We start from the raw sequence: 54,521 nt of genomic DNA on the forward strand, positions 1-54,521 counted from the left end.
GGGGGACTCGAAGACGTCCTCGGTGACTTCGATGCCGTTCTTCAGGTTCGGGTACTGCTCGGCGATCTGCTTGCCGACCTTGGTCTCGCTGTTGTGGAAGGCCGGCAGGCAGTGCATGAACTTGGCCCGGGGGTTACCGGTGGCCTTCATGATGTCCATGTTCACCTGGTAGGGCAGCAGCTCCTTGATGCGCTCGCCCCAGGCTTCCACCGGCTCGCCCATGGAGACCCAGACGTCGGTGTGGACGAAGTCCACGCCCTTCACCGCTTCCTTCGGGTCTTCGGTGAGGGTGATGCGGGCGCCGCTTTCCTCGGCGAACTTCTTGCACGCGGCGACGTGTTCATCGCTGGGCCAGAGGCCCTTCGGTGCGGCGATGCGCACGTCCATGCCGAGCTTGGCGCCGATCAGCAGCAGGGAGTTGCCCATGTTGTTGCGGGCGTCGCCCAGGTAGGCGTAGCTGATGTCGTGCAGGGGCTTGTCGCTGTGCTCGCGCATGGTCAGCACGTCGGCGAGCATCTGGGTCGGGTGGTACTCGTCGGTGAGGCCGTTGAACACCGGTACGCCGGCGTAGGTGGCCAGTTCCTCGACGATGTCCTGGTGGAAGCCGCGGTACTCGATGGCGTCGTACATGCGGCCGAGCACCCGGGCGGTGTCCTTCATGCTCTCCTTGTGGCCGATCTGCGAGGAGTTGGGGTCGATGTAGGTGACGTTGGCGCCCTGGTCATAGGCGGCGACCTCGAAGGCGCAGCGGGTGCGAGTGGAGGTCTTCTCGAAGATCAGCGCGATGTTCTTGCGCTTGAGGTGCTGCTGCTCGGTGCCGGTGTACTTGGCGCGCTTGAGGTCGCGGGAGAGGTCCAGCAAGTAGCGCAGCTCGCGGGTGCTGTGGTGCATCAGGCTCAGCAGGTTGCGGTTGTGCATGTTGAAGGCCATGGTCGTTCTCCTTTTGGGCAGGTCGGAAGAAGGGCCCCGCCTGTACTGCTCGTGGCGTCGGCGGGGCGGAGGCGGCCGTGGGTGACGGCCGCCGCCTGGTCTCAGTAGTCGATCGGGTCGCGCAGGATCGGGCAGGTCATGCAGTGGCCACCGCCGCGGCCGCGGCCGAGTTCGCTGGCACTGATGGTGACCACCTCGACACCCGCCTTGCGCAGTTGGGTGTTGGTGTAGGTGTTGCGGTCGTAGCCGATGACCACGCCGGGCTCCAGGCAGACCACGTTGTTGCCGTCGTCCCATTGCTCGCGTTCGGCCTCGAAGCTGTCACCGCCGGTCTGCACAACGCGCAGTTGCTTGAGGCCGAGGGACTCGGCGACCACGTCGACGAAGTGCTTCTCTTCGCGGCGGATGTCGATGCCGTAGGGGCGGCTCTCGTCCGGACGCAGGATGAAGGGCACGATCTCGCGCACCACTTCCGGGAAGATGGTCACCAGGTCGCGGTCGCAGAAGGTGAACACGGTGTCCAGGTGCATGGCGGCGCGGGACTTGGGCAGGCCGGCGACGATGATCTTCTGCGCCGCGCCCTTGCTGAACAGCGACTGTGCCAGTTGGCCGATGGCCTGGCGCGAGGTGCGCTCGCCCATGCCGATGAGCACCACGCCGTTGCCGATGGGCATCACGTCGCCGCCTTCGAGGGTGGCCATGCCGTGGTCCTTGTCCGGGTCGCCGTACCAGACTTCGAAGTCGGCGCCGGTGAACTGCGGGTGGAACTTGTAGATGGCGGTGGTCAGCAGGGTTTCCTGGCGTCGCGCCGGCCAGTACATGGGGTTGAGCGTGACGCCGCCGTAGATCCAGCAGGTGGTGTCGCGGGTGAACTGGGTGTTGGGCAGCGGCGGCAGGATGAAGCTGGAGTGGCCCAAGTAATCGCGGTACATCTTGATCGCGCTGACCCCTTCGCTGTCCGGCAGGTCGGAGCCGGCGACGCCGCCGATCAGGTATTCGGCGAGCTTGCGCGGCTCCTGCTCTTCGAGCCAGGCGCGCACTTCGTTGACCAGGCCGACGCCGACCTGGTCGGGGGTGATCTTGCGGTCGAGGATCCACTTCAGGGCCTCGGGGTTCTGCACGATGTCGGTGAGCAGGTTGTGCATCTCCAGCACCTCGATGCCGCGCTCGCGCATCTTGGTGACGAAGTCGAAGTGGTCGCGCTTGGCCTGGTTGACCCAGATGACATCGTCGAACAGCAGTTCGTCGCAGTTGTTCGGGGTCAGCCGCATGTGGGCGAGGCCCGGGGAGCAAACCATCACTTTGTGCAGTTTGCCGGCTTCGGAGTGGACGCCGAGTTTGACGTTGGACATGGCAGGTCTCCTTGCGGATCAGAGGGTCAGGAAGCCGTCGTAGAGGCCATAGGCCGCTACCAGCGCGCCGATGACGACGGCGGCGAAGATCAGCTTCTCGACAGGGGTGAATACCGGTTGGCCGAGTTCATGCTTGGCCTTGGCGAAGAGGATGGCGCCGGGGGCGTAGAGCAGCGCCGAGAGCAGCAGGTACTTCACGCCGCCGGCGTACAGCAGCCAGGTGGCGTAGACCAGGGCGAGGCCGGCGATGGCCAGGTCCTTGCCGCGCTCGCTGGCGTCCTGCTCGTAGGTCTCGCCCCGCAGCGGCAGCAGCACGGCGTAGGCGGCGGACCAGAAGTACGGCACCAGGATCATCGAGGTGGCCAGGTAGATCAGTGACAGGTAGGTGCTGTTGTTGAACAGCGTGACGATGAGGAACAGCTGCACCATGGCGTTGGTCAGCCAGAGCGCGTTGGCGGGAACGTGGTTGGCGTTCTCGCGACGCAGGAACTCCGGCATGGTGTGGTCCTTCGCGGCGGCGAAGAGGATCTCCGCACACAGCAGCACCCAGGACAGCAGCGCCCCGACCAGCGAGACCACCAGGCCGACGCTGATCAGCACCGCGCCCCAGTGCCCCACCACGTGCTCCAGCACGGCCGCCATGGAGGGGTTCTTCAGCTGGGCCAGTTCCGGCTGGGTCATGATGCCGAGGGACAGCACGTTCACCAGCACCAGCAACAGCAGCACGATGACGAAGCCGAGGATGGTGGCCTTGCCGACGTCGCTGCGCTTCTCGGCGCGGGCGGAGAAGATGCTCGCGCCCTCGATGCCGATGAACACCCAGACGGTGACCAGCATCATGTTGCGCACCTGGTTCATCACGTTGCCCAGCTCGGGGTTCTTGGTACCCCAGATGTCAGCGGTGAAGATGTCCAGCTTGAAGGCGAACAGGCAGATGAGGATGAACAGGAACAGCGGCACCACCTTGGCGATGGTGGTCACGAGGTTGATGAAGGCCGCTTCCCGGATGCCGCGCAGCACCAGGAAATGCACCGCCCAGAGCACCACCGAGGCGCCGACGATGGCAGCGGGCGTGTTGCCCTCGCCGAAGATCGGGAAGAAGTAGCCGAGGGTGCCGAACAGCAGGACGAAGTAGCCGACGTTGCCCAGCCAGGCGCTGATCCAGTAGCCCCAGGCCGAGGAGAAGCCCATGTAGTCGCCGAAGCCGGCCTTGGCATAGGCGTAGACGCCGCCGTCGAGGTCGGGCTTGCGGTTGGCCAGGGTCTGGAAGACGAACGCCAGGGTCAGCATGCCGACGGCGGTGATCGCCCAGCCGATGAGGATCGCGCCGGCATCTGCACTGGCTGCCATGTTCTGGGGCAGGGAGAAGATCCCGCCGCCGATCATGGAACCGACCACCAGGGCGACGAGCGCGCCAAGTCGGAGTTTGTGCGTGGAGTCTGACATCTTGCACCTCCATTCGAGTAGGAACTGTGCTTAGTTGGCTCTTCCTTTCATGGAAGAGTGATGACGTGGGTCAATAGCCAGCTAACGATGTGCGAGGAACAATTTCCGACAGAAAACCTGAACAGCTCGACAGCTTTCCATGAAGGACTGCGAGCCGCGATTGGCGGGGCTTTTGGCCTTCCCTGGAGCAGCGTCCGATTCAAGCTAGACGGTTTTCATTTCAATTCAAGTTGCGGGGATTGGTGACGGCGCGGGTGAGCGATTTCGCCTTGCTGCCGAAGGGAATGACGCTACGAGGCGGTAATTGCGTTCCGCTATAAGCAGGCCCAGGGACAGGGCATCCTCCGACTTCTCGACATCGGTGGAGGTGAATGATGTTCCGCCCCGGACACCTGGATATCCGCAGCGAGGCGCTGGGCGCGTTCCCGGCCTATCGCTTCGACCTGGACTACGCACTGCGTGAGGACGACGACGGCCCCTATGTGCACTTCGACCTGGTCGGTGAGGTCAGTGGCCAGCCCTTCCAGGATCGCTTCCGCCTGCACCGCGACGTTGCCTACAACTTCCTCCACCGCACCTGCCGCTGCCTGCGACGGCACGGCCTGGCACCGGGCGCGCTCGAACCCCTGGCCCATCACCGGGACTACGTGCGGGTGTTCGATGACCTGCGCGCGCAGCTGCACGCGGCACCGGGGACGCCGGTGGACCTGGAGCGATTCCTGCGGGAGCGGGAGGAGTGACGAAGAGCCCGGCGGATGGCCGGGCTCTTCACCGGTGACGGCAGGCGTGTGGCCCGGCGCCTGGCTGCAGGGCAGCCGATCGAGGGAGTGACCCGCTGGCGGCTTGTGGCCGTTGCGGGCGGGCGCCGGCCGGTGGCGGGTGCCCAGGCCCGGCGCGTGCCGGGCACGTGCGACTGAGCAAGGGCTGTGCCAGGCCCATTCCATGGCTGAAACCCTTGCCCGGCGTGCCCTGTGGCTGCAGAGCGCGTGTGGCGCTGGGCGGTTTTCCGCCTAGCCCTCGCCGTCGTCGTTCGGATTTCCGCCGATGAAGGCCAGGTTGTGCTTGCGCAGCTTGTCCGAGAGGGTCTTGCGCGGCAGGCCGAGGGCTTCCGCCAGGCTGCGCATGGAGCTGTGGGGGTTGGCCAGCTCGGCCTGGATCAGGGCCTTCTCGAAGGCTTCCACCTGTTCGCTGAGGCCGCCTCCGCTGAGGGGCACCTCCGGCGCGCTGTTGTCCAGCGCCAGGTCCAGGCCCAGGGCGAAGCGTTCCGCGGCGTTCTGCAGTTCGCGCACGTTGCCCGGCCAGTTGTGGGCCAGCAGGGTGGCGCGCTGGCCGGCGTCCAGCGGGCGCGGCTGGCCGCCGTGGCGGGCCGAGGCGGCTTCGGCGAAGTGGCGGAACAGCAGGAGGATGTCCTCGCCCCGCTCGCGCAGCGGCGGGATGCGCAGGCTGGCGACGTTGAGGCGGTAGTAGAGGTCGGCGCGGAAGCGGCCTTGGTCGGCGGCCTGGCGCAGGTCTTCCTTGGTGGCGGCGATGATGCGGATGTCCAGCGGGATCAGCTGGTTAGCCCCGAGGCGCTCCACCACCCGCTCCTGCAGCAGGCGCAGCAGCTTGACCTGGACATCGGGGCTCATGCTCTCGATCTCGTCGAGGAACAGCGTGCCACCGTTGGCGTACTCGAACTTGCCGATGCGGCGCTTGGTGGCGCCGGTGAAGGCGCCCTGCTCGTGGCCGAACAGCTCGCTTTCCACCACCGATTCGGCCAGGGCGCCGGCGTTGATGGCGACGAAGGGGCCGTCGCGCCGGCTCGACAGGTCGTGCAGGGCGCGGGCGACCACCTCCTTGCCGGCCCCGGTCTCGCCGAGGATCAGCACGTCGGCCTGGGTGGCGGCGAGGGCGCCGACCTGGTCGCGCAGGCGCTGGCTGGCGGCGGACTGGCCGATGATGCGGGCGCTGAGCTGCTGCCGGTCGGAGAGGGCCAGGCGCAGGCTGCGGTTCTCCAGCACCAGGCGGCGCAGGTCGAGGGCGCGGCGCACGCTGTCCAGCAGGTCGTCGCTGGCGAAGGGCTTCTCCAGGAAGTCGTAGGCGCCGGCGCGCATGGCCTGCACGGCCAGGGGCACGTCGCCGTGGCCGGTGATCAGCAGCACCGGCAACTGCGGGTCGCGGGCGTGGAGCTGGCGCAGCAACTCGAGGCCGTCGATGCCGGGCATGCGGATGTCGCTGACCACCACGCCGGGCCAGTCGGGGTCGAGGGCGTCGGCGACGCCCTTGGCATCCCCCAGGCTGGCGACCTTGAGGCCGGCCAGGTCGAGGGTCTGGCTGAGGGCCTGGCGCAGGTGCGGGTCGTCGTCGATCAGCAGGACCTGGACGGTGGGGTCGAGGGGTACGGTCATGAGGCGATGTCCTCGGGCGACAGGGGGTTGGCGCCGGGTACGGCGGTGCGCAGGCGCAGGGTCAGCAGGGCGCCCCCTTCGGGGTGGTTGTCGAACAGCAGCTCGCCACCCAGGGCGCGCATGAGGCTGTCGCAGATGGCCAGGCCGAGCCCCAGGCCCTGGGCGCTGGTCTTGGTGGTGAAGAAGGGTTCACGGGCCCGTTGCAGGGCCTCGGCGCTGAAGCCGGGGCCGTTGTCCCGCAGGTGCAGTTCGACGATGCCGGGTTCGGGGGCGGCGGTGCTGATCCAGATGCGCCGCGGCTGGGGCTTCTCGCCCAGGGCGTCGAGGGCGTTGGCCAGGAGGTTGCCCAGCACCTGGCGCAGGCGGGTTTCGCCGGCCTGGACCCAGAGCTGGGCCTCGGGCAGGTCGCGGACCAGTTCCACGTCCATGGCGCGGCGGCGCTTGGCCAGCAGGGCGAGGGCGTCGTCCACCGCCGGCTGCAGGGCGACGCTCTCGGGGGCGTGGCGGTCGCGCCGGGCGAAGGCGCGCAGGTGGGCGATGATCGAGGCCATGCGCCCGGTCAGCTCGCTGATCAGGTTGAGGTTGGCGCGGGCGTCGTCATGGCGCTGGTGGTCGAGCAGCACCACGGCGTTGTCGGCGTAGCTGCGGATGGCCGCCAGGGGCTGGTTGAGCTCGTGGCTGATGCTGGCGGACATGGTGCCGAGGGCGGAGAGCTTGCCGGACTGCACCAGTTCGTCCTGGGCGCGCACCAGTTCCTGCTGGGCCTGCTCGCGTTCGAGCACTTCGTCCTTGAGGCGGTTGTTCAGGGCCTCCAGGTCGCGGGTGCGCTCCTGCACGCGGGCTTCCAGCTCCTGGCGGGCGCGGGCGTCGAGGGCGATGCGGTCGAGGTAGTGCCGGCGGCGCTGCATCATCAGGCCGATGAGCAGCAGCAGGGCGAGCAGGGTGGCGGCGACGATGGCGTCGGTGGTGCGCACCTGGCGGTCGATCAGCAGGCGCGGGGCGAGGATGCTGACGGTCCAGCCGGTTTCCTGCAGTTCGCGGCTCTGGGTGATCCAGTCCTGGCTGCGCAGGCGCAGGGGTTCGGGCACCTGGGTCGGGTAGGGCTGGTTGGCGGCGATGGCGGCGCGCTCGGCGGCATCCAGCTCGCGGGTGGCGTGGAAGCGCCACTGGGGGCGGGAGGTGATGATGGCGACGCCGTTGCCGTCGGTGACCATCAGTTGCTCGGGGGTGTTGCCCCAGAGGGTTTCGGCGTCGTCCAGGTCGACCTTGACCACCAGGATGCCGATCACCCGGCCCTGCTCCAGCACCGGGCTGGCGTAGAAGTAGCCGCGCTTGCCGGAGGTGGTGCCCAGGCCGAAGAAGCGCCCCTGGCGGCCCTGCAGGGCTTCGCGGAAGTAGGGGCGGAAGGAGAAGTCGCGGCCGACGAAGCTGTCGGCCTTGTCCCAGTTGGAGGAGCTGAGGGTGCGGCCTTCTGGATTCATCAGGTAGATGACGTCGGCCCCGGTTTCCTCGCGCACCTCACTCAGCAGGCGATTGGCGGCGTCCAGGCGGGTCTTGTCCTGGGGGGCGGCCAGTTGTTCGCGCAGGGCCGGGAGGTCGGCGAGGATCGGCGGCAGCACCTCGAAGCGGCGCAGGGTGCCCAGCAGGTTGGCGACATAGAGGTCGAGGGTCTGCCGGTTCTGCTCGGCCAGGGTGCGGTTGTAGTAGCGGTCGGCCAGATGGTGCGCGGGCCAGAGCAGGGGCGCGAGCACCAGCGCCAGCAGCACGAGGCTGCGCCAGCGGGGTCGGTAGGGGAGGGTGTTCGCGGTCATGGTGTCAGGATGCGCCCGGGGTGGGGCGCATTATGACACCGGCGGGCTCAGCGAGGGTGGCGCAGGCACGCCTCCAGCCCCTGGCGCCAGTCGGGCAGGGCGACGTCCCAGTCGCGCCGCAGCTTGCTGCCGTCCAGCCGCGAGTTGAGCGGCCGTTGGGCGGGCGTCGGGTAGGCGCTGCTGGGGATGGGCTCCAGGCGGGCGCAGGGCTTGCCTTGGGCCTTGAGCGTCTCGGCGATGGCGCTGGCGAAACCGAACCAGGAGGTCTCGCCGCCGGCCGTGAAGTGGTAGGTGCCCCAGGCCTGGCGGCCTTGTTGCCAGCGCTGGATCAGGGTGGCGGTGGCGATGGCGATGTTGCCGGCCCAGGTGGGCGCACCGACCTGGTCGTCCACCACGTTCAGCTGTTCGCGCTCCTGCAGCAGGCGCTGCATGGTGAGCAGGAAGTTGCGCCCGTGCAGGGAATAGACCCAGCTGGTGCGCAGGATCAGGTGTGCACCGCCCACCGCGCGGATCGCCTCTTCCCCGGCCAGCTTGCTACGGCCGTAGACGCCCAGCGGGTTGGGTTGGTCGTCCTCGGTGTAGGGCGCGGTCTTGCGGCCATCGAAGACGTAGTCGGTGGAGTAGTGGATCAGCGGCGCGCCCAGGGCAGCGGCCTCTTCGGCCAGCACGCCGGGGGCAGTGGCATTGAGGGCGAAGGCGGCCTCGGGCTCGCTCTCGGCCTGATCCACGGCGGTGTGGGCGGCGGCGTTGATGATCAGCTCGGGACGCTCGGCACGGACCCGCTGGCGGATGGCCTCGCTGTCGGCAAGATCGAGACGGTCGCGGCCCAAAACCAGCAGTTCGCCCCGGGCGGCGAGGGCCAGCGCCAGTTCACGGGCGACCTGGCCGCTATGCCCGGTGACGAGGATCTTCATGGGAACACCTCGGCGTCTTCCAGGCGCATGCCGGCCTGATCCTTGGCGGAGAGCTGGGGGGCTTCGCCCAGTTGCCAGTCGATGGCGAGCGTCGGGTCGTCCCAGCGGATGCAGCGTTCATGGGCCGGGGCGTAGTAGTCGGTGGTCTTGTAGAGGAACTCGGCGAACTCGCTGAGCACCACGAAGCCGTGGGCGAAACCTTCCGGAACCCAGAGCTGGCGCTTGTTCTCGGCGGACAGGTGAACGCCGACCCAGCGACCGAAGGTGGGCGAGCTGCGGCGGATGTCGACGGCGACGTCGAGCACCTCACCAGCGGTGACGCGCACCAACTTGCCCTGGGGCTGCTGCAGCTGATAGTGCAGGCCGCGCAGCACGCCCTTCTGCGAGCGGGAGTGGTTGTCCTGGACGAAGTCCCGCTTGAGGCCTGTTGCCTCCTCGAAGGTGCGGGCGTTGAAACTCTCCATGAAGAAGCCGCGCTCGTCGCCGAAGACGCGGGGTTCGAGGATCAGTACGTCCGGCAGGTCGGTCTTGATGACGTTCATGCCTGTTCTCCCGCCAGTTTGAAGAGGTACTGGCCGTAGCCGGTCTTGCCGAAGGCCTTGGCCCGCTCCAGCAGCAGCGTCTTGTCGATCCAGCCGTTCTGGTAGGCGATCTCTTCCAGGCAGGCCACCTTGAGCCCCTGGCGGTGCTCGATGGTCTGCACGTACTGGGCGGCTTCCAGCAGGCTGTCGTGGGTGCCGGTGTCCAGCCAGGCGAAGCCGCGGCCGAGTTTTTCCACCCGCAGATCACCGCGTGCGAGGTAGGCATTGTTGACGTCGGTGATCTCCAGCTCACCACGCAGCGAGGGCTTCACGGCCTTGGCGATCCGGATCACGTCGTTGTCGTAGAAGTACAGCCCGGTAACGGCATAGCTGGACTTGGGCTTGGCGGGCTTCTCCTCGATGGAAAGGGCCTGGCCTTGCGCATCGAACTCGATGACGCCGAAGCGCTCCGGGTCATTGACCCAATAGCCGAACACGGTCGCGCCCTTGTCACCACTGGCCGCGCGCTTGAGCTTCTCGGTGAAGTGCTGGCCGTGGAAGATGTTGTCGCCGAGGATCAGGCACACCGAGTCGTCGCCGATGAAGTCTTCGCCGATCAGGAAGGCCTGGGCCAGGCCATCCGGCGAGGGCTGTTCGGCGTAGTTGAGGCTGACGCCGAAGGCACTGCCATCGCCAAGCAGGTTGCGGTACTGCGGCAGGTCCTGGGGGGTGGAAATGATCAGGATTTCGCGGATGCCGGCGAGCATCAGCACCGAAAGGGGGTAGTAGATCATCGGCTTGTCGTAGATCGGCAGCAGCTGCTTGGACACGCCGAGGGTGATGGGGTGCAGGCGGGTGCCGGAGCCCCCCGCGAGGATGATGCCTTTCATGCGTGGGCTCCCAGCCGTTCGCGTTGATAGCTGCCGTCCTGTACGTGGCGGCACCATTCCAGATTGTCGAGGTACCACTGCACGGTCTTGCGCAGGCCGCTGTGGAAGGTCTCCTGGGGTTTCCAGCCCAGTTCCCGCTCGATCTTGCCGGCGTCGATGGCGTAGCGCAGGTCGTGGCCCGGGCGGTCCTTGACGTGGGTGATCAGGTCCTCGAAACGGGCGATGCCGGCGGGCTTGGCCGGGGCCAGCTCTTCCAGCAGGGCGCAGATGCCGCGTACCACCTCGATGTTCTTCTGCTCGTTGTGGCCGCCGATGTTGTAGGTCTCGCCCACCTGGCCACGGGTCACCACCTCGACCAGGGCGCGGGCGTGATCCTCGACGAACAGCCAGTCGCGCACTTGCAGGCCATCGCCGTAGACCGGCAGCGGCTTGCCTTCGAGGGCGTTGAGGATCATCAGCGGGATCAGCTTCTCGGGGAAGTGGTAGGGACCGTAGTTATTCGAGCAGTTGGTCAGCAGCACCGGCAGGCCATAGGTGCGGTGCCAGGCACGGACCAGGTGGTCGGACGCGGCCTTGCTCGCGGAGTAGGGCGAGCTGGGGGCGTAGGGCGTGGTCTCGGTGAACAGGTCGTCCACGCCATGCAGGTCGCCATACACCTCGTCGGTGGAAATGTGGTGGAAGCGGAAGGCTGCCTTGCGCTCGGCGTCCAGGGACGACCAGTAGGCGCGGGTGCTTTCCAGCAGGGTATAGGTGCCGACGATGTTGGTCTGGATGAAGGCCGCCGGGCCATCGATGGAGCGGTCCACATGGGACTCGGCGGCCAGGTGCATGATGGCGTCCGGCTGGAACTGGGCCAGTGCACGGCTTACTGCTTCGCTGTCGGCGATATCGGCCTTGAGGAAGCGGTAGCGGGGATGGCCTTCGATGCTGGCCAGCGATTCCAGGTTGCCCGCGTAGGTCAGCTTATCGAGGTTGAGGACCTCATGGTCCGTCTCGTTCAGCAGGTGTCGGACGAGAGCCGAACCGATGAAACCGGCTCCGCCGGTGATAAGGATGCGCATGTCGTGGACCTGTTGAGACGTGGGGTATGAGTCGCGAGCGGCCTATGGTCGTGGATTGTGCAGGGCCTTCCAAGTCCTTTGGTGGGCGAAGCCGGATGTCCGGGGAAGTGCGCTGGCCGGATAGCAAAAAGCCCCGCAATAGCGGGGCTTTCAAAGATGGTGCCGGCACCAGGAATCGAACCCGGGACCTACTGATTACAAGTCAGTTGCTCTACCTGCTGAGCTATACCGGCGAGGGGCGCCATTATAGCGATTGGCTGGGCCGAGTAAACCTCCCTCGGAGGGAGGGCGTGATGTCGGCCGATGCTTATGCACAAAAGGCATGAAGCTGGGACGATCGTGCAGCAAGCCTGTGACGCTGTTCATGGAAATGCCGCAAGTGGCTGTTTCACAGGCGCTTTGCCGACCTGGCCAGAAAATGACCGACTCGACCGGCGTGGCGGCTTGAAGGCGTTCCGGGGTGTTGCTCAGAAAGCATCAACAGAGTTATCCACAGGTTCTGTGGGCAACTTTTCGCGCTCGGCCAGGAGCATCAGATTGCGTGGGGTCAGGTGGTGGGCGCAGAAGGGGCCGGCCTTGACCCGGTAGCCCTGCTCCTCCAGGTACAGCGCCCGGTCCAGCAGCAGCCAGCATTCCAGGGGACGCCGGTAGAGGGCCCGCAGCAGCTCCAGGTTGCGTACCTGGGCCAGGCGTTGCCAGCCGAGGGCTTCCAGCGCTGCCCAATCCGGTTCGGTGGTGATGGTGAGCGCGCGAAGGGCTGCCAGGTCATGGCAGTACCGGTCGAACGGCTTGTCCAGCCAGGCGACCGGCAAGGAGGGCGTGGTCAGGTAGGTGTCGCTGCCGCGCAGTTGCCGCTGCAGGTGGTCGAAGGCCAGGCGGCGGGCCATGGAGCGGTCGCGCTGTCGGCGGACGCGCGCGCCTGCGGTGACGGTCTCGCTCTGCACCAGGCGCAGGTCCCGGCGGTCCAGGTGGAGTGTGCTGTCCTGCGCGGCGGCGGAGAGCGGGGTGTAGGCCTCGTTGGCGATGCGGTTGTAGCAGCAGGGTGCAATGGCGAGCTGTTGGCATCCGGCCTGGCTGGCCAGCTGCATGAGGCGCACGTGCAGGTCGCCGCAGGCATGCAGGGCGACGGTGGTGTGTTCTGGAGCCAAGCAACGGCCCGTGTCGGGTGCCAGTACGTCCTGCTGGCGGTGCTGGGCCTTGATCTGTACGCGATCACTCAGGCGTTGCCCGTCCTCCACCAGCTGTGGGTCCAGCTCCAGGGCTGTGAGCTCGCCGTGGCGCCAGGCAAGGGCGCGGCCGAGGTGGCCCTTGCCGGCGCACCAGTCCAGCCAGTGCCGGGGTTGGCGCTGGAAGGCGAGGTGATCGGCAAAGGCGCGGATCTGCTGCCACTTGCGCCCGGGCACATCCAGCTCCAGTTTGGCCGGCCATTCGCCGTTGCCCAGGCTGTCCAGCGGCGGCAGTGCGGTCAGGGCACGGGCTGTGGCGGCCAGTTCGGCGAAGGGCGCCGGTGCGTCGGGCAGGTCCAGTTCACCATGGGCGGCTTCGGCCTGCTCCAGTGTCCGGCTGCGCAGCCAGGCCGCGAGTTCGGGAAGCTCGGATTCCCAGGCCAGGACGGGCTCGGTGAAGGGCTCGGGTTGCCAGAAGCGCTGCCCGTCGACGAGGAAACGGTCGAGCGCCTGGAAGCGTTCCAGCAGTTCGGCGCCCTGGAGCGGGGCGGGATGAGGCATCTGGGATGACGTGGGTGATGACGGGGAGCAGGAGTATACGCCGCTCCCGGGCGGGAGCGGCGCTCAGGGTCAGCGGCCCTGGCAGGCGTCGACCCGCAGCCATTTCTCCAACAGGCGGAAGGCGCGGACCAGTACGAAGGCGATCACCAGGTAGAAGACCCCGGCGGCGAAGAAGATCTCCACCGGCAGGTAGGTGCGGGCGATGATGGTGCGCGCCATGCCGGTCAGCTCCAGCAGGGTCACCGTGCTGGCCAGGGCGCTGGCCTTGAGCATCAGGATCACCTCGTTGCTGTAGGCCGGCAGGCCGATGCGCGCCGCGCGCGGCAGGATGATGTGCACCAGCGTCTTGGCCTGGGACATGCCCAGGGCCCGCGCCGCCTCGATCTCGCCCGGCGGGATGGCCTGGATGGCCCCGCGGATGATCTCGGCGATGTAGGCGGCGGTGTGCAGGGTCATGGTGATCACCGCACACCAGAACGGGCTGCGCAGGTACTGCCACAGGTCGCTGTGGCGCACCGCCTCGAACTGGGCCAGGCCGTAGTAGATCAGGAACAGCTGGACCAGCAGCGGCGTGCCGCGGAAGAAGAAGATGTAGCCGTAGGGCAGGGCGCGCACGTACCAGTGGCGGGAGGCGCGGGCGATGCCCATGGGCAGCGCCAGGATCAGCCCGGCGACCACGGCGATGGCCACCAGCTCCAGGGTCAGCAGCGCCCCGTCGAACAGGCGCGGCAGGTACTTGATGATCACGTCCCAGTTCATGCCGCGCTCCTCTTGAAGCCGCGTCCGGCGCGTTTTTCCAGCCAGTGCATGCCGATCATGGCGAGGACGGTCAGGCCCAGGTAGATGAAGGCTGCCACCAGGTAGAAGGTGAAGGGCTCCTTGCTGGCGGTCACGGCGATCTGCGAACGGCGCATGATTTCCTCGAGGCCGATCACCGAGACCAGCGCGGTGTCCTTCATCAGGATCATGAACAGGTTGCCCAGGCCCGGCAGGGCGATGCGCCACATCTGCGGCAGGATCAGGCGCCAGAGGATGCGCCCGTTGGACAGGCCCAGCGCCAGGCCGGCCTCACGGTGCCCCTTGGGGATCGCCAGGATGGCGCCGCGGAACACCTCGGTGGCGTAGGCGCCGAAGCACAGGCCGAGGGCGATGGTACCGGCGGCGAAGGCCGACAGCTCCAGGCCGGGCACGCCGATCTTGTCGCCGATGGCGCGCATGAGGTTCACGGTGCCGAAGTAGATCAGCAGCACCCAGAGCAGCTCGGGCACCCCGCGCACCAGGGTGGAGTAGGTCCCGCCAAGCCACTGCAGCGGCTTCTTGGGGGAAGTCTTGGCCAGCGCACCGAGCAGACCCAGCACCAGACCGAGCGACAGCGCGCAGAGCGCCAGCTTGATGGTCATGAGGGTGCCGGCCGCCAGGGCGGGGCCGAATCCGTAGAGGTCGAGGTTCATCTGCAAGGCTACTGCTGGGGACCGGCGCCGCGTGGGCGGCGCCGGTCAGGCGGGCATCAATAGATGCTGAAAGGGAAGTACTTGTCGTTGATCTTCTTGTAGGTGCCGTCCGCGACGATTTCCTTCAGGGCCGCGTTCAGCTTCTCGCGCAGGGGGTCGCCCTTGCGCACGGCGATGGCGATCTTGTCGTTGTCGAACACCGGCTCGCCCTTGAATTCGAAGCCCTTGCCGGCATCGCTCTTGAGCCATTCCCAGTTCACGAACTTGTCGGCCAGCACGCCGTCGACGCGCCCGGAGGCCAGGTCGAGGTAGGCGTTCTCCTGGGTGTCGTAGAGCTTGATGTCGACGATGTCCGCCATGTTGTCTTCCAGCCAGGTGCCGGCGATGGTGGCGCGCTGGGCACCGATGACCTTGCCTTTCAGGCTGGCCTTGTCGGTCTTGAAGTCAGCGTCCTTGGCGGCGATGAACTGGAGCTTGTTGGTGTAGTAGGCGTCGGTGAAGTCGACGGCCTGCTTGCGTTCCTCGGTGATGGACATCGAGGCGGCGAGGAAGTCGAACTTCTTGGCGTTCAGGGCCGGGATGATGCCGTCCCAGTCGGAGGTGACCACGTCGCACTCCACCTTCATCTTGGCGCACAGGGCCTGGGCGACCTCGACGTCGAAGCCACCGACCTTGCCGCTGGCGTCGATCAGGTTGAAGGGCGGGTAGGCGCCTTCGGTGCCGATCTTCAGCTTGTCGGCGGCCACGGCGTGGGTGCCGAAGGCCAGGGTGGCGGCAGCGGCCAGCAGGATCTTCTTGTAGTTCTTCATGCGTACTTGCTCCGTGTTTTAGCGATTGCTGGACATGAATTGTTTGCAACGCGCCGAGGTCGGGTTTTCGAACACCTGCTGCGGCGGACCCTGTTCCTCCACCAGGCCCTGGTGGAGGAAGACCACCTCGGTGGACACCTGGCGGGCGAAGTTCATTTCGTGGGTCACCAGCAGCATGGTCCGGCCCTCTTCGGCGAGTGCGCGGATCACGTTAAGCACTTCTTGTACCATCTCGGGGTCGAGGGCCGAGGTGGGTTCGTCGAACAGGATCACTTTAGGCTGCATCGCCAGCGTCCGCGCAATGGCCGCGCGCTGCTGCTGGCCGCCGGAGAGCTGGGCGGGGTAGGCGTGGCGCTTGTCGGCGATGCCGACCTTGGCCAGCAGGGCCTCGGCCACCTCGGTGGCTTCGGCCTTGCTCTGGCCGAGCACGCGGCGCGGCGCCTCGATGATGTTGTCGAGGACCGTCATGTGCGGCCAGAGGTTGAAGTTCTGGAAGACGAAGCCGATCTCGCTGCGCAGGCGATTGATCTGGCGGTTGTCGGCGGCCACCAGTTCGCCGGAGCGGGCGGCCTTCAGCTTGAGTTCCTCGCCGGCCACGATGATCTGGCCCTTGTGCGGGTTCTCCAGCAGGTTGATGCAGCGCAGGAAGGTGGACTTGCCGGAACCGGAGGAACCGAGGATGGAAATGACGTCACCGTCGCGGGCGGTCAGGGAAATGCCCTTCAGCACCTCCAGTTCGCCGTAGCGTTTATGCAGGTCGCGGATTTCTAGCGCGGGCGTGGCCTCGGCCATGGGGGTTCCTCTTATTGTTCGGATGCGCTCCGGCTGCGATCGGCCTTCCTGGCGAGGGGGCAACCTAGCATAGGCCCCAGGGGGCGCCAAGGGCGCTTCCGGGGCGTGACCGGGCGGTTTCGCTGGCTTGTCGCATCATTGCAGGCGATTGTCGCGCGGACGCAAGAAGGCCTGGAAAAGCGGGTGCGGCGCACCCTACGCGCAAACGCCTGGCAATTCCAGTGCCAGGCCGTCGCGGTCAGCGGGCGAGGAGGGCGCTGACCTTGCCGCGCAATTCCTCGATGCCGAAGGGCTTGGCGATCACGTCCTGGAGGGCGGCGCGGGCGGGGTCGGGGCGGATCGATTCGGCGTAGCCGGTGGCGAACAGCACGCGCAATGACGGGTGCAGGGTGCAGGCCCGCGTCGCCAGTTCCTGGCCGTTCATCCCGGGCAGGCCGACATCGGTGAGCAGCAGGTCCACCGACTCATGCTCCAGCAGTGCCAGGGCCTGTGCCGCGTCGCCGGCTTCCAGTGCCTCGTAGCCGAGCTCTTCCAGCACTTCCACGGTGAGCATGCGGACCACCTCGGCATCCTCCACCACCAGCACGCGCCCCAGGGGCGGGGTGCCCTGCCCGAGGGCATCGGCGTGACGTTCTTCTATGGGCAAGGAAACCTCCGACGGGTTCATGGCGGGCGCTTGCCGGCGCCGGGCTGGGCGATATAGCACGGTTGGCGCCGTGGCGCCCCCGTGTCCGCGCCGCATCGGTGCGCGGGGCACCCGGACAGTGCGTGACCGGGTACGGCAGTTTAGAAGAACACGGGCAGAAAAAATTCCCACAATTTATGTGAACCTTTCCCACGCTTAAGGTGCTCCAAGCGAAGCGATAATGCGGCACCCCATCGTCGCCCAGGATTCGATTGGTTAATGCAAACACTCGCATTACCATGCCGGACCCGCAGTTTTACCCTTCATATCGGTGATTTTCGGCGCTAAGCCAGGGAAGCCAGATGACCAATGATCTGACAGACGAGACGCGTTTCCGTCGCATCCTCGCGCGCAACGTTGCGTTGCCGCTGGGGGTGGGCGTCGCCGGGGCCGCCCTGTTCGTGGCCCTGATCTCCTACCTGCTCTATGTCCTCAGCTGGGTCGAGCACACCGACCAGGTGATCAGCAATGCCAACGACGGCCTGCGCCTGTCGGTCGACCAGGAATCCGGCATGCGCGGCTACCTGATCAGCGGCAATGCAGCCTTCCTGCAGCCTTACGAACAGGCGCGGCCGCGGATCAAGGCCGCCATGGAGGGCCTGCGCGAACTGGTGGTGGACAACCCCGCCCAAGTCGAGCGGGTGCGCGCCATCGAAGCCCTGCAGGGTGAGTGGGACCGCTTCGCCACCCAGATGATCAGCCGCAAGCAGAACGGCGAGAACGTCTCCGACACCGTCAGCGAAGGCCGTGGCAAGCAACTGGTGGACGCCATCCGCGAGCAGTACCGCACCTTCATCAACATGGAGCGGCAGCTGCGCCACGAGCGCAACGAAAAGGCCAACTCCACCGCCATCTTCACCATCAGCCTCTACCTGCTGTTCAGCCTGTCCTTCGCGGGGGCGCTGGCGTACTTCGGGCGCCGTGAGCTGGTGGCGCTGTCCAGCACCTACGGCGAGTCCCTCGCCCAGCAGCGTGCCCACAGCGAGCACCTCACCCAGCAGCGCTGGCTGGGGGACGGCCAGGCGGCCCTGTCGGAGCGCCTGCTCGGCCAGCAGTCGCTGCCGGTGATCGGGCGCAACGCCCTGGAATTCCTTGCCGCGTACCTGGGCATGGCCGTGGGCGCCCTGTACCTGCGGGAAGAGGGCGGCGCCCTGCGGCGCGTCGCCAGCTACGGCCTGGAGCGCGACGACCAGGCGCCCGACCAGATCCTGCCGGGCGAAAGCCTGGTGGGGCAGGCGGCCCAAGAGAACCGCGTGATGGCTTTGGACGACCTGCCCGCCGGCTACCTCAGGGTCGCCACCAGCCTCGGCCAGACCGACGCCGAAGGCGTGCTGCTGGTGCCCACCCACAGCGACGGCGTGGTCAACGGCGTGCTGGAGCTGGGCTTCCTGCGGCGCCTCTCCGCCCGCGACCAGGCGCTGATGCCGCTGATCGCCGGCAACCTCGGCACCGCCATGGATGCATCCCGCTACCGCCAGCGCCTGCAGGAAGTGCTCGGCGAGACCCAGCAGCTCAACGAAGAGCTGCAGGTGCAGCAGGAAGAGCTGAAGACCGCCAACGAGGAACTGGAAGAACAGTCCCGCGTGCTGCGCGAGTCCCAGGCCAGCCTGGAGGCCCAGCAGGCCGAACTGGAGCAGACCAACGAGCGCCTGGCCGAACAGGCCCAGGAGATGGCCGCCCAGCGCGATGACCTGGACGACAAGAACACCGCCCTGCAGCAGGCCCGCCTGGAGCTGGAGGCCCGTGCCGAAGAGCTGCAGCGCGCCAGCCGCTACAAGTCCGAGTTCCTCGCCAACATGTCCCACGAGCTGCGCACCCCGCTGAACAGCTCGCTGATCCTCGCCCGCCTGCTGGCCGACAACCCCGAGGGCAACCTCAACGACGAGCAGGTCAAGTTCGCCGAGTCCATCTATTCCGCCGGCAACGACCTGCTCAACCTGATCAACGACATCCTCGACATCTCCAAGGTCGAGGCCGGCAAGCTCGACCTGCGCGCCGAGAACGCCCCGGTGCGGCGCCTGGTGGAGGGCCTGCGCGAGTTGTTCACCCCGCTGGCCGAGCAGAAGGCCCTGGCCTTCAGCGTCGAGGTGGCCGACGACGTGCCCGACCAGCTCTGCACCGACCGGCAACGGGTGGAGCAGATCATCAAGAACCTGCTGTCCAACGCCATCAAGTTCACCGACCAGGGCGCCGTGTCCCTGCGGGTCGAGCGGGTTCCGGAGGGCATCGCCTTCGCCGTGCGCGACAGCGGCATCGGCATCCGCGCCGACCAGCTGGACCTGATCTTCGAGGCCTTCCGCCAGGCCGACGGCACCACCAACCGCCGCTACGGCGGCACCGGCCTGGGCCTGTCCATCTCCCGCGACCTGGCGCAGCTGCTTGGCGGCAGCATCCAGGCCAGCAGCGAGCCGGGCCGGGGCAGCCTGTTCACCCTGGTGCTGCCGGAACACTGGACGCCGGCCGACGAGCCCCCGGCGCCCTTGCCCGCGCCCAAGCCCAGTGCACCGACTCCGCCGCCTGCCCGCCCGGCTGTGGCTGCGACCCTGGCACCGGCCACCCACGCGCCGATCCCCACCTTCCCGGACGACCGTGACCAGGCCCCGTCGGATGAGCGCTGCGTACTGGTGATCGAGGACGAGCCCAAGTTCGCCCAGATCCTCTACGACCTGGCCCACGAACTGGGTTACCGCTGCCTGGTGGCCCATGGTGCCGATGAAGGCTTCCACCTCGCCGAGCGCCATGCACCGGACGCCATCCTGCTGGACATGCGCCTGCCCGACGAGCCGGGCCTCTCGGTGCTGCAGCGCCTCAAGGACACGCCCCGCACCCGCCACATTCCCGTGCACGTCATCTCGGTGGAGGACCTCAGCGAGGCCGCGTTGCACCTGGGCGCGGTGGGCTACGCGGTCAAGCCCACCACCCGCGAGCAGCTCAAGGACGTGTTCGCCCGCCTCGAAGCCAAGCTCACCCAGAAGGTCAAGCGCGTGCTGCTGGTGGAGGACGACGCCCTGCAGCGCGACAGCATCGCCCGCCTGATCGGCGACGACGACATCCAGATCACCGCCGTCGAGTTCGGCGAACAGGCCCTGGAACTGCTGCGCAGCACCCTGTTCGACTGCATGATCATCGACCTCAAGCTGCCCGACATGCAGGGCAACGAGCTGCTGCGGCGCATGGGCAGCGAGGACATCTGCTCCTTCCCGCCGGTGATCGTCTACACCGGGCGCAACCTTTCCCGGGACGAAGAGGCCGAGCTGCTCAAGTACTCCCGCTCCATCATCATCAAGGGCGCGCGCTCGCCGGAGCGCCTGCTGGACGAGGTCACCCTGTTCCTGCACAAGGTCGAGTCGGAACTCTCCAGCGAGCGGCAGAAGATGCTCAAGACCGCCCGCAGCCGCGACCGTGTGTTCGAAGAGCGGCGGATCCTGCTGGTGGACGACGACGTGCGCAACATCTTCGCCCTCACCAGCGCCCTGGAACAGAAGGGCGCGCGGGTGGAAATCGCTCGCAACGGACGTGAGGCGCTGGACAAGCTCGAAGCCGTGAACGATATCGATCTGGTGCTGATGGACGTGATGATGCCGGAGATGGATGGCTACGAAGCCACCCGGCGCATCCGCCAGCAGCCGCGCTGGGCCAAGCTGCCGATCATCGCCGTCACCGCCAAGGCGATGAAGGACGACCAGGACCTGTGCATCCGCGCCGGCGCCAACGACTACCTGGCCAAACCCATCGACCTGGATCGCCTGTTCTCGCTGATCCGTGTCTGGCTACCGCGTCTGGAGCGCATCTAGATGGCCGACCGCACCCAGGAAATCGAGCTGCGCCTGCTCATCGAGGCGATCTACCTCAAGTACAGCTACGACTTCCGCGACTACTCGGGCGCTTCCCTCAAGCGCCGGGTGCTCTACGCCCTGCGGCAGTTCGACTGCGCCACCATCTCGGCACTGCAGGAGCGCATCATCCACGACCCGCAGGCCTTCCACGAGCTGCTGCAGTACCTGACGATCCCGGTCAGCGAGATGTTCCGTGACCCCTCCTACTACCTCGCCCTGCGCCAGGAAGTGGTGCCCATCCTGCGCACCTACCCCTCGCTCAAGGTGTGGATCGCCGGCTGCAGCACCGGCGAGGAAGTGCACTCCATGGCCATCCTGCTGCACGAGGAAGGGCTGCTGGAACGCACCCTGATCTACGCCACCGACATCAACCCGCGCTCCCTGGAGAAGGCCCGGCGCGGCATCTACGCCCTCGACGACATGCGCAAGTACAGCGAGAACTACCGCCTGGCCGGCGGCCAGGGCTCGCTGTCGGACTACTACACCGCCGCCTACGACGGCGCCCTGTTCGACAAGCTGCTGCGCGAGAACGTGACCTTCGCCGACCACAGCCTGGCCACCGACAGCGTGTTCTCCGAGACCCAGCTGATCTCCTGCCGCAACGTGCTCATCTACTTCAACAAGCAGCTGCAGGACCGCGCCCTCGGCCTGTTCCACGAATCCCTCTGCCACCGCGGCTTCCTCGGCCTGGGCAGCAAGGAGAGCCTCGACTTCTCCGCCTATGCCGGCCACTTCGAAGCCCTCAACCGCCCGGAGCGGGTGTTCCGCAAGCTATGAACGGGCCCGAGCGCACGGCCGTTGTGGTGGGCGCTTCCGCCGGAGGGGTGGAGGCCCTGCTGCAGGTGTTCGCCGGGCTGCCGGCGGGCTACCCGCTCACCCTGGCCTGCGTGCTGCACCTGCCCGAGGGGCGCGAGAGCCTGCTGGCCGACCTGTTCGCCCGGCGCCTGGCGGTGCGCGTGCGCGAGGCCCGGGACAAGGAGAGCCTGGCCCCCGGCACCCTCTACGTCGCCCCGCCGGGTTACCACCTGTCCATCGAGCGCGACGCCAGCTTCTCCCTCAGCCGCGAGGAGCCGCTGCACTTCTCCCGGCCCTCCATCGACATCCTCTTCGAGTCCGCCGCCGACTGTTACGGCGAGCGCCTGGTGGGGGTGCTGCTGACCGGCGCCAACGAAGACGGTGCCCGCGGGCTGGCCTATATCCAGCAACAGGGCGGCCTCAGCGTCGTGCAGGACCCGCACGACGCCCAGGTGCCGACCATGCCCGAGGCCGCGCTGGCCACCCACCGTCCCGACCACATCCTCCCGTTGCGGGGCATCCGCGACCTCCTGGCACGACTGGACCCTACCCATGCCGAGTAATCCACCAAGCAAGCTGCTGATCGTCGACGACCTGCCGGAGAACCTGCTGGCCCTGGAAGCCCTGATCAAGGAGGACGGCCGCGAGGTGCACCAGGCCGCCTCCGCCGACGAGGCCCTGGCACTGCTGCTGGAGCACGAGTTCGCCCTGGCCATCCTCGACGTGCAGATGCCGGGCATGAACGGCTTCGAGCTGGCCGAGCTGATGCGCGGCACGGAGAAGACCAAGCACATCCCCATCGTCTTCGTCAGCGCCGCCGGCCGCGAGCTGAACTACGCCTTCAAGGGCTACGAGAGCGGCGCGGTGGACTTCCTCTACAAACCGCTGGACACCCACGCCGTGCGCAGCAAGGTGGCGGTGTTCGTCGAACTGCACCGCCAGCGCAAGCTGATGGCCCAGCAGCTGGAAGCCCTGGAGGCGGCGCGCCGCGAGCAGGACACCCTGCTGGCCGAACTGCGCGCCACCCAGGCCGAGCTGCAGCGCGCGGTGCAGATGCGCGACGACTTCATGTCCATCGTCTCCCACGAGCTGCGCACCCCGCTCAACGGCCTGATGCTCGACACCCAGCTGCGCCAGAACCACCTGGCCAAGGGCAACATCGCGGTGTTCACCGAGGCCCGCCTGCGCACCCTGTTCGACCGGGACGAACGGCAGATCCGCAGCCTGGTCCGGCTGATCGAGGACATGCTCGACGTCTCCCGCATCCGCACCGGCAAGCTCTCCATCCGCCCCGAGCCCTGCGAGCTGGGGCAGCTGGTGCGCCATGTGGCGGAGAACTTCGCCGCGCAGATGGAGGCTGCCGACTGCGCGCTGGACCTGCAGGTGGAGGACGGCGTCACCGGCGTGTGGGATGCCTTCCGCATCGAGCAGGTGGTCAGCAACCTGTTCAGCAACGCCCTGCGCTACGGCACCGGCAACCCGGTGCAGGTGGTGGTGCGGCGTGATGGCGAGTGGGCGCGGGTGGAGGTGCGCGACCAGGGCATCGGCATCTGCGCCGAGGACCAGAAGCGCATCTTCCAGCAGTTCGAACGGGCCGGCGGCGCCGACAAGGTGGCGGGGCTGGGGTTGGGGTTGTTCATTTCCGAGCAGATCATGCTCGCCCACGGCGGCCGCATCGAGCTGTGCAGCACGCCGGGGGTGGGTTCCACCTTCAGCCTGCTGCTGCCGACTGCCTGAGGCGGTTCAGGCCGCCAGCGGCCGCGCCAGGGGCAGGTGCAGCGTCGCCTCCAGGCCGCCTGAGGGCTTGTTGTGCAGGCTGGCGCTGCCGCCCAGGCGCTCCATGATCATCGCCACGATGGACAGGCCAAGGCCGGCGCCGTGGCTGTTGCCCTCGCTGTAGAAACGCTGGAACACCCGCTCCAGCTTGTCCGGCTCGATGCCCGGGCCCTGGTCGTCCACGGCCAGCAGCAGTTCATCCCCTTCGCGCCGCAGCGACACCCGGATCAGCCCGCCGGGGGGCGAGTGGTTGACTGCGTTGGCCACCAGGTTCTGCACGGCGATGCCGATCACCCCGGCATCGCTGTCCAGGTGGTAGTCGCCGGGCTCGATCTCCATGGCTGGCTCCATGCCCTTGCCGATGATCCAGGGGGTGAGTTCGGCCAGGGTGTCGGTGACCACCTTGGCCAGGTCGATGGGGGTGCAGGGGCGCTGGGCCAGCAGCGGCTCGACCCGTGCCATGGTCAGCAGCTGGTTGACCACCCGGCTGAGCCGGTCCACCCCGCCGATGAGGAAGTCCAGCGCCTTGCGCCGGTCCTGTTCGTTCTCCGCCTGCAGGGCGTTCTGCGCGTGCAGCCGGAGGATGGCCAGCGGCGTACGCATTTCGTGGGCGGCGTCGGCGATGAAGCGGTGTTCACGGCGCAGCAGCGCGTCGATCTGCCCGAGCAGGCGGTTCAGGGCTGCCTGCATGGGTTCCAGCTCCCGGGGCAGCGGCACCAGTTGCAGCGGTTCGAGGGATTCGGCGTGCCGCGCGCGGATCACCCGGGCCATGTTCTGCAGCGGCTTCAGGCCCCAGCCGATGGCCAGCCAGACCAGCAGCGCCAGGGCCAGGCTGCCCACCAGGAAGGGCGCCAGGGTGTGGCGCACGATGCGCGAGACCAGGTCGCCGCGCACGTCATTGCGCTCGCCGACCCAGATCAGCAGGTGCTGCTCCGGCACCGGCAGGAGGAAGCCGCGCCACTGGCGGCCGTCCAGGGTCAGGTTGCTGAAGCCCGGCTCGCGCAGCGGCTGGTCGAACTGCGGGGCGCTGGGGGTGCGCACCAGCACGTCGCCATTCTCCCGCCACACCAGGAAGGCCAGCTTGCTCTCGTAGGGATGGCCGACACGATGCTTGCCGGCCTTGGCCAGGGCGTCGTTGTAGGCGGCGTAGAGGGCCTGCCGCTCGGGGTCGGCCAGCGGCATGCTCATCACCCCCTGCAGCAGGCGGGCGTTCTGCGCCAGGTGGGCGTCGTAGATCTCGGCGATCTCGTGGCTGCTGTCGTGGTGGTTGTACAGGGCGAGCATACCGGTGCCGATCAGCAGCAGCGCCATGACCCGCCACAGCGTGCGCTGGCGCAGTGAACTCATGCCTGGCCTTCCACCAGGTAGCCGATGCCACGCACGGTGCGGATCAGCTCGCTGAAGAGCTTCTTGCGCAGGTGGTAGATGTGCACTTCCAGGGTGTTGCTCTCGGCCTCTTCCTCCCAGCCATACAGCAGCTGGGTCAGGCGCTCGCGGGTGAAGACCTTGCCCGGCTGGGCCAGCAGCTCGTGCAGCAGCAGGTATTCCTTGGGCGTCAGCACCACGGTCTGGCCGTTGTAGGTGACCTGCTGGCTGGAGGGGTCGAGGGTGATCCCAGCGTGCTCGATCAGCACCGTGGCGCGGCCGGTGCTGCGGCGCAGCAGGGCGCGCAGCCGGGCCTTCAGCTCGTTGAGGTCGAAGGGCTTGACCAGGTAGTCGTCGGCGCCCGCGTCGAGGCCGGCGATGCGGTCCTCGGTGGCGTCGCGGGCGGTGAGGATGAGCACCGGCAGGGTGGCGCCGCCGCCGCGCAGGCGCTTGAGCAGCTCGATGCCGTCCAGGCGCGGCAGGCCGAGGTCGAGCACCACCAGGTCGAATTCCTCGGTCTGCAGGGCGTGCAGCGCGCTGGCGCCGTCCTGCAGCCAATCGATGGTGTAGCCCTCCTGGCGCAATCCGGTGCGCACCCCTTCGCCGAGGGCGGGGTCATCCTCTACCAGCAGCAGACGCATGCTCAGTCCTGTTTGTCCTTGATGTCCTTGAGTAAAGCATCGATCTCGGCGCGGCGGCCCTTGTCGGCCAGCTCGCGGCCGGGGCGCGGCGCGGCCTGCAGGGCTTTCTGCAGGGCAGCGCGGGCCTCGCTGTAGCGGCCCTGGCGTGCCAGGTGGTCGCCCCAGAAGTAGAGACTGTCGATGCCCTCGGGGTTGATTTGCAAGGCCTTGTTGAGCAGCGCCTCGGCCTTGTCGGCATCGCCGAAGCCGATGGGCCAGCCGGGCACGCGGTCATACAGGGCGGCGAGGCTGGTGTAGGCCGAGCCCTGCAGGGCATTGGGGTCCACGGCCAGGGCCTGTTCCAGGCTGGCGCGGGCGTCCTTCACCTTGCCGAGGGCGCCGAGCCCGCCCTGGGCGCCGGCCCAGCTGCTGGTGACGATGCCGTTCCAGATCCACGCTTCGGCGGCCTTGGGCTGCTCGCGGGTGAAGGCCTGGGTCTCCACCGCCAGCTTCTCGAAGGCGTTGGCGCGCTCTTTCTCGGGCAGGTTGTACTGGATCTCCGCCCAGCGCTGCTGGATGGTGGCCAGGCGCTGGGTGCTGGCGGGGTCGAGGGCCCAGGCCAGCGGGGTGGCCAGCAGCAGGCCGATCAGCATCAGGCGTTTCATTTCGCGTGCTCCTTGTGGTTGGCGTCGCTGTAGCGGCGGATCAGGGGAAGCTGCTTGCGCAGGGCACGGTCGACCAGGCCGGGCAGCATGCCGTTGAGGCGCACGAAGAGCTTCTCCGGCCAGCCCAGGTAGAGCTCGCTGCGGTTGTTCTGGATGGCCTGCAGCACCGCCGAGGCGACGTCGCGCGGGTCGTCCATGCCCACCTTCAGGGCATCGTTGAGGGCCACGGCGGCATCACTGTTCATGCTGGTGCGGGTGGCGCGCGGGGCGACGTAGAGCACGTCCACCGGGGTGTCCGCCAGTTCCCGGCGCAGCGCTTCGGAGAAGCCGCGCAGGGCGAACTTGGTGGCGCAGTAGGTGGCGTAGCCGGGGTAGCCGATGGAGCCGTAGGTGGAGCCGACGTTCACCACCAGCGCCTGGCTCTGCTCGCGCAGCAGCGGCAGCATCTGCCGGGTGAGGTGCAGGGTGGCCTTGAGGTTGAGGTCGATCAGGTCGTCCAGGGCGGCTTCGTCGAGCTGGTCGAGCAGGGCGAAGCGGTTGATCCCGGCGGCGTTGATCAGCAGGTTGGCGCCGCCCATGGCGCGCGCCTTCTCGACGATCCGCTGGCGGGCCTCGGGCTCACGCAGGTCGGCGCCCAGCCAGCGCAGCTTGTTGGGGTAGCGCTTGAGCAGGTCGGCCAGCGCGTCGCTCTGACGACTGACCGCGATCACCAGGGCACCGGCGGCGCACAGCTGCTCGGCCAGTTGCAGACCGATGCCACCGCTGGCACCGGTCAGCACCACGCGGCACTCAGGCAAGCGCATGTCGCACCTCGTTCGGGCTCACCTGGGCACGCGGCAGGCCGAGGAACATGTCGGTGTAGAGGCGGTAGACCACCTTGGCGGCATGGATCACGGCGTCCTGGTCTTCCGCGCGGTCCAGGCGGTTCATCAGGCTGCGGTAGGTGGCCATGTGGTCGATGTCCAGGGCGCCGTGGGAGCTGAGGTAGCTGAAGGCGGTGGGCGGCAGGCTCAGGCTCTCGCGGATGGTGCCGGCCGCCTGGGTGGCCAGGGCGATGCTGGTGCCTTCGAGGACGTTGACCATGCCGAACAGGCCCACCGGGTTGTCACGGGCGATCAGGTCGTAGAGGAAGGCCACCATCAGTTCGATGGACAGGGCCGGGCGGCTGTTGCGCACCTGCTCGGCATCGCCCCCGCAGGCGGCGATGTCGTTGAGGATCCACTGCTCGTGGCCGTACTCCTCCTCGATGTATTCGCACACGGCACCGCGCAGCCATTCCAGGCGGCCCGGCAGTTTGGCGCCGCAGGCCATCATCAGCGGTACGGTATGGCGCACGTGGTGGTAGGCCTGGGTGAGGAAGGCGACGTAACCCTCCAGGCTGACGACGCCGGAGAGGGCGTCACGGATGACCGGGGCATTGAACAGGGCCTGGCGTTCCTGGGCGGTGGCGTCTTGCAGGGTGTCGAAGAAAGACATGGTGTCGAACCTCATTCGTTGACGAGTTCAAAAAGGGAATCGCGGTAGTGGGCGAGGATCTCGGCGCGGCGTGGGCGGCCGTTGGCGGTGAGCATTCCGTTGGCGGTGCTGAAGGGTTCCGGCAGGCGCTGCCAGCTGTGGATCCGGGCGTAGTCGGGGAGGGCGGCGTTGCTGCGCTGCACGGCCTGCTCCAGGGCGTCGTCGCTGGCCTTCGGGTCCAGCGGCCAGAGCAGCGCCAGGTTGTGGTCCAGGCCTTCGCCGTAGACGAACGCCTGGAGGATCACGCCGCCCTGGGTCAGCTCGGCCTCGATCCACTCGGGGTTCACGTTGCGGCCGAAGCTGGTGATGAACTGGTTCTTCTTGCGCCCGGCCAGGTACAGGTAGCCGTCTTCGTCGAAGCGGCCTAGGTCACCGGTGGGCCACCACTGGCCCCGGAACGGCGGCTCGCCCAGGTAGCCGAGCAGGGTGCTGCCGCTGACCAGCACTTCGCCGTCCTCGGCCAGCATCACCTGCACGTGGGGCAGCGGGCGGCCGACGCTGCCGGCACGGTGGGCTTCGGGGCGGTTCAGGCACACCACCGAGGCGCATTCGGAGAGGCCGTAGCCCTCGAACACCGGCAGCCCCACGGCCTCGGCACGCTCCAGCAGGCTCGGGGCGACCCGGGCACCGCCGACGGCGACGAAGCGCAGCGGGCCGACCTTCATCAGGCCGCGCTCGATGGCGGTGACCAGGCCCAGCAGCAGTTGAGGCACCAGGATCATGCTTTCCGCGCCGCTGAGGGCGATGCAGCCCAGCAGGCGCGTCCAGTCGACGCCACTGGCGCCGTTGATGCCCATCTGTGGTTGCGGCAGCACGGTGAGGCTGGCCCCGGCGATCAGCGCCGCGTAGAGCCCGAGGTTTTCCAGCAGCACCGCCAGGGGCAGCACCGCCAGGTACTTGCCCGGCTCGGTGGAGCGGCTGGCCTGCTCCAGCTGATGGGCCACCCGCAGCATGGCTTCGGCCGAGAGGCACACGCCCTTGGGCGAGCCGGTGCTGCCGGAGGTGTAGGTGATCTTCGCGGTGCCGGCCGGCAACTGGCTGGCGCCCGCAACCGGGCGGTGCCAGAACGGCTGGCCCCAGGTGAAGCCGGCGCTGCGCAGCTCGTCGCTCAGATCGTCACCGGCGAGCACCAGGCTGGCCTGACTCTGGGCGAGGCAGTGGGCACGCTGGGTGGCGCTGAAGAAGGGCGGCAGGATCACGCAGGGACGCTCGGCGAACAGCGCCGCCAGGTCCCAGAACAGCGCTTCGGGGCCGTTATCCAGGGCGAAGGCGAAGACGCCAGCGGGCTGCTCGCGCAGCAGGGCGACGCGGCTGTCCACTTCGTCCAGCAGCTGGGCGTAGCTGTAGCTGCGCTTGATGCCGCGCACTGCCACCTGGTGCGCCCGCTCGTGGGCGTGCTGGCTCAGGAGGTCGTGGAACTGTCGGACTTCAGGCTGCATGGCCGGCCTCCGCGAGGAGCAGGGGAAACCCCAGGCGCTGGAACACCCCCTGGCGCTCCAGTTCGTCGTGGCCGTAGCGGATGTCGCCGGCATAGACCCGGGGTTGCAGGGCGTAGTAGCTGCCCCAGCTGGCACCTTCGCCACCCAGGCGTTCCGGGTCGGCTTCGGCCAGTTGCACCGGCTCCAGGCCAAGGCGGCGGAAGCTGTTGATCAGCCCGGCGGCCCCGGTGAAGGAGACCCAGCGCAGGTCGCGTGCTGCCAGCAACCAGGTCACGGCGATGATGATCAGGCGGGCGTTGCCGGCGTTGAGGGAGCTGAGGTTGCCCACCTCCACCAGTTCGACGCGGTCGATCGGGCGGCCGACGGCCTGGGCCACGGATTGTTCCAGGGGCGCATCCAGGTAGCGCTCGAGAAACAGCGGCCCGTTGGCGGCGATGCGCATGCCGGCCACGGCGGTCAGTTGGCCGGCGCCGTCACGCAGGGCCAGCAGCTCGGGCAGGAAGTGCTGCACGTCGGCATCGTGGGCCTGCTCGAAGCGGTCGTGGACGAAGGCTTCCAGTTCGGCACGGGCCGGGTCGTCGGCCTGGTGCAGGGTCAGGCTGTAGCGGCGCTCGCCCAACCCGAAGTGAAGGGGGAACAGGGCATTCCATTCCAGCTCAGTCATGTGGCGCACCCATCGGTTCGTTGGATGGTGCGCAGTATCGGGAGGGATTCTGAAGGCAGTCTTAAGGTGGCTTAAGGCTGGAAAAAGTTTTTCGAGGGCGGGAAGCGGGTTGTCCGGCCAAAACGCAGGCAACAAAAAACCGGCGCTAGGGCCGGTTTTCTGTGTGTTCCTGATGATGCCTGGCACCACCTGGAACTGAATGGTGGTGCCAGGGACGGAATCGAACCGCTACCTGAAAGCCTTATTTCTATTGGCTTTCGATGGTTTGGTGGTTCGCGCATGCCCCTAAACATGCCCCTAAAACTAAAGGTGCCCATCTTTTGGGCGCCTTTGATTGCCTGTACTTCTCAGCACATGCCAGCTCAGGCCGCGCATGGTAAGCGCCGATATGCGTGGGGGCAAGTCCGCTTTGTTAGGAGACAATGCGGTCGATCCTGATGCCAAGCTTCTGCATCGTCCTGACTGTATCGGCCATGGCCTGTGCCTCGATGCAGGATAGCTGTTCGATGCGCCGGGCGAAGGTTTTTTGGTGCATGCCTTTGGGGCGGCGTATGTACTCGGCGGGGTAGTCGAGGGGGCCGGCATCGCAGCCCAGCTTATGGCGCAGCGTCCACACGCGATCCATTGCGCGATCTCGCTTGCTGGCCTGTTGGCTTGGGTAGTTCAGGCGCATGCAGTGACGGCAGATAAACACGGCGCCGCCATATAGCTTTGCCACGCGCCGGGCGCAGTTCGGGCAGTGCAGCCACGGGCGTTCCCCGCCCAGGTAGCAGGGTGTCCAGCTAATCGCCACCGGGTAGTCGTGCTGTATCGGTTCGCCGCCACGGCTGCGGCTCTGATAGCGCAGGCGCAGGCTATGCCGACTTTCGATGGTTATGCCGATGCTCGCCACCTTTTCGCCCCGTCGCCACCATGCCCACTGAAGGGATCTACCAGGCTGCAAGCGGCTGTCGCGCTGCAAGGTGCTGATGCTCAGGGTGCGGTAATCGGTGGTGCTGTCTTTTTCGCGTGTTCTGGCCATTGAATCGAACCTAAATCAATTGGAAAACAGGCGGTTTAATCATGCTCGGTTGTGCCGGCCATGCTGGGTGCGTGCGAATCAATGCAGCCACCTGGCGCGGGTGGTTGGTGTGCTGCTCGCGCAGGTCGTGCCGGTCGATAAAGCCCTGCGCCAGCAGATAGCCTGGCTCGCACTCCAGGTAACGGGCCACGCTCGATAGCCAGCGGATAACGTCCGCCGTTGGCGGGTAGCGTTGGGCGCTCACTTCGGCAAACAGTTCGTCACGGTGCTGGCGCACGAACTGGCGCACGTTGTCGGTGATGCGTTCGCGGGGGCGCAGCCGCAAATGCTCACCATGAATTTCGACGGCCAGGCCGGCACGGTGCAGATAGTCCAGGGCTGCCATGGTTAAAAGTCCTCGTGGTCGTCGCTGGGTGGTTCTGCTGTCGCTAGGGGTGTTTTATCCGCAACAACGCCACAAGCCCCGCCATTGCTGGCTTTCGGCCTTTCGTAAGGCGCAACAGTGGGCAGTTGTGTTGCGCTTTCAAATGGCCTGAAAGCCCCACCATTACTGGGTTGTGGCGGTGTTGCGGTTGCGCTGGGGGTATCGCCGGACAAGTAGCGCTCGAAGGCTTCGGTGAACTGCTCCAGGCGGTAGCCTTTAGGCGTTCTGATGCCAATTCGCACGGTGCCGGACTTGATGCCAAATTCCGCAAGGCGCTTGGCCAGTTGGTGCGAAGTCATCGGGCGGCCACGGTTCCAGGTGGCCCAGGGCGATTCGTCGTCTTCGGCCAGGGCTTCCAGTAGGTCGGCGGTCGATAGCCGGTCTGCGTGGCGTTGCTCGAATGCCTCGCGTATCGAGGTCAGCAGTTCGGCGCCGATGCTCGGGGCTTCTTCCTCCAGGCCGTGCAACACGATGGCAGCCGAGCGAGCCAGGCGCGGCCAGTCGCCACCGGCTACTTCGGCCACAGCTAGCAGCGGTTCCCAGCAGTCGTTAGCGCGGTCGTTCAGTCCGTCGATTTCTGCGGGCCTGGCGTGCCGTACCCGTTCGCGGTTGTCGATGGCGAAGCGGGCTAGCTGGCTGACCAGTTGCGCAAAGGCCTGCGGGTCGGCGTGGCGAATTTTTTCGCTATGTTCCCCTGTCTTTTTGCGGCGCAGGCGCAGGGGAATGCTGCGATCCGCCAGGGTGTCGGCAATCTTGCCGATGCCGCATAGCGCCTTGGCGCCCCACACGTTGAAGCAAGTGGGCATGTGTTCATCGCCCACGCAGCGAATTACATAGGCGGTGTCACGGGTAAAGCCGGCATTGAGGATGCCCCGCGCTTCGTCGTGCTCAGCTAGAAAAGCGTCCACCTCGTCGATCAGCAGCGTCGGTTGCCACAGCTCCAGCGCGCGGAACAATGCAGCCGGGGCGATGTTGGACACGGCAAGCGGTCGGTAGCTCAAACGCGCCAGCACGCCAAGCAACACGGTTTTGCCACAGCGCTTTTCCGGGGCGGTGATATTGGCAATGGGCGCCACGTTCACCACATCGGCAAACCAGGTAAAGGCCGCCCAGAGTGCCGCCGCGTGCAGGGTCGCCGGGTCGGCAATTACATGGCGCTTGATGCGCTGTGCTAGTTCATCCAGCAAGCGGGCGCCGTCCACCGGGTCGGGCCATAGCGTCACCTCGGGAAAGATGGCGCTTTCGTGGTGGGTGTGCAGCGCGTCCGCCTGGCTGGTCAGGCTATCCAGTTCGGCCAGGCTGACGGTGCGTGCCTCCTTGGCATGGTGCCTGATACGTGCCCAGCGTGCGGGGTCGCTGCTTCTGACTTCGCGCAGCAGCGCCAGAATATCCGGCTCGAACAACGCGCCAGGGTCATCTTTTAGCCGGGCCAATGCCGTATTGATCGGGTCGGCTACCAGGCTCGGGATGGGCACCAGAGAGCTGTCAGTCATTGCGCAGCCCTCCAGTTCGCCAGGTCGTTGAAGTCAGACAGGTGCAAGGGTTCGGCACCTGACCACGGCGGCATTACCAGGCCACAGCCAAGGCTTGCCGCTGCCTGGGTGGCGGCGGTGCGGCCTGGGTTGCCCTCGGTCTGGCGGTCGTCATCGCCTGCAATGATCAATACGGCGTCAGGGTGCTGGCGCTGCAAGCGTTGTGCTGCGGGTAGCAGGTTGCCGGCGTTCATCGCGCAGGCCACGGCGGCGCCTGTTGCAGCATGCAGGCTTGCGCCCGTGGCCCAGCCTTCGCAGACGTACAGCGGCTGGCCGCTGGCGATCTCGCCTATGGGGGCATGGCAGCCGCGCACCTGGCCACCCGGCAAAAAGCGTTTGCCGCCGTCCGGGTAGATGCGTTGCAGGTTGACCATGCGGCCATCGCACAGCAGCGGCACCAGCAAGGCGCCCCCATGCTGACGCAGGCCATAAGGCGCTACAGCCTTGCCGCGTAGATATGCGTGGCCGGGTGTTGCAGCCTGGGCCGTTTGCCAGATGCGCTGTGCAAGCTCGGTGGCTGTTTGCTGGCGCTGTTGTTGTTCGCTGGCGCGTTGCTGGCGTGCCTGTTCGATGCGCTGGGCGATCAATTGCGCTTCGATTGGGTCGGCAGGTTTGCGGCTGCTCCAAGTCTGCGAGCCGCCAGCCTTCCAACTGCCAAACACGCCAGAGGCGATGCCATCGGCAAACAGCAGATACCAGCCGTTGAGGGTGCCCGGCTTGTCGCCAGGCACGCGGAAGCGGTGAATCATGCCGTCTGGTATAGGCGCCCAGTCCAACGGCCCGAAAGCCGCCTGTAAGGTATGGTGAAACTGGCTTACACAGTCCATCGCAGCACCTCCAGTGAGCACAGAAACAGCAACTCAGCGCCAGCCGGTTGCAGCACCAGCAGCATTGCGCGGGCTTTTTCCAGGCAAGCCGAACCCGTTGCCGCCATGTGGCAGCATTGAAAATCAGCCATGGTTATTCCCCGGTCTGGGTCAGGTAGTACAGCGCGATGCCGTGGTGGGTGCGGCCTTGGTCGTCGGTCGTGCTGATGCGTTGGGCGCGGATGGGGTGGCCACGCTCTTTCAGTTCCTTGATACGGGCGGCAGGCATCAGGATATTCAGCTCACTGCGCGCGGTGAGAGTATCGACGGGGCCGAGTTGCAGGCGTGCCAGTAGGCGGGCGCGTTGGGCGCTGGCGCTGCTGTGTTGAATGGTTGCGTTCATTGCGCAGCCTCCCGTTGGGCGGCCAGTGCGTCACACCATGCCAGCACCTCGGCTTCGAGCCAGGCCACGGACTTGGGGCCAAGCGTAATCTGCGTGGGGAAGGTGCCAGCGGCCATGCGCCGATACACTTCGGAAGTGGAAAGGGTGGTCAGGGTTTTAACTTCGGCCAGCTTGATAAAGCGGCGCGGGGTATGGGTATTGTTGGTAGTGTTTGCCATCGTCTAAGCTCCCCTGGGCTGTTTGGGTATCGACGATGGATAAGGTATTGCGTAGATGCTGGCGTGTGACGTGGGGGAGTTGGGCAGGGCCTTGCCCTATTTCCCCATACCCCTAATAGCTCTATGTGCGTCATCAACATTTATGGCGCGGGTTTCGGCAGTGAGATCCAATACTGCTCTCACGAAATCAGGAAATTCACCTACATGCTGATTCGTTGAGCTTGTTTTGCGCCCGGGCACTTTCGTATTTGTTGCTGTCTCCCATGCCATTTTGATTCCCCGGTATATCTCGCCTCTAAGTTTGGTCTTAGGCGCTGTTACGTTGAGTCGGTTTTGGGGGCGATTCTCGTAGTGTTGAATTAACTTGTGCAGGTTGCCCAGCAGTGCTTGAGCCTCTCTAGGTGGATATGCTAGCGCATTAATGCAGGCCGGTGATATGCAGGATTTTGAGGCGGGATCAGACAAGATATCTGACATTTCTTTAGCTAGCTTGATCAACTTTCTGTGTTCATTGCGCCAGGCTTCTGCGTCTGTCGCTGCGCTGTACTCTGAATCGCTCTCAGAGCCTTTCGTTAGAGAATAGGCCGAGATTGCCCTGGCTAAGTCGTAAGCCACGGAGGGTAGCTGGGATCGAATCTCTGAAAGTAAGGAGTGTTTAGCTGCAAGGTTGTCAATTAGCGTCTCTAATGGCTCCAGCACCTCGGGCTTAGGCAGTTGTGCCCTGATGATTGAGCGTGGAATTGCAGTCCGTTTCGCTTCAGGCATGGCGCTTGACTCTCACTACATTGGTGCCGGCACACAGGGCGTCTATCGAATCAGCCCACGCCTGCATCATCTCCCGGCGTTGCTCCAGGTAAGTGGCGTGGTTGTAGGTGTCGCGTATTTCGTCGGCGTCGCCATGGGCTAGCTGGCGTTCGATCCAGTCGCGGTTATAGCCGCGTCCGTTCAGTTCGGTGCTTAGCAGGTGGCGGAAGCCGTGGCCGGTCTGGCGCCCTTCGTAACCCATCAGGCGCAATGCCTTGTTGATGGTATTTTCACTCATGGGGCGTTCGGCGTTCTGCTGGCCGGGAAATAGCAGCGGGTAGTCGCCGGTTATCTCCTGTAGCTGGCGCAGGATGGCCACGGCCTGGCGGGGTAGGGGCACCACATGCGGGCGGCGGGCTTTCATGCGCTGCTTGGGAATCGTCCAGGTTGCCCCATCAAGGTCAAATTCAGCCCAGGGCGCGGCGCGTAACTCGCCAGGGCGAACGGCGGTCAGCAGCAGCAGGCGAATGGCGCAGCGGGTCAGGGTGTTGAGTCTGGCGGCATCGAGCTTGCCCAGCAGCTCGGGCAGTTCGGCAAAGCTGACGTGGGGATGATGGCGTGGGGCTTTTGCTGGCGCGGCTACCACGTCCAGGTCGGTGGCCGGGTTGTTGTCCACGGCGCCACTGGCCAGGCCGTAGCGAAATATCTGGTGCAGCCATTGGCGAATCTTGCCAGCGGCATTGAGCGTGCCCCGTGCTTCCACCTTGCGCACCAGCTCCACCAGTTCGGGACGGGTAATGGCCTTGACCGGGCGCGCACCGATGCCGGGTATCAGGTCGTTGTCCAGATACAGCTTGGCCTTGTAAGCGCTACTTTCGGCCCAGCGCGGGGCGTTATAGGCGTACCACTCGCGGGCCAGTTTCTCGAATGTGGTTTCTGCGGCCTGCTGGGCCTGTTTATCGGCCTTTTTCTGGGCGCCGGGGTCTACGCCATTGGCGAGCTGTTCGCGGGCCTCTGCGCGGCGCTGGCGCGCTTGCTGTAGGGGCACGGCAGGATATGCCCCCAAGGCGAGGCGTTTTTCCTTGTCGGCGTAGCGGTATTTCAAGCGCCACAGCTTTGAGCCACCGGGCATAACTTCCAGGTACAGCCCCTGGCCATCGGTGAGCTTGTAGGGCTTATCCTGCGGTTTGGCGGCCTTGATGGCCGAATCGGTCAATGGCGTGACTTTGCGGGGCATTGGGGCACCTTCGTAGGGGCATGATTCATGACCGAACCGGCGATGCCCCCAACAATGCCCCCAAAACTTTGGGCTTACAAGGGTGGGGTAGGGAAGTGCAGGCAATAAAAAACCGGCTCAGAGGCCGGTTTTTCGGGGCTTTCAGGCGGTTTAGGCATTGCCTGAAAACTAAAGATGGTGCCCAGGGACGGAATCGAACCGCCGACACGGGGATTTTCAATCCCCTGCTCTACCAACTGAGCTACCTGGGCAACGGGGCGCTATTAAACGGATTTCGAAGGGGGGAGTCAAGCGTGTCCTGAAAAAATTTTTCAGCCTTTACGGGCGCTTACGCGCTCGGGGGGACATAGCCCTCGGCCTGGGCGTATTCCTCGCCGGAGAGGAACTTGTCCATCTCGGCCTGGAGGAACTTGCGATCCTCGGCATTCATCATGTTCAGGCGACGCTCGTTGATCAGCATGGTCTGGTGCTTCTGCCACTCTTCCCAGGCTTTCTTCGAGACGTTGTTGAAGATGTCTTCGCCCTTGGCGCCGGGGTAGGGCGGTTTGTCGAGGCCGGGCAGTTCCTCGTGGTACTTGCGGCACTGGACGGTACGGGTCATGGCGAATCTCCTGCATTCAATACGTCGGCGGCGCGCTTGAGCAGCTTCTTGACCGGAGCGGCCAGGCCCAGGCGCGGCGGGGTGGCGAGGTTATACCAGAGCCAGTCGGCATCGGCCATTTCGCGGTGGCTGCCCTCGACGGGCACCAGCCAGGGTTCGATGGCGAGCTGGAAGTGGCTGAAGGTGTGGGTCAGGCCGGGCAGTTCGCGGGCCTGGCCGAGCTGCAGGGCGTGCTGCGTGGCCAGGGGGGCGAGGGCGTCGAGGTCGTCCAGCTCGGGCAGGCTCCACAGGCCGCCCCAGAGGCCACTGGAGGGGCGCCGGTAGAGCAGGATGGCGCCATCGCGGTTGGCCAGGATCGGCATCAGGGTGCGCTTCTGTGGCAGGGCCTTGCGCGGCTTGGGCACCGGGTAGCGGATCTCCAGCCCCAGCAGGTGGGCCTGGCAGCCTTCGCGCAGGGGGCAGAGCAGGCAGCTGGGCTTGCTGCGGGTGCAGAGGGTGGCCCCCAGGTCCATCATCGCCTGGGTGTAGTGGTTGACCCGTTCGTGGGGGGTGAAGCGCTCGGCGACGGCCCACAGCTGCCTGGCCACCTTGGGTTCGCCGGGGTAGCCCTCCTGGGCGACGTAGCGGGCCAGGACGCGCTTGACGTTGCCGTCGAGGATCGGGGCGCGCAGGCCCATGGACAGGCTGGCGATGGCGCCGGCGGTGGAGCGGCCGATGCCGGGCAGCTCGGCGAGCTGCTCGACGTCGCGGGGGAATTCGCCGCCGTGGCGCTCCATGACGATCTTCGCGGTCTTCTGCAGGTTGCGCGCGCGGGTGTAGTAGCCGAGCCCGGTCCACAGGTGCAGGACTTCGTCCTCGGGCGCCTCGGCCAGGTCGCGTACGGTGGGCAGGGCGGCCATGAAGCGGTCGAAGTAGCCGAGCACGGTGCTGACCTGGGTCTGCTGCAGCATGATTTCCGAGACCCATACCCGGTACGGGGTGATGCCCTGTTGCCAGGGCAGGTCGTGGCGGCCGTGGAGGTCGTACCAGGCGAGTACGGCGCTGGAGAACTGCTCGGGTGTCATCGCTTGAACAGCCCCTTCAGTGCGTCCTTGAGTTCCGGGCTGACCTTGTCACCGAGCTTTTCTTCGAGCTTCTCGCTGAGCTTGTCGCCGGCCAGCTTGGCGGCGATCTTGCCCATGCCGTCCTTGTCCAGGCGGCAGGCCTTGGCACCGATCTCCAGCGGGCCGCGGCAGTACAGCGGCCATTCCAGGCCGACGTAGCGCTGGTTGACCTGGCAGGCCGGGTCGGCCATGGCGCTCTTGTCGCCTTCGATGACGATGCCGGCGCGGTAGTCCATGCCCAGCACGCGCAGGTCGACGTCGCCATTGCCGTTGAGGGTCAGGCCGGGGATGCGCGCCTTGAGGTCGGGGTTGCTGGCCACGCCGTTGGTGAAGGTGAGGCTGCCGCGCAGTTCCTGGAAGGGGGTTTCCTTGCCTTCGTAGCTGGTGGTGAGGGTCTTGCGGTTGAGCAGGGCGATGCCCTGGCAGAGCTGTTGCTCCAGGTTGGCGTCGAGCAGGGCGCCGTCGTTGAGGACGAAGCTGGCGGTGCCGTTGAGGGCGTCGATCCAGGCCTTCTCGCTGTTGCCACGGGTGCGCAGGTCGGCGTTGAGGTCCAGGGCGCCGCGAACCGGCGGCTTCTGGTCGAGGGCCTTGAGGATCTTCTCCACCGGCACGTGGCTGATGCGTTTGCGGGCGCTGAGCTGGGGGACGTCGCTGCGCACGTCGAGCTGGGCGCTGGCGTCGAATTCACCGCCATAGAGGCCGCCGCGCAGCTGCTCCAGGGTGATCTGGCCGGCTTTGCCACGGGCCTTGAGGCGGGCGTCGGTGATCGGCAGCTTGTCCAGCGTCAGCTGGCCGAAGGCCAGGTCGGCTTCCAGGTCGAGCTTGCGCAGGCTGTCGAGGGGCAGCAGCGGGGCTTCGCTCCAGGCCTGCTGGGTGGGCTTCTCGGGCAGCGGGGTGGTGCCCTGGCCGGCGCTGGCGACGGTGCCCTGGATCTCGGCCTGGCGGGCGCTGGCGTCGTCCTTCTTCTTTGGCGGCAGGTAGCGGTCGAGGTCGAGCTTGTCGGCCTTGAGCTGGGCGCGCAGGGCCTGGCGCTCGATGTCGGCCACGGCCAGGCGGCCGCTGAAGCTGCTGTCGTCGAGCTTGAGGGTCAGCTGTTCCAGGGCGAGGTCGCTGGGGCTGCCCTTGAGCTGGGTGGCCAGTTCGAAGCGCTTGAGGGTGTTGGCGTCCTGCATGGCCGGCAGTTCGACGCCGAGGCCGGTGAGGAATTCGCGCAGGTCGAGCTGGGCGATGGACAGGCCGCCTTCCAGGCGCGGGGTCTTGTCCAGGTCGTGGACCTTCAGTTCACCCAGTGCGCGCAGCTGGTTGGCGGAGAGCTTGAGGCTGTTCCACTCGGCGATGTTGGCGCCGAGGTCGGCCAGCAACTGGCCCTGGGCGCTGAAGGTGAGGGTCTTGCCCTTGAACGGCTCGCCCGAGGCTTCGCCGCCGAGCTTGGCGTCTTCCAGCTGGTAGCGCTTGAGGGCGTGGTCGAAGCGCAGGCTGGCGGTGAGTTCGGTCTTGGCGCGCAGCACCGGCTTGTTGGTGCCGAAGAAGGCGCTGAGCTTGAAGGGGATGGCGGCGCCTTCGCGGATGGCGCCGGTGGTCAGTTCGATGCCTTCGGCGCTGTACTGCTGGCCGGTCTTGGCGTCGGTGTAGTCCACGCGGGCGTTGTTGACGGTGAGGCTGTCGATGTCCAGCTTCAGCGGCCGTTCGTTGCCGGCGGGCTTGGGCTGTTCCGCCGGCGCGGGGGTGCCTTCGGTGGCGGGGACCGGCGTGCTGGCGGCCTGGGCCGGGCGGCCGATGTCTTCCCAGTTGCCACGGCCCTTCTCGTCACGGGCCAGGGTCAGGTCGAGGCCTTCGATGCGGATGTCGCTCATCTGCACTTCCTTGCGCAGCAGCGGCATGACGCGCACGGAGAGGCCGAGCAGGGCCAGGTTGGCGAAGGGCTTGTCGGGGCTGGCGGCACTGGCCAGGGTGGTGTCGTGCAGCTCCAGGCCGAGCCAGGGGAACAGGCTCCAGCCGATGTCGCCCTTCAGGTCCAGCTCGAGGTTGGCCTTGTCGCGGGCGATCTGGCGGATTTCATCCTTGTAGTCGTTGGGATCGAACAGGTGGGTCAGGGCGAAGCCCAGGGCCACGATGATCAGCAACAGCCCGAGGAGCAGCAGGCCCAGGAGTTTGCCGATGGATTTCATGGACGAGTCCTTGTGATGAGTGCCGGAGGAAGGGCGCGAGTATAGCGCCAGCGGTTGTGCTGTTTGATGGCCAAACGTGGCGGCGGTTCACCGGGCTGGCGCCTGCGGCCCGTCTGACTGGCGCGTGCCGTCGCGTGACGGGGGCGGCGGCTGGTCTAGGCTGCGCTGCACAACGACAAGAACGGGAGATGCGCCATGAACGTGGCGGTGCTGGCCTTTCCGCTGTACATCCTGCTGATCCTGCTGGAGCTGGCCTACGAGCGGCACAGCGGGCGTTCCACCTACCGCCTGGCCGATGCGGCCACCAGCGTCAACACCGCCGTGCTGCGGGTGGTGCTGGAGGGGCCGTTGCGCCTGTTGCTGGTGCTGCCCTACGCCTGGCTCTACGAGCACGCGCGCCTGCTGGAGCTGGACCCGACTTCACCCTGGGTGTGGCTCGGGGGCTTCGTGGCGGTGGACTTCTGCTTCTACTGGGCGCATCGCACCCTGCATCGCTACAACCTGCTGTGGGGCGCGCACCAGCCGCACCATTCCAGCGAGGACTTCAACCTGTCGACGGCGCTGCGCAAGGGCGCGTTCCAGACCGCCTTCGACTGGCCCTTCTACCTGCCCCTGGCGCTGCTGGGGCTGCCGTTGCCGCTGTTCCTGGTGCTGCTCGGGGTGCAGCTGGCCTACCAGTTCTGGATCCACAGCCAGCACATCGGTCGCCTCGGCTGGCTGGAGAAGGTGCTGGTGACGCCGTCCCTGCACCGGGTGCACCACGGGCAGAACCCGCGCTACATCGATCGCAATCATGGTGGGGTGTTCATTCTCTGGGACCGGCTGTTCGGCACCTGGCAGGAGGAGGACGAGCCGGTGGTGTACGGGGTGACCACGCCGGTGCGCACCTTCGACCCGCTGCGCCTGCAGTTCAGCTGGTGGCGCCTGCTGTGGGCCGATGCGCGGGCGACCCGCTCCTGGTGGGACAAGCTGCGGCTGTGGTGGATGCCCACCGGCTGGCGCCCGGCGGACGTGCGCCAGCATCCCTGGCCGTCGATGGACGGGCCCCGCCATGAGCCGCGCCACGGGGTGAGCCTGACGGGTTATGCGCTGGCGCAGTTCCTGGCGATCAACCTGCTGGCGCTGGCGTTTCTGCTCAGCGTGCGCCAGGCCCTGGCCTGGGAACCCTGGCTGCTGGTGCTGGCGATCCTCTGGGGCTGCGTGAGCCTGGGGCTGCTGTTCGACGGGCAGCGCCTGGCACCCCGGCTGGAGGGCGCGCGGCAGCTGGGGCTGGCCGTGCTGGCGATGGGCTGGGCGCTGTGGGCGGGCGACCCGGCCTGGGTCGGCTGGGCGCTGGCGGGGTTCCACCTGGCCAGCCTGCTCTGGCTCGGTTGGTTGCTGCGGGAGCGCCCGCTGGTGGCACCGGCCTAGCAGGCCGGGTCGAGGGGCAGGTGCAGCCGGGCGGCCAGGGCCTGGGCCTCCAGATGGTCCTGGGGGCCCTGCAGGCGCAGTTCGCAGCCGGCCTCGCGGGCCAGGCGGGCGGCCTCGTCCAGCAGGCGGCGGGCTACGCCCCGGCGGCGGGTGACGCTGCGCACGCATAGGTGGGAGAGCCGCCAGGCGTCACGTTCGCAGCGCAGCAGGGCGGCGCCCAGCAGGCGGTCGTTGAAGCGGCCGGTCAGCAGCCGGCCCTCCGCCAGGCCTTGCGCCACCAGGTCCCCGGCGTCGGCATAGGGCGGCAGCAGCCAGGCCGGGGCGTCGGCGTAGATGCGGCCCAGGTCGGTGCGGTCCTGCTCGCTGAGCTGGGTGGGGCGTTCGACGATGACAGGCATGGGTGTCCTTGTTGAGGCCAGGGGGTGGGGTCCGGATAATACGCGCCGCAGGCCGAATCATCGTGGGATTGTTTCGCCTGCTAGTGTGAGTTTGTGGGCGGTGCGTGGGGAGACTGTGCGCACCGCCCGACCCACCTGCGTGCATATCAAAAAAACAGGATAACGACACAATGAGCAGTACCCTGAGCTTGGGCGGCGATGCCGTCCGGCCCGCGTTCCTTTCCAAGGAACGCACCATCGCCCGACCGGGCTTCAACCGCTGGCTGGTGCCGCCGGCGGCCCTGGCCATCCACCTCTGCATCGGCATGGCCTATGGCTTCTCGGTGTTCTGGCTGCCGCTGTCCAAGGCCATCGGCATCACTGCGCCGGTGGCCTGCTCCCCGGAAATGAGCTTCATCGCCCAGGTGTTCTCCAGCGACTGTGACTGGCCGATCTCCATGCTGGGCTGGATCTACACCCTGTTCTTCATCTTCCTCGGCTGCTCGGCCGCCATCTGGGGTGGCTGGCTGGAGCACGCCGGCCCGCGCAAGGCCGGCCTGGTGTCGGCCTTCTGCTGGTGCGGTGGCCTGCTGATCTCGGCCTTCGGCGTCTACATCCACCAGATCTGGCTGATGTGGGTCGGCCTGGGGGTGATCGGCGGCATCGGCCTGGGCCTGGGCTATATCTCGCCCGTTTCCACCCTGATCAAGTGGTTCCCGGACAAGCGCGGCATGGCGACCGGCATGGCCATCATGGGCTTCGGTGGTGGTGCCATGGTCGGCGCGCCGCTGGCAGCCGAGCTGATGAACCACTTCGCCAGCGCTGAAAGCGTCGGTGTGTGGCAGAGCTTCGTGGTGATGGCGGTGGTCTATTTCATCTTCATGGTGGGCGGCGCCCTGGCTTACCGCGTGCCGCCGACCGGTTGGAAGCCCGAGGGCTGGACCGCGCCGGTGAAGAAGGCCAACAACGCGATGATCACCAAGGGCCACGTCCACGTGAACACCGCGTGGAAGACCCCGCAGTTCTGGCTGGTCTGGGCCGTGCTGTGCCTGAACGTCTCCGCCGGCATCGGCATCATCGGCATGGCCTCGCCCCTGCTGCAGGAAGTGTTCGGCGGCAAGCTGATCGGCAACCACCTGAGCTTCAACGAGCTGGACGCCGCGCAGCTGGCGCAGATCGCCGCCATCGCGGCCGGCTTCACCGGCCTGCTGAGCCTGTTCAACATCGGTGGCCGCTTCTTCTGGGCGTCCTTCTCCGACCTGATCGGCCGCAAGGCGACCTACTTCGTGTTCTTCGCCCTGGGCTTCCTGCTCTACGCGCTGGTGCCCTGGACCGGTCACCTGGGCAGCGTGGCGTTCTTCGTCTTCTGCTTCTGCCTGATCCTGTCCATGTACGGCGGCGGCTTCGCCACCGTACCGGCCTATCTGGCGGACCTGTTCGGCACCCAGATGGTCGGTGCCATCCACGGTCGCCTGCTGACGGCCTGGGCCTTCGCCGGCATCCTCGGTCCGGTGCTGGTGAACTACATCCGCGAGTACCAGCTGAGCGTGGGGGTCGAGCGCGCTGCCGCGTACGACATCACCCTGTACATCCTCGCCGGCCTGCTGGTGCTGGGCTTCCTGTGCAACCTGCTGGTGCGCCCGGTGGCGCCGAAGTACTTCATGACCGACGCCGAGCTGGCCGCCGAGCGTGCCATCGGCCATGACGCCAGCCAGAGCACCCAGGTGCTGGAGTGGTCGGCCGACCCGTCCAGCCGCCCGCTGGTGATCGCTGCCTGGCTGGCCGTCGGCCTGCCGCTGGCCTGGGGTGTGTGGATCACCCTGCAGAAGACCGCCGCGCTGTTCGGCTGATCGTCCCTGCACCGGGCGATGTCGGCGTCTTGCCGGCATCGCCCGGCTTCCTCCGCCGATTGGCTTCAAGCCTGTGGAAAACTCGGCCTATAATGTCGCCCCTTTCGCCCAATGATTTTGCGGAGTTGGTGATGGCCGAACGTAAGGCATCCGTTGAGCGCAACACCCTGGAGACCCAGGTCAAGGTCTCGATCAACCTGGACGGCACTGGCAAGGCCCGCTTCGATATCGGCGTGCCCTTCCTCGAGCACATGCTCGACCAGATCGCCCGCCATGGCCTGATCGACCTCGACATCGAGTGCAAGGGTGATCTGCACATCGACGACCACCACACCGTGGAAGACGTCGGCATCACCGTCGGCCAGGCCTTCGCCCAGGCCATTGGCGACAAGAAGGGCATCGTCCGCTACGGCCATGCCTATGTCCCGCTGGACGAGGCGCTGTCCCGCGTGGTGATCGACTTCTCCGGCCGCCCCGGCCTGCAGATGCACGTCCCCTTCACCCGCGCCACCGTCGGCGGCTTCGACGTGGACCTGTTCCAGGAGTTCTTCCAGGGGTTCGTCAACCACGCCCTGGTGACCCTGCACATCGACACCCTGCGTGGCCACAACACCCACCACCAGATCGAGACCGTCTTCAAGGCCTTCGGCCGCGCCCTGCGCATGGCCATCGAGCTTGACCCGCACATGGCCGGCCAGATGCCGTCCACCAAGGGCGTGCTCTGATGCAGACCGTCGCAGTCATCGATTACGGCATGGGCAACCTGCACTCGGTTGCCAAGGCCCTGGAGCACGTCGGCGCCGGCCGTGTGCTGGTCACCAGTGACGCCAGCGTGATCCGCGAGGCGGACCGCGTGGTGTTCCCCGGCGTGGGTGCGATCCGCGATTGCATGGCCGAGATCCGCCGCCTGGGCTTCGACAGCCTGGTGGCCGAGGTCAGCAAGGACCGCCCGTTCCTCGGCATCTGCGTCGGCATGCAGGCGCTGCTGGAGCACAGCGAGGAGAACGACGGCGTCGACTGCATCGGCCTGTTCCCGGGCCAGGTGCGCTTCTTCGGCAAGGACCTGGCCGAGGCCGGCGAGCCGCTGAAGGTGCCGCACATGGGCTGGAACGAGGTGCAGCAGAGCGTGGCCCACCCGCTCTGGCACAACATCCCGGACCTGGCGCGCTTCTATTTCGTGCACAGCTACTACATCGAGGCCGGCAACCCCAAGCAGGTGGTCGGTCGCGGCCACTACGGCAAGGACTTCGCCGCCGCGCTGGCCGAGGGCTCGCGCTTCGCCGTGCAGTTCCACCCGGAGAAGAGCCACACCCACGGCCTGCAGTTACTGCAGAACTTCGCCGCCTGGGACGGCCGCTGGTAAACCCATGAGCCGCGGGAAGAAGGCCCCCAGCCTGCAACTCGACGCGACCCAGACCCAGGACGCCGTACTGGCCATCAAGCGTTTCATGGCCGACCGCTTCGAACTGGAGCTGGGTTCCTTCGAGGCCGAGGAAGTCCTGGACTTCTTCGCCCGCGAATTCGCTCCGCATTTCTACAACAAGGCGATCTCCGACGTGCAGGCGCACCTGAAAGACAGGTTCGACAGCATCGAGAGCGACTTGTGGGCGCTCGAGAAAGCCTGAGCGCACCGCCGACTCCACTGACTTCGAACAGGTTGAACCGATGCTGATTATCCCCGCTATCGATCTGAAGGACGGTGCCTGCGTGCGCCTGCGCCAGGGCCGCATGGAAGACTCCACGGTGTTCTCCGACGACCCGGTGAGCATGGCCGCCAAGTGGGTGGACGGTGGCTGCCGCCGCCTGCACCTGGTGGACCTCAACGGCGCCTTCGAAGGCAAGCCGGTGAACGGCGAGGTGGTCACCGCCATCGCCAAGCGCTACCCGAACCTGCCGATCCAGATCGGCGGCGGCATCCGCTCCCTGGAAACCATCGAGCACTACGTCAAGGCCGGCGTCAGCTACGTGATCATCGGCACCAAGGCGGTGAAGGAGCCCGAGTTCGTCACCGAGGCCTGCAAGGCCTTTCCCGGCAAGGTGATCGTCGGCCTGGACGCCAAGGACGGGTTCGTCGCCACTGACGGCTGGGCCGAGGTGAGCAGCGTGCAGGCCGTGGACCTGGCCCGCCGTTTCGAGGCCGATGGCGTCTCCGCCATCGTCTACACCGACATCGCCAAGGACGGGATGATGCAGGGCTGCAACGTCGAGGCCACGGCGGCCCTGGCCGCTGCCAGCCGCATCCCGGTGATCGCCTCCGGCGGCATCCACAACCTGGGCGACATCGAGAAGCTGCTGGCTGCCAAGGCCCCCGGCATCATCGGTGCCATCACCGGTCGCGCCATCTACGAAGGCACCCTGGACGTCGCCGAGGCCCAGGCCTTCTGCGACAGCTACAAGGGTTAATCACGCGCAACGGTGCGCGCGGCGCAGCCGGCACCAGAGGATTCCAGTATGGCTTTGGCTAAACGCATCATCCCCTGCCTCGACGTGGACAACGGCCGCGTGGTGAAGGGCGTCAAGTTCGAGAACATCCGCGACGCCGGCGACCCGGTGGAGATCGCCCGCCGCTACGACGAGCAGGGGGCCGACGAGATCACCTTCCTCGACATCACCGCCAGCGTCGACGGCCGCGACACCACGCTGCACACCGTCGAGCGCATGGCCAGCCAGGTGTTCATCCCGCTCACCGTGGGCGGTGGCGTGCGCACCGTGCAGGACATCCGCAACCTGCTCAACGCCGGTGCCGACAAGGTCTCGATCAACACCGCCGCGGTGTTCAACCCCGAGTTCGTCGGCGAGGCGGCCTCGCGTTTCGGCTCCCAGTGCATCGTGGTCGCCATCGACGCCAAGCGGGTCTCCGCGCCCGGCGAGACACCGCGCTGGGAAATCTTCACCCACGGAGGCCGCAAGCCCACCGGGCTCGATGCAGTGGCCTGGGCGGCGAAGATGGAAGAGCTGGGTGCCGGGGAAATCCTCCTGACCAGCATGGACCAGGACGGCGTGAAGAGCGGTTACGACCTGGGCGTTACCCGCGCCATCAGCGAGCGTGTGCGCATCCCGGTGATCGCCTCCGGCGGCGTCGGCAATCTCGAGCACCTGGCCGCCGGCATCCTCGACGGCAAGGCCGATGCGGTGCTGGCCGCGAGCATTTTCCATTTCGGCGAATACACTGTTCCGGAGGCGAAGGCCTACTTGGCCAGCCGGGGCATCGTGGTGCGCTGAGCACGATTCTTGCCTTCATTTATGCTTTGGCTGCAACCGTGATCCGGTTCGCAGCCTGGGCAGCCGAGGCCGATACCCTGTACCCGGGGTCAGGCCCGTTGGTTTTACCCATCCTCCTTACAAGGTAGTTGCATATGTCGAAACGCCTCCTGCTCGCCCTGGCGAGCACTCTCCTGGTGCTGGCCGGGACCGTTCGCGCCGAAGTGGACGAGAACTACACCCTGGTGCTCCTGACGGAGAACTTCCCGCCGTACAACATGGCGATCAACGGGAAGAACTTCGCCCAGGAAGACAACATCGACGGGATCGCTGTCGACATCGTGCAGGCAATGTTCAAGCGCGCCGGGGTCAAGTACACCATGACCCTGCGCTTCCCCTGGGACCGCATCTACAAGCTGGCGCAGGAGAAGCCCGACTACGGCATCTTCGTCACCGCCCGCCTGCCGGAGCGCGAGGCCTCCTTCAAGTGGGTCGGCCCCATCGGCCCGGACGACTGGGTCCTGCTGGCCCGTGGCGACAGCACCATCAGCGTCAGCAGCCTGGAGCAGGCCAAGCAGTACAAGGTGGGCGCCTACAAGGGCGATGCCATCCACCAGGCCCTGACCGACAAGGGCATCGAGGCGCATGCCTCCCTGCGTGACCAGGAAAACGCCAAGAAGCTGGAGAAGGGCCAGATCGACCTCTGGGCCACCGGCGACCCCGCTGGCCGCTACCTGGCCAAGCAGGAAGGCATCACCGGTCTGAAGACCGTGCTGCGCTTCAACCAGACCCCGCTGTACCTGGCGCTGAACAAGAACGTGCCGGACGAGGTGGTCAAGAAGCTCCAGGACGCCCTGGAGCAACTGCGCAGCGAAGGCTTCGTGGACAAGACCATCAACAGCTACCTGTAAGAACCTCGCGACCGGCCCAACAGCCGGTCGCTTGCCATTGGATGGCAGGACGGGCTGAGTGAACGTCTGTGGGACCGTGCCCACGCAGGGATGCCGCTGGCCATAATCACAACACCAACGCGAGCGGTAGAACGATGCACAAGCTATTCAGACCTCTTCTGGCCCTGGGCCTGATCACCCTCTCCCTGGCGGCTCGCGCCGAGCTGCCGGCCGACTACAAGGTGGTCCTGCTCACCGAGAACTTCCCGCCCTTCAACATGGCGGTCGACGACAAGAACTTCGCCCGTGACGACGGCATCGACGGCATCAGCACCGATATCGTCCGCGAGATGTTCAAGCGCGCCGGCATCTCCTACAACCTGACCCTGCGCTTCCCCTGGGACCGCCTTTACCGCCTGACCCAGGAGAAGCCCAACTACGGCCTGTTCTCCACCACCTACACCGAAGAGCGCAAGCCGCAGTTCAAGTGGGTCGGTCCGCTGGCCAAGAGCGGCTGGGTGCTGCTCGCCGCGCCGGGCAGCACGCTGAGCGTGAAGGACCTCAAGAGCGCCGGGCAGTACCGCATCGGTGCCTACAAGAACGACGCCGTCAGCCAGTACCTGGAGAGCCAGGGCCTGAGCCCGCAGAACGCCCTGCGTGACCAGGAGAACGTGAAGAAGCTGGAGAAGGGCCAGATCGACCTGTGGGCGACCACCGACCCGGTGGGGCGCTACCTCGCCAAGCAGGAAGGCGTGACCGGGCTGCAGACCGTGCTGCGCTTCAACGAGGTCGAGCTGTACCTGGCCTTCAACAAGGACACCCCCGACGAGGTGATCGAGCGACTGCAGAAGGCCCTGGACCAGATGCGCGCCGAAGGCTTCGTCGAGGAAGCGACCAAGAACTACCTCTGAGTACCATCTCCCAGCCGGCGCGCCGTAAGGGTGCGCCGGCTTCGCCTTACTTCAGTCCGTAGCGATAGATGCGCCGGTCGTTGCTGTCGTACCAGTTGCCCTTGGCCCAGAACACCCGGTCCTGATTGCGGTCCAGCCCGAGCACGCCCAGGTAGCCGGCGATGGCCAGGCGCGACCAGGAGCGGCCGCCGTCGCGGGAATAGAACACCGCATCCGCTGAAATACGCGCCGACTCGCCATCCTCCGTGGGGTACAGCCACTGGGGCACTTCGTAGCGGCTGTCGGTATTGGCCAGCAGCACGCCGTTACCCGCCAGGAACCCTCGCAGCCCGCTGGACGCCGGGAGCGGCCAGAAGGGCGTGGGCAACGTGCCGTTGACCTGCCAGGTGCCGCTGTCCCGCTGCCACTCGGCCACCTCCGTGGCCCGTTCGCCCTCCCGGCTGATCACGCCGTACACCTGGCCCTGGCCGGTGCCCACCAGATCTTCCACCAGCACGCCGGTGTCCCGCTGCAGCGGGCCGATGCGCCATTGCCCGCCTTCGCGGACCAGCTCCGCGCGGGTGGTGACGAACAGCGGGGTGTCGAGGTAGCGCCCGCCGGGCTTGCCGTAGAGGAAGGACTGCCCGATCCACAGCGCCGCGTGGTCGTCGTCGTACTGCCAGACGTGCGGTGTGATGGTGCCGAAGGTCCCGGCGCCGTCGCCCCACTCGGCGTCGGCTGGCGCGCGTTTGCGGATCTCGTCCAGGCCCACCAGCAGGTTCTCCGAAGCGGCCAGGGCCTGGCGGGTATGCCCGCGATCGGGGGAGTAGTAGAGGCCGGCACGGTTGTCGGCGACGGTGTCGGGCTCGTAGTCGTACGCCGCGCTGGGGGTGGCGCTCTGCGGCAGGGTGGCCCAGGCCCAGACCTGGTCGGCATCGTGGAAGTAGGGCTTGAGGGACCAGGCCAGGTTATCGGCCTCGGGGAAGAAGCCGTCCGGCAGCACCTGCCAACTGGCACCCTGGTCATCGCTGCGCAGCACCACGGTCTGCTGCAGGCCCTCCAGCGGGTCCTTGCCGGGGCGATCCACGCCGGTCAGCAGAAACAGGCTGCTGCCGTCGGCATTGGCCACCAGGCAGGCGGTCTCGTCCAGGCGGGCGACCTGGACGAAGCGGCCCTGCTCATCCAGTCGCGACAGGTACGTGGTCTGTGCTTCACGTGAAAGGCCGCCGAAGAACGGGGTGAAGGTGCTCGGCTCGTCACCGTCGTCGGGCTTCTTCTCGCCACGGATCAACTGGCCGAGGTCCTGGCCGACCGCTTCGTCCTCGGAGCGGTCGCCTTCCATGCGCCCCACCAGCCAGGTGTTGCGCGGCGTGGCCACGACGCCGGTGCAGTACTGCTCCATGGCGCGCTGCTCGATGCGTTCGACGCTGCCGACCACTGCCTCGTCGGGGCTGGAGCCGCCCAGTTCCAGCTTGGCGCTGGTGATGATCCAGATGAAACCGAGGGGCACCACGGCGGCAAGGGCCACGGCGGCGAGCGGGACGAAGTGGTCACGGCGGAGGGGCATTTGTGGGCTTCCATTCAGGGCGGGCGGCCAGCCTATAGCCCTGGCGCGCGCTTGCCCAGGCTGGCGCGGTGCTAGCGGTACTGGCCGCCCTTGCCGTGGGCGGCCATGGCGCGGTTGCTGCGCAGGGCGATCATCTGCGGCACGCTCACCAGCTCGAAGCCGCGGGCGGCCAGGCGTGGCAGCTCGCGTTCGAGCAGGGCGAGGGTGGCCGGGTGAGGGTGGCCGATCATCACGGCAGTGCCCTGCTTGCGCGCCAGGCTGAGGGCGGCCTCGAACTGCCGGGCGATGGCCTCGGGGTGCTGGTCGTCATCGAGGAACACATCCCGGGAGAGGCTGGCCAGCCCGACCTTCTGCGCTTCGGCGGCGGCGACGGTGGCGGCGCTGGTGCGGCTGTCGACGAAGAAGCGGTGGTCGGCCTGCAGGCGCTTCATCAGCCAGGCCATGGCCTCGGGCTGGGCGGTCATGCGGCTGCCCATGTGGTTGTTCACGCCCTGGCTGTAGGGCACGGCGGCGAAGGCTGCGTCCAGCCGCCGGGCCAGCTCGGCCTCGGGCAGGCCGGGGTGCCAGGCGAAGGGACCGCCAGCGGGGTCCATCGGCAGGTGCAGCATCACCGTGCGGCGGGCGTCGTGGGCACGCCGGGCCAGGTCGGTGGCGTGAGGGGTGTCGGGGATGATCGCCAGGGCGACGGTGGCCGGCAGGGCAAGGACGCGGCGGTCGCGCTCGGGGGTCTGCCCCAGGTCGTCGATGATCAGCGTCAGGCGGGGCCGTGCGTGACTGGCCGGTGCAGCGGGCTTGGCCGAGGGTTTGGCCGGAGATGGCGTGGGGTTTGCGGGAGCGGGAACAGGGGCAGGTGCGTGGGCGGGTGCCGGTGAGGCACCGACAGCAGGAGCCCGCGGGTTGAGGACCAGCGGGCCCGGCCGGATCGGTTCCGGCTGGGCCACCGGCGCCTGCTCCGGCGCCGCCAGGGGCAGCCGGGGCAGGGGTGGCAACGGCTCGCGGGCCTCGGCCACCAGCGCGCCGAACAGCAGCGCGAGCAGCCAGGCACGGCGACGCACCCTACTCTCCGCGGGTGACGTTGAGCCCTTTGAGCAGGTTGAGGGCCTGGTTCAGCTGGAAGTCGTCGTCCTGCGGGCGTGCTGCAGCGGCCTTGCCCTTGCTGGAGCTGGGACGGTCGGCGCCGCCGTTGCCGTTGCCGAGGTGGCCGGCCAGGTCCGCTTCCTTGAAGTTCTCGGTGTCCTGCTCGCGGGTCACCTTGGCGCGGCTGACCTCGATGTCCGGGACGATGCCCTGGGCCTGGATGGAGCGGCCGTTGGGGGTGAAGTAGAGCGCGGTGGTGAGCTTCAGGGCACGGTCGTTGTTCAGCGGCAGCACGGTCTGCACCGAGCCCTTGCCGAAGCTGTCGGTGCCCATCAGCACGCCACGCTTCTGGTCCTGCAGGGCGCCGGCGACGATCTCGGCCGCCGAGGCGCTGCCGCCGTTGATCAGCACCACCAGCGGTACGCCTTCGCTGGCGTCGGCCGGGTCGGCGGAGAAGCGCAGCTCGGAGTTGGCGATGCGGCCCTTGGTGTAGACGATCAGGCCCTTGGTTAGGAAGTGGTCGGCCACTTCCACCGCGGCCTGGAGCACGCCGCCGGGGTTGTTGCGCAGGTCCAGCACGAGGCCGGCGAGCTTCTTGTCGCCGTTGTCCTTGCGCAGCTTGGCCAGGGCCTTGCCCACTTCCTCGCCGGTGTTGACCTGGAACTGGGTGATGCGGATGTAGCCGTAGTTCTTGTCCAGCAGCTGGCTCTTGACGCTCTTGACCTTGATCACCGCGCGCTTGAGCTCGACGTCGAAGGGCTGGCCGCCCTCGCGCACGAGGGTCAGGACGATGGGGCTGCCGGCCTTGCCGCGCATCTTGTCGACCGCTTCCATCATCGACAGGCCCTTGGTGGGCTGGCCGTCGATCTTGACGATCAGGTCGCCCGGCTGGATGCCGGCCTTGGAGGCGGGGGTGTCGTCGATGGGCGAGACGACCTTGATGAAGCCGTCCTCGGTGCCCACTTCGATGCCCAGGCCGCCGAATTCACCGCTGGTGCTTTCCTGCAGTTCCTGGAACGCCTCGGGTTCGAGGTAGGCGGAGTGCGGGTCGAGGTTGCTGAGCATGCCCTTGATGGCGTTCTCCAGCAGGGTCTTGTCGTCCACCGGCTCGACGTAGGCCGATTTGATGCGGTCGAGCACCTCGGCGAAGGTGCGCAGCTCGTCGAGGGGCAGGGGCGCCTTGCCGGGGGCCGGGGCCGGTGCGGCTGCAGCGGGCGCGGCGGCTTTGGACTCCTGGGCGGCGTGGATGAGCGGCGAGCCCATGAGCAGCGCCAGGGCCATGGCCAGGGGGGTAAGGCGGGACAGATGCGGCATGCGTATCAACTCCTACGGGATTGGGTGGCGCTTATCCTTGCGCTCGGCACCACTGTGCGGGGTCGCTGGGGCGCCCCTGCTGGCGGATGGCGAAATACAGCGCGGGTGTGTCCTGGCCGCCGGTGGTGCCGACGGTGGCGATGGACTCACCGGCTTTGACGACGTCGCCGGCGTTCTTCAACAGGCTCTGGTTGTGGCCATACAGGCTCAGGTAGCCGTTGCCGTGGTCGAGGATGACCAGCAGCCCGGCGCCGCGCAACCAGTCGGCGAACACCACGCGCCCGCCATGGATGGCGCGCACCTGGCTGCCGGCGGAGGCTCCGATGAGCACACCGTCCCACTTGGTTCGTTCGTCTTCGCCGCGCGGAGTTCCAAATCTCGCCACCAGGCGACCATTCACCGGCCAGGGCAGCTTGCCCCGGGCGCTGGAGAACGGGCCGCCGTAGGAGGTGCCGGCGCTGGAGACCAGCGGGCCTTCGACGGTGCGCGGCGGGGTACCGGGGGTGCGCTTGAGGGCTTCTTCCTGGCGCTGGCGCTCGGCCAGCTCGCGCTTGCGCGCTTCCTCGGCTTCACGGGCCTGGCGGGCCAGGGTTTCCTCGATGGTCTTGAGCACACGGCCGAGCTCGGCCTGCTCCTGCTCGCGGGCCTTGAGCTTGCGGTCGCGGTCGCTGACGTCGCGGTTGAGCTTGGCCAGGGCCAGCTGGCGCTCCTTGCGTAGAGTGGCGAGCTGCTCGCGGCGGCCGTCCAGGGCGCTTTTCTGCTCGACGAGGGCGGCCTGCTGGGTGGCGATGTCGCGCTCGACGTTGGCCAGCTGGCGCAGGGTCTCGTTGAAGGTGGCCAGCTGCTCCATGCGCGCCTGGCTGAGGTAGTCGTAGTAGGTGAGGGTGCGGGCGAACTTCTCGGGGTTCTGCTGGTTGAGCAGCAGCTTGAGGTATTCCTGCTGGCCGCTCTGGTAGGCGGCGCGGGCCTGGATGCCGATCAGCCGCTGCTGTTCAGCGCGCGCGCCCTGGAGTTTTTTTTTCTCCTGATCCAGGCGCTTCACCTCGCCTTCGCCCTTGTCCAGCTCCTGCTGGAGGTCCTTGACCTGCTTCTCCAGCTGGCCCATGTCGGACTCGGTCTTCTTCAGGTCGGCCTGGACGCCGGATTTTTCCTCTTGCAGCTGCTTGAGCAGCTTCTTCAGCTCGGCGACGTCCTTGGCGGCCTGGTCCAGCTGCTGCTGGGTCTGGGCGCGTTCGTCGGCGAAGGCCGGTGCCAGGAGGCAGGCGCAGAGGAGGAACGTGAAGGCGCGGAACATGAGGGGTGCGTCACCAGGCGGGAGGACCGGCCTAGTATGCCCGTCACGCTCTGTAAAAAAAACGCCCCGGGGCCTGCGCACCGGGGCATTCGGACCAATCCGAGGGGCCGGCGGTCGGCCCCGGGGTCATTTCAGCTCGACGATCGGGGTGCCGGTCATCTCGGGTGGCACCGGCAGGCCCATCAGGGTCAGCACGGTGGGGGCCACATCGGCGAGGACGCCGCCTTCGCGGATGCGGGCGGGGCGCTTGCCGTAATAGATGAAGGGCACGGGCTCGCAGGTGTGTGCGGTGTGGGCTTGGCCGGTGGCTTCGTCTTCCATCTGCTCGACGTTGCCGTGGTCGGCAGTGATCAGCGCTTCGCCGCCGACCTTGTCGAGGGCGGCGGTGATGCGGCCCAGGCAGGTGTCCAGGCACTCGACGGCCTTGACCGCAGCCTCGAACACGCCGGTGTGGCCGACCATGTCGCCGTTGGCGTAGTTGACGATGATCACGTCGTAGCGCTGGTGCTCGATGGCGTCGACGATGCGGTCGGTGACCTCGGGGGCGCTCATCTCCGGCTGCAGGTCATAGGTGGCGACCTTGGGCGAGGGGATGAGGATGCGCTCTTCGCCGGCGAAGGGCTCTTCGCGGCCGCCGGAGAAGAAGAAGGTGACGTGGGCGTACTTCTCGGTCTCGGCGATGCGCAGCTGGGTCTTGCCGTTGTTGGCCAGGTATTCGCCGAGCACGTTGTTCAGGGATTCGGGCTTGAACGCGCTGGGGGCGGGGATGCTGGCGGCGTATTGGGTCAGCATCACGTAGCCGGCCAGGGCGATTTCGCGGGCACGGGCGAATTCCTTGAAGCCCGGCTCGACGAAGGCACGGGACAGCTCGCGGGCGCGGTCGGCGCGGAAGTTCATGAACACCACGGCATCGCCGTCTTCCACCCGCACCGGCGCGCCGATG

The 54,521-nt window shown here is 67.0% G+C and carries 53 protein-coding genes and 2 tRNA genes (2 of these 55 cut by a window edge); 14 read left to right on the plus strand and 41 right to left on the minus strand.

What is annotated here, in order from left to right:
• The 3 genes from SZ55_RS10550 to arcD form a co-directional block, all read right to left on the minus strand.
• Positions 1 to 930 carry the 5' portion of an ornithine carbamoyltransferase gene (locus tag SZ55_RS10550; RefSeq protein WP_044405345.1) on the minus strand. The gene continues 81 nt to the left of window position 1, outside the view, so 930 of the gene's 1,011 nt are visible here — the first part of the coding sequence; its start codon is at positions 928 to 930; its stop codon lies off the left edge, out of view.
• 101 nt (positions 931 to 1,031) lie between these two features.
• Positions 1,032 to 2,282 carry an arginine deiminase gene (gene arcA, locus SZ55_RS10555; RefSeq protein WP_044405347.1) on the minus strand — a complete coding sequence of 417 codons (1,251 nt, stop codon included), beginning with the start codon at positions 2,280 to 2,282 and terminating at the stop codon, positions 1,032 to 1,034.
• Between the two features lie 18 nt (positions 2,283 to 2,300).
• A complete protein-coding gene (gene arcD, locus SZ55_RS10560; protein ID WP_044405349.1) occupies positions 2,301 to 3,728 on the minus strand; it encodes an arginine-ornithine antiporter in 1,428 nt (475 codons plus the stop codon).
• 374 nt (positions 3,729 to 4,102) lie between these two features.
• On the opposite strand from arcD, the gene SZ55_RS10565 reads away from it, so the two are divergent.
• Positions 4,103 to 4,468, plus strand: a complete 366-nt coding sequence (locus tag SZ55_RS10565) for a DUF5064 family protein (protein ID WP_044405350.1) — start codon at positions 4,103 to 4,105, stop codon at positions 4,466 to 4,468.
• Positions 4,469 to 4,738: 270 nt separating this feature from the next.
• Here the strand turns inward: SZ55_RS10565 and dctD are convergent, their stop codons facing one another.
• From dctD to SZ55_RS10630, 13 genes are all read right to left on the minus strand, one after another.
• Complete coding sequence (gene dctD / locus SZ55_RS10570; protein WP_044405351.1) at positions 4,739 to 6,115, minus strand: two-component system response regulator DctD; 1,377 nt, start codon at positions 6,113 to 6,115, stop codon at positions 4,739 to 4,741.
• Positions 6,112 to 7,926 carry a sensor histidine kinase gene (locus SZ55_RS10575; protein WP_044405353.1) on the minus strand — a complete coding sequence of 605 codons (1,815 nt, stop codon included), beginning with the start codon at positions 7,924 to 7,926 and terminating at the stop codon, positions 6,112 to 6,114. Before SZ55_RS10575 ends, dctD begins: the two co-directional genes overlap by 4 nt.
• Before the next feature lie 47 nt (positions 7,927 to 7,973).
• Positions 7,974 to 8,840 (minus strand): dTDP-4-dehydrorhamnose reductase, encoded by an 867-nt coding sequence (gene rfbD / locus SZ55_RS10580; protein ID WP_044405355.1) that lies wholly within the window; start codon positions 8,838 to 8,840, stop codon positions 7,974 to 7,976.
• The gene (gene rfbC, locus SZ55_RS10585) at positions 8,837 to 9,382 is read right to left on the minus strand and encodes a dTDP-4-dehydrorhamnose 3,5-epimerase (RefSeq protein ID WP_044405357.1); all 546 of its coding nucleotides are present in this window, start codon (positions 9,380 to 9,382) and stop codon (positions 8,837 to 8,839) included. Before rfbC ends, rfbD begins: the two co-directional genes overlap by 4 nt.
• On the minus strand, positions 9,379 to 10,251 hold the full coding sequence (gene rfbA / locus SZ55_RS10590) for a glucose-1-phosphate thymidylyltransferase RfbA (RefSeq protein WP_044405359.1): 873 nt from the start codon (positions 10,249 to 10,251) through the stop codon (positions 9,379 to 9,381). Before rfbA ends, rfbC begins: the two co-directional genes overlap by 4 nt.
• On the minus strand, positions 10,248 to 11,312 hold the full coding sequence (rfbB, locus tag SZ55_RS10595) for a dTDP-glucose 4,6-dehydratase (protein ID WP_044405361.1): 1,065 nt from the start codon (positions 11,310 to 11,312) through the stop codon (positions 10,248 to 10,250). Before rfbB ends, rfbA begins: the two co-directional genes overlap by 4 nt.
• Positions 11,313 to 11,469: 157 nt before the next feature.
• Positions 11,470 to 11,545: transfer RNA gene (locus tag SZ55_RS10600), tRNA-Thr, on the minus strand.
• A gap of 234 nt (positions 11,546 to 11,779) precedes the next feature.
• Entirely contained in the window at positions 11,780 to 13,039 is a 1,260-nt protein-coding gene (locus SZ55_RS10605) for a methyltransferase (protein WP_044405363.1), read from the minus strand.
• A gap of 69 nt (positions 13,040 to 13,108) precedes the next feature.
• Entirely contained in the window at positions 13,109 to 13,798 is a 690-nt protein-coding gene (locus tag SZ55_RS10610; protein ID WP_044405365.1) for an ABC transporter permease, read from the minus strand.
• The gene (locus SZ55_RS10615) at positions 13,795 to 14,490 is read right to left on the minus strand and encodes an ABC transporter permease (RefSeq protein ID WP_044405367.1); all 696 of its coding nucleotides are present in this window, start codon (positions 14,488 to 14,490) and stop codon (positions 13,795 to 13,797) included. The genes SZ55_RS10610 and SZ55_RS10615 overlap by 4 nt, the downstream gene beginning before the upstream one ends.
• A 56-nt stretch (positions 14,491 to 14,546) precedes the next feature.
• Complete coding sequence (locus tag SZ55_RS10620) at positions 14,547 to 15,299, minus strand: ABC transporter substrate-binding protein (RefSeq protein ID WP_044405369.1); 753 nt, start codon at positions 15,297 to 15,299, stop codon at positions 14,547 to 14,549.
• 18 nt (positions 15,300 to 15,317) lie between these two features.
• Positions 15,318 to 16,091, minus strand: coding sequence for an ABC transporter ATP-binding protein (locus tag SZ55_RS10625; protein WP_044405371.1), 774 nt, complete (start codon positions 16,089 to 16,091; stop codon positions 15,318 to 15,320).
• A gap of 238 nt (positions 16,092 to 16,329) precedes the next feature.
• Positions 16,330 to 16,737, minus strand: a complete 408-nt coding sequence (locus SZ55_RS10630; RefSeq protein ID WP_268193484.1) for a response regulator — start codon at positions 16,735 to 16,737, stop codon at positions 16,330 to 16,332.
• 341 nt (positions 16,738 to 17,078) lie between these two features.
• Between SZ55_RS10630 and SZ55_RS10635 the strand changes: the two genes are divergently transcribed.
• From SZ55_RS10635 to SZ55_RS10650, 4 genes are read left to right on the plus strand one after another with little or no spacing between them, the layout of a single operon-like run.
• A complete protein-coding gene (locus SZ55_RS10635) occupies positions 17,079 to 20,570 on the plus strand; it encodes a response regulator (protein WP_044405372.1) in 3,492 nt (1,163 codons plus the stop codon).
• Entirely contained in the window at positions 20,571 to 21,389 is an 819-nt protein-coding gene (locus SZ55_RS10640) for a CheR family methyltransferase (RefSeq protein WP_044405374.1), read from the plus strand.
• Entirely contained in the window at positions 21,386 to 21,970 is a 585-nt protein-coding gene (locus SZ55_RS10645) for a chemotaxis protein CheB (protein ID WP_044405376.1), read from the plus strand. Before SZ55_RS10640 ends, SZ55_RS10645 begins: the two co-directional genes overlap by 4 nt.
• A complete protein-coding gene (locus tag SZ55_RS10650) occupies positions 21,960 to 23,144 on the plus strand; it encodes a hybrid sensor histidine kinase/response regulator (RefSeq protein WP_044405378.1) in 1,185 nt (394 codons plus the stop codon). Before SZ55_RS10645 ends, SZ55_RS10650 begins: the two co-directional genes overlap by 11 nt.
• A gap of 6 nt (positions 23,145 to 23,150) precedes the next feature.
• Here SZ55_RS10650 and SZ55_RS10655 read toward each other — a convergent pair whose 3' ends face one another.
• From SZ55_RS10655 to SZ55_RS10740, 19 genes are all read right to left on the minus strand, one after another.
• Positions 23,151 to 24,530 carry a sensor histidine kinase gene (locus SZ55_RS10655; protein WP_044405379.1) on the minus strand — a complete coding sequence of 460 codons (1,380 nt, stop codon included), beginning with the start codon at positions 24,528 to 24,530 and terminating at the stop codon, positions 23,151 to 23,153.
• A complete protein-coding gene (locus tag SZ55_RS10660) occupies positions 24,527 to 25,189 on the minus strand; it encodes a response regulator (protein ID WP_044405381.1) in 663 nt (220 codons plus the stop codon). Before SZ55_RS10660 ends, SZ55_RS10655 begins: the two co-directional genes overlap by 4 nt.
• 2 nt (positions 25,190 to 25,191) lie before the next feature.
• Positions 25,192 to 25,833 (minus strand): tetratricopeptide repeat protein, encoded by a 642-nt coding sequence (locus SZ55_RS10665; RefSeq protein WP_044405383.1) that lies wholly within the window; start codon positions 25,831 to 25,833, stop codon positions 25,192 to 25,194.
• Positions 25,830 to 26,636 (minus strand): SDR family oxidoreductase, encoded by an 807-nt coding sequence (locus SZ55_RS10670; protein WP_044405385.1) that lies wholly within the window; start codon positions 26,634 to 26,636, stop codon positions 25,830 to 25,832. The genes SZ55_RS10665 and SZ55_RS10670 overlap by 4 nt, the downstream gene beginning before the upstream one ends.
• Positions 26,623 to 27,309, minus strand: coding sequence for a TenA family transcriptional regulator (locus SZ55_RS10675; protein WP_044405387.1), 687 nt, complete (start codon positions 27,307 to 27,309; stop codon positions 26,623 to 26,625). The genes SZ55_RS10670 and SZ55_RS10675 overlap by 14 nt, the downstream gene beginning before the upstream one ends.
• 11 nt (positions 27,310 to 27,320) lie before the next feature.
• Positions 27,321 to 28,787: an AMP-binding protein gene (locus SZ55_RS10680; protein ID WP_044405388.1), complete on the minus strand. Its 1,467-nt coding sequence runs from the start codon at positions 28,785 to 28,787 to the stop codon at positions 27,321 to 27,323.
• The gene (locus SZ55_RS10685) at positions 28,777 to 29,451 is read right to left on the minus strand and encodes a thermostable hemolysin (protein ID WP_044405506.1); all 675 of its coding nucleotides are present in this window, start codon (positions 29,449 to 29,451) and stop codon (positions 28,777 to 28,779) included. The genes SZ55_RS10680 and SZ55_RS10685 overlap by 11 nt, the downstream gene beginning before the upstream one ends.
• A 412-nt stretch (positions 29,452 to 29,863) precedes the next feature.
• Complete coding sequence (locus SZ55_RS28650; RefSeq protein WP_152644468.1) at positions 29,864 to 30,472, minus strand: hypothetical protein; 609 nt, start codon at positions 30,470 to 30,472, stop codon at positions 29,864 to 29,866.
• A gap of 10 nt (positions 30,473 to 30,482) precedes the next feature.
• Positions 30,483 to 30,857, minus strand: coding sequence for a hypothetical protein (locus tag SZ55_RS10695; RefSeq protein WP_044405389.1), 375 nt, complete (start codon positions 30,855 to 30,857; stop codon positions 30,483 to 30,485).
• A 2-nt stretch (positions 30,858 to 30,859) separates the two neighbouring features.
• On the minus strand, positions 30,860 to 32,389 hold the full coding sequence (locus SZ55_RS10700; RefSeq protein ID WP_044405390.1) for a DUF3631 domain-containing protein: 1,530 nt from the start codon (positions 32,387 to 32,389) through the stop codon (positions 30,860 to 30,862).
• Positions 32,386 to 33,255, minus strand: a complete 870-nt coding sequence (locus SZ55_RS10705) for a toprim domain-containing protein (protein WP_044405391.1) — start codon at positions 33,253 to 33,255, stop codon at positions 32,386 to 32,388. Before SZ55_RS10705 ends, SZ55_RS10700 begins: the two co-directional genes overlap by 4 nt.
• A 133-nt stretch (positions 33,256 to 33,388) precedes the next feature.
• Positions 33,389 to 33,637, minus strand: a complete 249-nt coding sequence (locus SZ55_RS10710) for a helix-turn-helix domain-containing protein (protein WP_044405392.1) — start codon at positions 33,635 to 33,637, stop codon at positions 33,389 to 33,391.
• Positions 33,634 to 33,855, minus strand: a complete 222-nt coding sequence (locus SZ55_RS10715; protein ID WP_044405393.1) for a helix-turn-helix transcriptional regulator — start codon at positions 33,853 to 33,855, stop codon at positions 33,634 to 33,636. The genes SZ55_RS10710 and SZ55_RS10715 overlap by 4 nt, the downstream gene beginning before the upstream one ends.
• 96 nt (positions 33,856 to 33,951) lie before the next feature.
• Positions 33,952 to 34,620 carry a hypothetical protein gene (locus SZ55_RS28005; protein ID WP_152644469.1) on the minus strand — a complete coding sequence of 223 codons (669 nt, stop codon included), beginning with the start codon at positions 34,618 to 34,620 and terminating at the stop codon, positions 33,952 to 33,954.
• A complete protein-coding gene (locus SZ55_RS10720) occupies positions 34,613 to 35,836 on the minus strand; it encodes a tyrosine-type recombinase/integrase (protein WP_044405394.1) in 1,224 nt (407 codons plus the stop codon). Before SZ55_RS10720 ends, SZ55_RS28005 begins: the two co-directional genes overlap by 8 nt.
• 175 nt (positions 35,837 to 36,011) lie before the next feature.
• A tRNA-Phe gene (locus SZ55_RS10725) sits at positions 36,012 to 36,087 on the minus strand.
• 77 nt (positions 36,088 to 36,164) lie between these two features.
• Complete coding sequence (locus SZ55_RS10730) at positions 36,165 to 36,437, minus strand: oxidative damage protection protein (protein WP_044405395.1); 273 nt, start codon at positions 36,435 to 36,437, stop codon at positions 36,165 to 36,167.
• Entirely contained in the window at positions 36,434 to 37,501 is a 1,068-nt protein-coding gene (gene mutY, locus SZ55_RS10735) for an A/G-specific adenine glycosylase (RefSeq protein WP_044405396.1), read from the minus strand. Before mutY ends, SZ55_RS10730 begins: the two co-directional genes overlap by 4 nt.
• Entirely contained in the window at positions 37,498 to 39,708 is a 2,211-nt protein-coding gene (locus tag SZ55_RS10740) for an AsmA family protein (RefSeq protein WP_044405397.1), read from the minus strand. The genes mutY and SZ55_RS10740 overlap by 4 nt, the downstream gene beginning before the upstream one ends.
• Positions 39,709 to 39,903: 195 nt before the next feature.
• On the opposite strand from SZ55_RS10740, the gene SZ55_RS10745 reads away from it, so the two are divergent.
• Positions 39,904 to 41,118: a sterol desaturase family protein gene (locus SZ55_RS10745; RefSeq protein ID WP_044405398.1), complete on the plus strand. Its 1,215-nt coding sequence runs from the start codon at positions 39,904 to 39,906 to the stop codon at positions 41,116 to 41,118.
• Here SZ55_RS10745 and SZ55_RS10750 read toward each other — a convergent pair.
• Positions 41,115 to 41,516, minus strand: a complete 402-nt coding sequence (locus SZ55_RS10750; RefSeq protein WP_044405399.1) for an acetyl-CoA sensor PanZ family protein — start codon at positions 41,514 to 41,516, stop codon at positions 41,115 to 41,117. The genes SZ55_RS10745 and SZ55_RS10750 overlap by 4 nt on opposite strands.
• A gap of 170 nt (positions 41,517 to 41,686) precedes the next feature.
• Between SZ55_RS10750 and SZ55_RS10755 the strand changes: the two genes are divergently transcribed.
• From SZ55_RS10755 to SZ55_RS10790, 8 genes are all read left to right on the plus strand, one after another.
• Positions 41,687 to 43,345 carry an OFA family MFS transporter gene (locus SZ55_RS10755; RefSeq protein WP_044405400.1) on the plus strand — a complete coding sequence of 553 codons (1,659 nt, stop codon included), beginning with the start codon at positions 41,687 to 41,689 and terminating at the stop codon, positions 43,343 to 43,345.
• 131 nt (positions 43,346 to 43,476) lie between these two features.
• On the plus strand, positions 43,477 to 44,070 hold the full coding sequence (gene hisB, locus SZ55_RS10760) for an imidazoleglycerol-phosphate dehydratase HisB (RefSeq protein WP_044405401.1): 594 nt from the start codon (positions 43,477 to 43,479) through the stop codon (positions 44,068 to 44,070).
• Positions 44,070 to 44,708: an imidazole glycerol phosphate synthase subunit HisH gene (gene hisH / locus SZ55_RS10765; RefSeq protein WP_044405402.1), complete on the plus strand. Its 639-nt coding sequence runs from the start codon at positions 44,070 to 44,072 to the stop codon at positions 44,706 to 44,708. The genes hisB and hisH overlap by 1 nt, the downstream gene beginning before the upstream one ends.
• Before the next feature lie 4 nt (positions 44,709 to 44,712).
• Positions 44,713 to 44,970 carry a DUF2164 domain-containing protein gene (locus SZ55_RS10770; RefSeq protein WP_044405403.1) on the plus strand — a complete coding sequence of 86 codons (258 nt, stop codon included), beginning with the start codon at positions 44,713 to 44,715 and terminating at the stop codon, positions 44,968 to 44,970.
• A gap of 40 nt (positions 44,971 to 45,010) precedes the next feature.
• On the plus strand, positions 45,011 to 45,748 hold the full coding sequence (hisA, locus tag SZ55_RS10775) for a 1-(5-phosphoribosyl)-5-[(5-phosphoribosylamino)methylideneamino]imidazole-4-carboxamide isomerase (protein WP_044405404.1): 738 nt from the start codon (positions 45,011 to 45,013) through the stop codon (positions 45,746 to 45,748).
• A gap of 48 nt (positions 45,749 to 45,796) precedes the next feature.
• The gene (gene hisF / locus SZ55_RS10780) at positions 45,797 to 46,567 is read left to right on the plus strand and encodes an imidazole glycerol phosphate synthase subunit HisF (protein ID WP_044405405.1); all 771 of its coding nucleotides are present in this window, start codon (positions 45,797 to 45,799) and stop codon (positions 46,565 to 46,567) included.
• Positions 46,568 to 46,701: 134 nt separating this feature from the next.
• The gene (locus tag SZ55_RS10785; protein ID WP_044405406.1) at positions 46,702 to 47,457 is read left to right on the plus strand and encodes a substrate-binding periplasmic protein; all 756 of its coding nucleotides are present in this window, start codon (positions 46,702 to 46,704) and stop codon (positions 47,455 to 47,457) included.
• A 134-nt stretch (positions 47,458 to 47,591) separates the two neighbouring features.
• Positions 47,592 to 48,347 carry a substrate-binding periplasmic protein gene (locus tag SZ55_RS10790; protein WP_044405407.1) on the plus strand — a complete coding sequence of 252 codons (756 nt, stop codon included), beginning with the start codon at positions 47,592 to 47,594 and terminating at the stop codon, positions 48,345 to 48,347.
• A gap of 46 nt (positions 48,348 to 48,393) precedes the next feature.
• On the opposite strand, the gene SZ55_RS10795 is transcribed toward SZ55_RS10790, so the two are convergent.
• The 5 genes from SZ55_RS10795 to gpmI all read right to left on the minus strand — a co-directional run.
• On the minus strand, positions 48,394 to 49,893 hold the full coding sequence (locus SZ55_RS10795; RefSeq protein ID WP_044405408.1) for a hypothetical protein: 1,500 nt from the start codon (positions 49,891 to 49,893) through the stop codon (positions 48,394 to 48,396).
• A 71-nt stretch (positions 49,894 to 49,964) separates the two neighbouring features.
• Positions 49,965 to 50,948 carry a divergent polysaccharide deacetylase family protein gene (locus SZ55_RS10800; protein ID WP_236692406.1) on the minus strand — a complete coding sequence of 328 codons (984 nt, stop codon included), beginning with the start codon at positions 50,946 to 50,948 and terminating at the stop codon, positions 49,965 to 49,967.
• Position 50,949: 1 nt separating this feature from the next.
• On the minus strand, positions 50,950 to 52,284 hold the full coding sequence (locus tag SZ55_RS10805; RefSeq protein WP_044405409.1) for a S41 family peptidase: 1,335 nt from the start codon (positions 52,282 to 52,284) through the stop codon (positions 50,950 to 50,952).
• Positions 52,285 to 52,315: 31 nt separating this feature from the next.
• On the minus strand, positions 52,316 to 53,578 hold the full coding sequence (locus SZ55_RS10810; RefSeq protein ID WP_044405410.1) for a murein hydrolase activator EnvC family protein: 1,263 nt from the start codon (positions 53,576 to 53,578) through the stop codon (positions 52,316 to 52,318).
• A gap of 126 nt (positions 53,579 to 53,704) precedes the next feature.
• Positions 53,705 to 54,521, minus strand: the 3' portion of a protein-coding gene (gene gpmI / locus SZ55_RS10815; protein WP_044405411.1) for a 2,3-bisphosphoglycerate-independent phosphoglycerate mutase. Its footprint extends 719 nt past the window's final position; 817 of the gene's 1,536 nt are visible here — the last part of the coding sequence; its start codon lies beyond the right edge, outside the window; the stop codon is at positions 53,705 to 53,707.

It is taken from the genome of Pseudomonas sp. FeS53a, assembly GCF_000931385.1.
GTDB lineage: Bacteria > Pseudomonadota > Gammaproteobacteria > Pseudomonadales > Pseudomonadaceae > Metapseudomonas > Metapseudomonas otitidis.

Excerpts from the sequence above, each read along its gene's own strand:
- arcA (WP_044405347.1), bottom strand. The coding sequence starts at position 2,282 with ATGTCCAACGTCAAACTCGGCGTCCACTCCGAAGCCGGCAAACTGCAC.
- arcD (WP_044405349.1), bottom strand. The coding sequence starts at position 3,728 with ATGTCAGACTCCACGCACAAACTCCGACTTGGCGCGCTCGTCGCCCTG.
- SZ55_RS10565 (WP_044405350.1), top strand. The coding sequence starts at position 4,103 with ATGTTCCGCCCCGGACACCTGGATATCCGCAGCGAGGCGCTGGGCGCG.
- dctD (WP_044405351.1), bottom strand. The coding sequence starts at position 6,115 with ATGACCGTACCCCTCGACCCCACCGTCCAGGTCCTGCTGATCGACGAC.
- SZ55_RS10575 (WP_044405353.1), bottom strand. The coding sequence starts at position 7,926 with ATGACCGCGAACACCCTCCCCTACCGACCCCGCTGGCGCAGCCTCGTG.
- rfbD (WP_044405355.1), bottom strand. The coding sequence starts at position 8,840 with ATGAAGATCCTCGTCACCGGGCATAGCGGCCAGGTCGCCCGTGAACTG.
- rfbC (WP_044405357.1), bottom strand. The coding sequence starts at position 9,382 with ATGAACGTCATCAAGACCGACCTGCCGGACGTACTGATCCTCGAACCC.
- rfbA (WP_044405359.1), bottom strand. The coding sequence starts at position 10,251 with ATGAAAGGCATCATCCTCGCGGGGGGCTCCGGCACCCGCCTGCACCCC.
- rfbB (WP_044405361.1), bottom strand. The coding sequence starts at position 11,312 with ATGCGCATCCTTATCACCGGCGGAGCCGGTTTCATCGGTTCGGCTCTC.
- SZ55_RS10605 (WP_044405363.1), bottom strand. The coding sequence starts at position 13,039 with ATGCCTCATCCCGCCCCGCTCCAGGGCGCCGAACTGCTGGAACGCTTC.
- SZ55_RS10610 (WP_044405365.1), bottom strand. The coding sequence starts at position 13,798 with ATGAACTGGGACGTGATCATCAAGTACCTGCCGCGCCTGTTCGACGGG.
- SZ55_RS10615 (WP_044405367.1), bottom strand. The coding sequence starts at position 14,490 with ATGAACCTCGACCTCTACGGATTCGGCCCCGCCCTGGCGGCCGGCACC.
- SZ55_RS10620 (WP_044405369.1), bottom strand. The coding sequence starts at position 15,299 with ATGAAGAACTACAAGAAGATCCTGCTGGCCGCTGCCGCCACCCTGGCC.
- SZ55_RS10625 (WP_044405371.1), bottom strand. The coding sequence starts at position 16,091 with ATGGCCGAGGCCACGCCCGCGCTAGAAATCCGCGACCTGCATAAACGC.
- SZ55_RS10635 (WP_044405372.1), top strand. The coding sequence starts at position 17,079 with ATGACCAATGATCTGACAGACGAGACGCGTTTCCGTCGCATCCTCGCG.
- SZ55_RS10640 (WP_044405374.1), top strand. The coding sequence starts at position 20,571 with ATGGCCGACCGCACCCAGGAAATCGAGCTGCGCCTGCTCATCGAGGCG.
- SZ55_RS10645 (WP_044405376.1), top strand. The coding sequence starts at position 21,386 with ATGAACGGGCCCGAGCGCACGGCCGTTGTGGTGGGCGCTTCCGCCGGA.
- SZ55_RS10650 (WP_044405378.1), top strand. The coding sequence starts at position 21,960 with ATGCCGAGTAATCCACCAAGCAAGCTGCTGATCGTCGACGACCTGCCG.
- SZ55_RS10655 (WP_044405379.1), bottom strand. The coding sequence starts at position 24,530 with ATGAGTTCACTGCGCCAGCGCACGCTGTGGCGGGTCATGGCGCTGCTG.
- SZ55_RS10660 (WP_044405381.1), bottom strand. The coding sequence starts at position 25,189 with ATGCGTCTGCTGCTGGTAGAGGATGACCCCGCCCTCGGCGAAGGGGTG.
- SZ55_RS10665 (WP_044405383.1), bottom strand. The coding sequence starts at position 25,833 with ATGAAACGCCTGATGCTGATCGGCCTGCTGCTGGCCACCCCGCTGGCC.
- SZ55_RS10670 (WP_044405385.1), bottom strand. The coding sequence starts at position 26,636 with ATGCGCTTGCCTGAGTGCCGCGTGGTGCTGACCGGTGCCAGCGGTGGC.
- SZ55_RS10675 (WP_044405387.1), bottom strand. The coding sequence starts at position 27,309 with ATGTCTTTCTTCGACACCCTGCAAGACGCCACCGCCCAGGAACGCCAG.
- SZ55_RS10680 (WP_044405388.1), bottom strand. The coding sequence starts at position 28,787 with ATGCAGCCTGAAGTCCGACAGTTCCACGACCTCCTGAGCCAGCACGCC.
- SZ55_RS10685 (WP_044405506.1), bottom strand. The coding sequence starts at position 29,451 with ATGACTGAGCTGGAATGGAATGCCCTGTTCCCCCTTCACTTCGGGTTG.
- SZ55_RS28650 (WP_152644468.1), bottom strand. The coding sequence starts at position 30,472 with ATGGCCAGAACACGCGAAAAAGACAGCACCACCGATTACCGCACCCTG.
- SZ55_RS10695 (WP_044405389.1), bottom strand. The coding sequence starts at position 30,857 with ATGGCAGCCCTGGACTATCTGCACCGTGCCGGCCTGGCCGTCGAAATT.
- SZ55_RS10700 (WP_044405390.1), bottom strand. The coding sequence starts at position 32,389 with ATGACTGACAGCTCTCTGGTGCCCATCCCGAGCCTGGTAGCCGACCCG.
- SZ55_RS10705 (WP_044405391.1), bottom strand. The coding sequence starts at position 33,255 with ATGGACTGTGTAAGCCAGTTTCACCATACCTTACAGGCGGCTTTCGGG.
- SZ55_RS10710 (WP_044405392.1), bottom strand. The coding sequence starts at position 33,637 with ATGAACGCAACCATTCAACACAGCAGCGCCAGCGCCCAACGCGCCCGC.
- SZ55_RS10715 (WP_044405393.1), bottom strand. The coding sequence starts at position 33,855 with ATGGCAAACACTACCAACAATACCCATACCCCGCGCCGCTTTATCAAG.
- SZ55_RS28005 (WP_152644469.1), bottom strand. The coding sequence starts at position 34,620 with ATGCCTGAAGCGAAACGGACTGCAATTCCACGCTCAATCATCAGGGCA.
- SZ55_RS10720 (WP_044405394.1), bottom strand. The coding sequence starts at position 35,836 with ATGCCCCGCAAAGTCACGCCATTGACCGATTCGGCCATCAAGGCCGCC.
- SZ55_RS10730 (WP_044405395.1), bottom strand. The coding sequence starts at position 36,437 with ATGACCCGTACCGTCCAGTGCCGCAAGTACCACGAGGAACTGCCCGGC.
- mutY (WP_044405396.1), bottom strand. The coding sequence starts at position 37,501 with ATGACACCCGAGCAGTTCTCCAGCGCCGTACTCGCCTGGTACGACCTC.
- SZ55_RS10740 (WP_044405397.1), bottom strand. The coding sequence starts at position 39,708 with ATGAAATCCATCGGCAAACTCCTGGGCCTGCTGCTCCTCGGGCTGTTG.
- SZ55_RS10745 (WP_044405398.1), top strand. The coding sequence starts at position 39,904 with ATGAACGTGGCGGTGCTGGCCTTTCCGCTGTACATCCTGCTGATCCTG.
- SZ55_RS10750 (WP_044405399.1), bottom strand. The coding sequence starts at position 41,516 with ATGCCTGTCATCGTCGAACGCCCCACCCAGCTCAGCGAGCAGGACCGC.
- SZ55_RS10755 (WP_044405400.1), top strand. The coding sequence starts at position 41,687 with ATGAGCAGTACCCTGAGCTTGGGCGGCGATGCCGTCCGGCCCGCGTTC.
- hisB (WP_044405401.1), top strand. The coding sequence starts at position 43,477 with ATGGCCGAACGTAAGGCATCCGTTGAGCGCAACACCCTGGAGACCCAG.
- hisH (WP_044405402.1), top strand. The coding sequence starts at position 44,070 with ATGCAGACCGTCGCAGTCATCGATTACGGCATGGGCAACCTGCACTCG.
- SZ55_RS10770 (WP_044405403.1), top strand. The coding sequence starts at position 44,713 with ATGAGCCGCGGGAAGAAGGCCCCCAGCCTGCAACTCGACGCGACCCAG.
- hisA (WP_044405404.1), top strand. The coding sequence starts at position 45,011 with ATGCTGATTATCCCCGCTATCGATCTGAAGGACGGTGCCTGCGTGCGC.
- hisF (WP_044405405.1), top strand. The coding sequence starts at position 45,797 with ATGGCTTTGGCTAAACGCATCATCCCCTGCCTCGACGTGGACAACGGC.
- SZ55_RS10785 (WP_044405406.1), top strand. The coding sequence starts at position 46,702 with ATGTCGAAACGCCTCCTGCTCGCCCTGGCGAGCACTCTCCTGGTGCTG.
- SZ55_RS10790 (WP_044405407.1), top strand. The coding sequence starts at position 47,592 with ATGCACAAGCTATTCAGACCTCTTCTGGCCCTGGGCCTGATCACCCTC.
- SZ55_RS10795 (WP_044405408.1), bottom strand. The coding sequence starts at position 49,893 with ATGCCCCTCCGCCGTGACCACTTCGTCCCGCTCGCCGCCGTGGCCCTT.
- SZ55_RS10805 (WP_044405409.1), bottom strand. The coding sequence starts at position 52,284 with ATGCCGCATCTGTCCCGCCTTACCCCCCTGGCCATGGCCCTGGCGCTG.
- SZ55_RS10810 (WP_044405410.1), bottom strand. The coding sequence starts at position 53,578 with ATGTTCCGCGCCTTCACGTTCCTCCTCTGCGCCTGCCTCCTGGCACCG.